The organism is Pseudomonas sp. NPDC078416 (assembly GCF_050268485.1).
Taxonomy (GTDB): Bacteria; Pseudomonadota; Gammaproteobacteria; order Pseudomonadales; family Pseudomonadaceae; genus Aquipseudomonas.
The window spans coordinates 1-56,139 of the sequence record NZ_JBNNGV010000008.1 but is presented as its reverse complement, the minus strand read 5'-3'; the positions used below and the strand labels follow the sequence as shown (position 1 = coordinate 56,139).

At 60.3% G+C, this 56,139-nt stretch carries 51 protein-coding genes (1 of these 51 only partly in view); 25 read left to right on the top strand and 26 right to left on the bottom strand.

The features are described 5' to 3' along the window. The 5 genes from ACQKEN_RS10465 to ACQKEN_RS10445 all read right to left on the bottom strand — a co-directional run. A protein-coding gene (locus ACQKEN_RS10465; RefSeq protein WP_427685396.1) for a GNAT family N-acetyltransferase crosses the window boundary here: on the bottom strand, positions 1-439 show its 5' portion. Its footprint begins 113 nt before the window's first position; only the first 439 of its 552 coding nucleotides appear in the window; it begins with the start codon at positions 437-439; its stop codon lies off the left edge, out of view. A gap of 279 nt (positions 440-718) precedes the next feature. Then, entirely contained in the window at positions 719-1,732 is a 1,014-nt protein-coding gene (locus ACQKEN_RS10460; RefSeq protein ID WP_427685395.1) for an ABC transporter substrate-binding protein, read from the bottom strand. Positions 1,733-1,805: 73 nt separating this feature from the next. Beyond that, positions 1,806-2,315 (bottom strand): sigma-70 family RNA polymerase sigma factor, encoded by a 510-nt coding sequence (locus ACQKEN_RS10455; RefSeq protein WP_427685394.1) that lies wholly within the window; start codon positions 2,313-2,315, stop codon positions 1,806-1,808. A gap of 117 nt (positions 2,316-2,432) precedes the next feature. Then, positions 2,433-3,212, bottom strand: coding sequence for a phosphate/phosphite/phosphonate ABC transporter substrate-binding protein (locus ACQKEN_RS10450; RefSeq protein ID WP_427685393.1), 780 nt, complete (start codon positions 3,210-3,212; stop codon positions 2,433-2,435). A gap of 30 nt (positions 3,213-3,242) precedes the next feature. Then, the gene (locus ACQKEN_RS10445) at positions 3,243-4,184 is read right to left on the bottom strand and encodes a fatty acid desaturase (RefSeq protein WP_427685392.1); all 942 of its coding nucleotides are present in this window, start codon (positions 4,182-4,184) and stop codon (positions 3,243-3,245) included. 123 nt (positions 4,185-4,307) lie between these two features. Between ACQKEN_RS10445 and ACQKEN_RS10440 the strand changes: the two genes are divergently transcribed. Together ACQKEN_RS10440 and ACQKEN_RS10435 are read left to right on the top strand one after the other, a co-directional pair. Then, the gene (locus ACQKEN_RS10440; RefSeq protein WP_427685391.1) at positions 4,308-4,721 is read left to right on the top strand and encodes a GNAT family N-acetyltransferase; all 414 of its coding nucleotides are present in this window, start codon (positions 4,308-4,310) and stop codon (positions 4,719-4,721) included. Between the two features lie 121 nt (positions 4,722-4,842). After that, on the top strand, positions 4,843-5,673 hold the full coding sequence (locus ACQKEN_RS10435; protein WP_427685390.1) for a class I SAM-dependent methyltransferase: 831 nt from the start codon (positions 4,843-4,845) through the stop codon (positions 5,671-5,673). 209 nt (positions 5,674-5,882) lie between these two features. On the opposite strand, the gene def is transcribed toward ACQKEN_RS10435, so the two are convergent. The 3 genes from def to ACQKEN_RS10420 all read right to left on the bottom strand — a co-directional run bounded on the left by def (position 5,883) and on the right by ACQKEN_RS10420 (position 7,942). After that, the gene (def, locus tag ACQKEN_RS10430) at positions 5,883-6,422 is read right to left on the bottom strand and encodes a peptide deformylase (protein WP_065992704.1); all 540 of its coding nucleotides are present in this window, start codon (positions 6,420-6,422) and stop codon (positions 5,883-5,885) included. Between the two features lie 61 nt (positions 6,423-6,483). After that, positions 6,484-7,482, bottom strand: coding sequence for a YihY/virulence factor BrkB family protein (locus ACQKEN_RS10425; protein ID WP_427685389.1), 999 nt, complete (start codon positions 7,480-7,482; stop codon positions 6,484-6,486). Between the two features lie 268 nt (positions 7,483-7,750). Next, positions 7,751-7,942, bottom strand: a complete 192-nt coding sequence (locus ACQKEN_RS10420) for a CsbD family protein (RefSeq protein WP_427685388.1) — start codon at positions 7,940-7,942, stop codon at positions 7,751-7,753. A 766-nt stretch (positions 7,943-8,708) separates the two neighbouring features. Here ACQKEN_RS10420 and ACQKEN_RS10415 point away from each other — a divergent pair. Continuing rightward, positions 8,709-9,089 carry a hypothetical protein gene (locus ACQKEN_RS10415; RefSeq protein WP_065992698.1) on the top strand — a complete coding sequence of 127 codons (381 nt, stop codon included), beginning with the start codon at positions 8,709-8,711 and terminating at the stop codon, positions 9,087-9,089. Positions 9,090-9,151: 62 nt separating this feature from the next. Here ACQKEN_RS10415 and ACQKEN_RS10410 read toward each other — a convergent pair whose 3' ends face one another. Continuing rightward, positions 9,152-9,988 (bottom strand): CvfB family protein, encoded by an 837-nt coding sequence (locus tag ACQKEN_RS10410; RefSeq protein WP_192171524.1) that lies wholly within the window; start codon positions 9,986-9,988, stop codon positions 9,152-9,154. Positions 9,989-10,359: 371 nt separating this feature from the next. Here ACQKEN_RS10410 and ACQKEN_RS10405 point away from each other — a divergent pair, with 371 nt between their 5' ends. The 4 genes from ACQKEN_RS10405 (at position 10,360) to ACQKEN_RS10390 (ending at position 13,052) form a co-directional block, all read left to right on the top strand. Next, positions 10,360-10,539 (top strand): hypothetical protein, encoded by a 180-nt coding sequence (locus tag ACQKEN_RS10405; protein ID WP_037012170.1) that lies wholly within the window; start codon positions 10,360-10,362, stop codon positions 10,537-10,539. 186 nt (positions 10,540-10,725) lie between these two features. After that, positions 10,726-11,211 (top strand): hypothetical protein, encoded by a 486-nt coding sequence (locus ACQKEN_RS10400; RefSeq protein ID WP_427685387.1) that lies wholly within the window; start codon positions 10,726-10,728, stop codon positions 11,209-11,211. A gap of 161 nt (positions 11,212-11,372) precedes the next feature. Then, a complete protein-coding gene (locus ACQKEN_RS10395; protein WP_427685386.1) occupies positions 11,373-12,116 on the top strand; it encodes a TorF family putative porin in 744 nt (247 codons plus the stop codon). A 63-nt stretch (positions 12,117-12,179) separates the two neighbouring features. After that, positions 12,180-13,052, top strand: coding sequence for a DUF6279 family lipoprotein (locus ACQKEN_RS10390; RefSeq protein WP_427685385.1), 873 nt, complete (start codon positions 12,180-12,182; stop codon positions 13,050-13,052). A 17-nt stretch (positions 13,053-13,069) separates the two neighbouring features. Here ACQKEN_RS10390 and ACQKEN_RS10385 read toward each other — a convergent pair whose 3' ends face one another. Together ACQKEN_RS10385 and ACQKEN_RS10380 are read right to left on the bottom strand one after the other, a co-directional pair. Continuing rightward, the gene (locus tag ACQKEN_RS10385; protein WP_427685384.1) at positions 13,070-13,393 is read right to left on the bottom strand and encodes a hypothetical protein; all 324 of its coding nucleotides are present in this window, start codon (positions 13,391-13,393) and stop codon (positions 13,070-13,072) included. A 125-nt stretch (positions 13,394-13,518) separates the two neighbouring features. Further along, positions 13,519-14,871 (bottom strand): DEAD/DEAH box helicase, encoded by a 1,353-nt coding sequence (locus ACQKEN_RS10380; RefSeq protein WP_074891698.1) that lies wholly within the window; start codon positions 14,869-14,871, stop codon positions 13,519-13,521. 180 nt (positions 14,872-15,051) lie between these two features. On the opposite strand from ACQKEN_RS10380, the gene ACQKEN_RS10375 reads away from it, so the two are divergent. Both ACQKEN_RS10375 and ACQKEN_RS10370 read left to right on the top strand, forming a co-directional pair. Then, positions 15,052-16,332 carry a mechanosensitive ion channel family protein gene (locus ACQKEN_RS10375; protein WP_427685383.1) on the top strand — a complete coding sequence of 427 codons (1,281 nt, stop codon included), beginning with the start codon at positions 15,052-15,054 and terminating at the stop codon, positions 16,330-16,332. Positions 16,333-16,425: 93 nt separating this feature from the next. Further along, positions 16,426-17,673: a PrpF domain-containing protein gene (locus ACQKEN_RS10370; protein WP_427685382.1), complete on the top strand. Its 1,248-nt coding sequence runs from the start codon at positions 16,426-16,428 to the stop codon at positions 17,671-17,673. 32 nt (positions 17,674-17,705) lie between these two features. Here the strand turns inward: ACQKEN_RS10370 and ACQKEN_RS10365 are convergent, their stop codons facing one another. Next, positions 17,706-18,662 carry a cupin domain-containing protein gene (locus tag ACQKEN_RS10365; protein ID WP_427685381.1) on the bottom strand — a complete coding sequence of 319 codons (957 nt, stop codon included), beginning with the start codon at positions 18,660-18,662 and terminating at the stop codon, positions 17,706-17,708. A 114-nt stretch (positions 18,663-18,776) separates the two neighbouring features. Between ACQKEN_RS10365 and ACQKEN_RS10360 the strand changes: the two genes are divergently transcribed. Together ACQKEN_RS10360 and ACQKEN_RS10355 are read left to right on the top strand one after the other, a co-directional pair. Continuing rightward, a complete protein-coding gene (locus tag ACQKEN_RS10360) occupies positions 18,777-19,697 on the top strand; it encodes an alpha/beta fold hydrolase (RefSeq protein WP_427685380.1) in 921 nt (306 codons plus the stop codon). Positions 19,698-19,719: 22 nt separating this feature from the next. Then, positions 19,720-20,640 (top strand): alpha/beta fold hydrolase, encoded by a 921-nt coding sequence (locus ACQKEN_RS10355; protein ID WP_427685379.1) that lies wholly within the window; start codon positions 19,720-19,722, stop codon positions 20,638-20,640. Positions 20,641-20,758: 118 nt separating this feature from the next. On the opposite strand, the gene ACQKEN_RS10350 is transcribed toward ACQKEN_RS10355, so the two are convergent. The 3 genes from ACQKEN_RS10350 to ACQKEN_RS10340 form a co-directional block, all read right to left on the bottom strand. Then, a complete protein-coding gene (locus ACQKEN_RS10350; RefSeq protein WP_237254428.1) occupies positions 20,759-20,995 on the bottom strand; it encodes a hypothetical protein in 237 nt (78 codons plus the stop codon). A 152-nt stretch (positions 20,996-21,147) separates the two neighbouring features. Then, positions 21,148-22,014: a carboxylate/amino acid/amine transporter gene (locus tag ACQKEN_RS10345; RefSeq protein ID WP_427685378.1), complete on the bottom strand. Its 867-nt coding sequence runs from the start codon at positions 22,012-22,014 to the stop codon at positions 21,148-21,150. Positions 22,015-22,403: 389 nt separating this feature from the next. Further along, positions 22,404-22,718, bottom strand: coding sequence for a 3-phosphoglycerate kinase (locus tag ACQKEN_RS10340; protein WP_065992674.1), 315 nt, complete (start codon positions 22,716-22,718; stop codon positions 22,404-22,406). A 50-nt stretch (positions 22,719-22,768) separates the two neighbouring features. Here ACQKEN_RS10340 and ACQKEN_RS10335 point away from each other — a divergent pair, with 50 nt between their 5' ends. From ACQKEN_RS10335 to ACQKEN_RS10325, 3 genes are all read left to right on the top strand, one after another. After that, positions 22,769-23,695 carry a LysR family transcriptional regulator gene (locus tag ACQKEN_RS10335; RefSeq protein ID WP_427685377.1) on the top strand — a complete coding sequence of 309 codons (927 nt, stop codon included), beginning with the start codon at positions 22,769-22,771 and terminating at the stop codon, positions 23,693-23,695. A gap of 548 nt (positions 23,696-24,243) precedes the next feature. Beyond that, complete coding sequence (locus ACQKEN_RS10330; protein ID WP_427685376.1) at positions 24,244-24,801, top strand: peptidylprolyl isomerase; 558 nt, start codon at positions 24,244-24,246, stop codon at positions 24,799-24,801. Positions 24,802-24,988: 187 nt separating this feature from the next. Continuing rightward, the gene (locus tag ACQKEN_RS10325; protein ID WP_427685375.1) at positions 24,989-26,821 is read left to right on the top strand and encodes an ABC transporter ATP-binding protein; all 1,833 of its coding nucleotides are present in this window, start codon (positions 24,989-24,991) and stop codon (positions 26,819-26,821) included. Between the two features lie 161 nt (positions 26,822-26,982). On the opposite strand, the gene ACQKEN_RS10320 is transcribed toward ACQKEN_RS10325, so the two are convergent. After that, a complete protein-coding gene (locus ACQKEN_RS10320; RefSeq protein ID WP_427685374.1) occupies positions 26,983-28,110 on the bottom strand; it encodes a GNAT family N-acetyltransferase in 1,128 nt (375 codons plus the stop codon). 279 nt (positions 28,111-28,389) lie between these two features. Here ACQKEN_RS10320 and ACQKEN_RS10315 point away from each other — a divergent pair, with 279 nt between their 5' ends. Next, positions 28,390-29,709 (top strand): putative porin, encoded by a 1,320-nt coding sequence (locus ACQKEN_RS10315; protein WP_427685373.1) that lies wholly within the window; start codon positions 28,390-28,392, stop codon positions 29,707-29,709. Between the two features lie 324 nt (positions 29,710-30,033). On the opposite strand, the gene ACQKEN_RS10310 is transcribed toward ACQKEN_RS10315, so the two are convergent. From ACQKEN_RS10310 to fadD2, 4 genes are all read right to left on the bottom strand, one after another. After that, positions 30,034-31,155 carry a beta-ketoacyl-ACP synthase III gene (locus tag ACQKEN_RS10310; RefSeq protein ID WP_427685372.1) on the bottom strand — a complete coding sequence of 374 codons (1,122 nt, stop codon included), beginning with the start codon at positions 31,153-31,155 and terminating at the stop codon, positions 30,034-30,036. A gap of 392 nt (positions 31,156-31,547) precedes the next feature. Then, positions 31,548-35,459, bottom strand: a complete 3,912-nt coding sequence (hrpA, locus tag ACQKEN_RS10305) for an ATP-dependent RNA helicase HrpA (RefSeq protein WP_427685371.1) — start codon at positions 35,457-35,459, stop codon at positions 31,548-31,550. Between the two features lie 297 nt (positions 35,460-35,756). Then, on the bottom strand, positions 35,757-37,454 hold the full coding sequence (gene fadD1, locus ACQKEN_RS10300) for a long-chain-fatty-acid--CoA ligase FadD1 (protein WP_427685370.1): 1,698 nt from the start codon (positions 37,452-37,454) through the stop codon (positions 35,757-35,759). Positions 37,455-37,810: 356 nt separating this feature from the next. Next, positions 37,811-39,499, bottom strand: a complete 1,689-nt coding sequence (fadD2, locus tag ACQKEN_RS10295) for a long-chain-fatty-acid--CoA ligase FadD2 (protein WP_427685369.1) — start codon at positions 39,497-39,499, stop codon at positions 37,811-37,813. Between the two features lie 226 nt (positions 39,500-39,725). On the opposite strand from fadD2, the gene ACQKEN_RS10290 reads away from it, so the two are divergent. Both ACQKEN_RS10290 and ACQKEN_RS10285 read left to right on the top strand, forming a co-directional pair. After that, positions 39,726-40,670, top strand: coding sequence for a lysophospholipase (locus ACQKEN_RS10290; protein ID WP_427685368.1), 945 nt, complete (start codon positions 39,726-39,728; stop codon positions 40,668-40,670). A 40-nt stretch (positions 40,671-40,710) separates the two neighbouring features. After that, positions 40,711-41,181, top strand: a complete 471-nt coding sequence (locus tag ACQKEN_RS10285; RefSeq protein WP_427685367.1) for a MaoC family dehydratase — start codon at positions 40,711-40,713, stop codon at positions 41,179-41,181. A 108-nt stretch (positions 41,182-41,289) separates the two neighbouring features. Here the strand turns inward: ACQKEN_RS10285 and ccoM are convergent, their stop codons facing one another. From ccoM to ACQKEN_RS10270, 3 genes are all read right to left on the bottom strand, one after another. Beyond that, on the bottom strand, positions 41,290-41,406 hold the full coding sequence (gene ccoM / locus ACQKEN_RS10280) for a cytochrome c oxidase subunit CcoM (protein WP_427685366.1): 117 nt from the start codon (positions 41,404-41,406) through the stop codon (positions 41,290-41,292). Positions 41,407-41,540: 134 nt separating this feature from the next. Beyond that, a complete protein-coding gene (locus ACQKEN_RS10275; RefSeq protein WP_166650630.1) occupies positions 41,541-41,702 on the bottom strand; it encodes a hypothetical protein in 162 nt (53 codons plus the stop codon). 66 nt (positions 41,703-41,768) lie between these two features. Further along, positions 41,769-42,116 carry an aspartate-semialdehyde dehydrogenase gene (locus ACQKEN_RS10270; protein WP_122536644.1) on the bottom strand — a complete coding sequence of 116 codons (348 nt, stop codon included), beginning with the start codon at positions 42,114-42,116 and terminating at the stop codon, positions 41,769-41,771. A 206-nt stretch (positions 42,117-42,322) separates the two neighbouring features. Here ACQKEN_RS10270 and rapA point away from each other — a divergent pair, with 206 nt between their 5' ends. Next, positions 42,323-45,169 (top strand): RNA polymerase-associated protein RapA, encoded by a 2,847-nt coding sequence (rapA, locus tag ACQKEN_RS10265; protein WP_427685365.1) that lies wholly within the window; start codon positions 42,323-42,325, stop codon positions 45,167-45,169. A 196-nt stretch (positions 45,170-45,365) separates the two neighbouring features. Here rapA and ACQKEN_RS10260 read toward each other — a convergent pair whose 3' ends face one another. Together ACQKEN_RS10260 and ACQKEN_RS10255 are read right to left on the bottom strand one after the other, a co-directional pair. After that, entirely contained in the window at positions 45,366-46,721 is a 1,356-nt protein-coding gene (locus ACQKEN_RS10260; RefSeq protein ID WP_427685364.1) for a spinster family MFS transporter, read from the bottom strand. Positions 46,722-46,991: 270 nt separating this feature from the next. Further along, on the bottom strand, positions 46,992-47,291 hold the full coding sequence (locus ACQKEN_RS10255; protein WP_133777077.1) for a DUF2288 domain-containing protein: 300 nt from the start codon (positions 47,289-47,291) through the stop codon (positions 46,992-46,994). 327 nt (positions 47,292-47,618) lie between these two features. Here ACQKEN_RS10255 and ACQKEN_RS10250 point away from each other — a divergent pair, with 327 nt between their 5' ends. From ACQKEN_RS10250 to ACQKEN_RS10230, 5 genes are all read left to right on the top strand, one after another. Beyond that, complete coding sequence (locus ACQKEN_RS10250; protein WP_427685363.1) at positions 47,619-48,746, top strand: branched-chain amino acid ABC transporter substrate-binding protein; 1,128 nt, start codon at positions 47,619-47,621, stop codon at positions 48,744-48,746. A gap of 214 nt (positions 48,747-48,960) precedes the next feature. Then, positions 48,961-49,887 carry a high-affinity branched-chain amino acid ABC transporter permease LivH gene (gene livH, locus ACQKEN_RS10245; RefSeq protein WP_265388694.1) on the top strand — a complete coding sequence of 309 codons (927 nt, stop codon included), beginning with the start codon at positions 48,961-48,963 and terminating at the stop codon, positions 49,885-49,887. Then, positions 49,884-51,146 carry a high-affinity branched-chain amino acid ABC transporter permease LivM gene (locus ACQKEN_RS10240; RefSeq protein WP_427685362.1) on the top strand — a complete coding sequence of 421 codons (1,263 nt, stop codon included), beginning with the start codon at positions 49,884-49,886 and terminating at the stop codon, positions 51,144-51,146. The genes livH and ACQKEN_RS10240 overlap by 4 nt, the downstream gene beginning before the upstream one ends. Then, entirely contained in the window at positions 51,146-51,913 is a 768-nt protein-coding gene (livG, locus tag ACQKEN_RS10235; protein ID WP_427685361.1) for a high-affinity branched-chain amino acid ABC transporter ATP-binding protein LivG, read from the top strand. Before ACQKEN_RS10240 ends, livG begins: the two co-directional genes overlap by 1 nt. Beyond that, on the top strand, positions 51,914-52,615 hold the full coding sequence (locus tag ACQKEN_RS10230) for an ABC transporter ATP-binding protein (protein ID WP_065992624.1): 702 nt from the start codon (positions 51,914-51,916) through the stop codon (positions 52,613-52,615). It begins immediately after the preceding gene. A 591-nt stretch (positions 52,616-53,206) separates the two neighbouring features. On the opposite strand, the gene ACQKEN_RS10225 is transcribed toward ACQKEN_RS10230, so the two are convergent. Then, positions 53,207-54,115: a LysR family transcriptional regulator gene (locus ACQKEN_RS10225; protein ID WP_427685360.1), complete on the bottom strand. Its 909-nt coding sequence runs from the start codon at positions 54,113-54,115 to the stop codon at positions 53,207-53,209. Positions 54,116-54,220: 105 nt separating this feature from the next. Between ACQKEN_RS10225 and ACQKEN_RS10220 the strand changes: the two genes are divergently transcribed. Both ACQKEN_RS10220 and ACQKEN_RS10215 read left to right on the top strand, forming a co-directional pair. Next, positions 54,221-54,820 (top strand): short chain dehydrogenase, encoded by a 600-nt coding sequence (locus ACQKEN_RS10220; RefSeq protein WP_427685359.1) that lies wholly within the window; start codon positions 54,221-54,223, stop codon positions 54,818-54,820. Positions 54,821-54,882: 62 nt separating this feature from the next. Beyond that, positions 54,883-55,563, top strand: coding sequence for a hypothetical protein (locus ACQKEN_RS10215; protein ID WP_133777083.1), 681 nt, complete (start codon positions 54,883-54,885; stop codon positions 55,561-55,563). The last annotated feature ends 576 nt before the right edge of the window (positions 55,564-56,139 follow it).

Sequence of the window (56,139 nt, the reverse complement as noted above, 5' to 3'; positions counted from 1 at the left end):
TGATCACATTGACCGATGCAAAATTAGTCGGCTGGACGATGGCGATCAGCGACGACACCTGCAGTTGTTCAAAGCCATAAGCCAGAGCGCTGCGCGCCGCCTCGGTGCCCAGGCCTTTCCCCCAGAATCCGGTCGCGAGTCGGTAGCCAATCTCGATCTCGTCCTTCTCATCGACGAGCTCGGCATTGAGACCGCAGAAGCCGGCCAGGGTTGAGGTGGATTTCTCCACCACCGCCCAGGGACCAAAGCCGCGTTCACGGTATGAAAACTGACACCAGTCAATGAACTCACCGGTCGCCTTTTCCGACATTACGCCGGCCACCGAATGGCGCATCACCTCGGCATCGCCAAGGATTTGCGCCAGCACCGGGGTGTCGTCGGGGGTGAGTTCGCGCAGGATCAGGCGGTCGGTGTGCAGGAGGGTGAATAACGTGTTCATGATCGTGGGCTCGCGAGCGGATCGTTACACGCCTTGAGCTTGGCGCACGGCAGGCATCGTCGCCAGTCAGGGTTGTCGGTCGCGGTAATGGTGGCGTGGAGGGGGGGTAATGTACACGCGATCACTGCAGGAGTGAGCTTGCTCGCGATGACGTCAGTACAGCCAGTGGAGATTCAGCGAATGTTCCGTCCTCTTCGCAAGCAAGCTCACTCCTACAGGAAAGGATTGCCTGCGGGACAAGCGGCAGTGCGCTTGCCCCGCAGTTTGACGAGAAAGCGCTTACAGCCCCGCTTTCACTTTGCTGGCAACCTCAGCCGGCACCCAGGCGGTCCAGACGTCCGGGTGATCCTTCAGGAAGCTTTTCGCCACAACGCTAGGTTCCAGACGCTTCTCGCTCATCTCGCCCAAGGTCTTGTTCAACTGGTCGATCGGCAGGTCCACCTTCTCGAAGAAGCTCACCAGATCCGGGTACTGCTGACGGAACGGTTCCGACACGCCGATGGCCAGGTGCGCCGCGAGGGAGCTGGAGCCAATCGGATTGGGGTTGCTGGCGTCGGCGAGGGTTTTCCAGGCGGCTTCGTTGAATGGCGGCTCTTCCAGCTTGATCAGCTTGAAGCGACCCAGCAGCGGCGTCGGTGACCAGTAATAGAACAACACCGGCTTGCCGCGACGGATCGACGACGCGACTTCAGCATCCAGCGCCGCGCCCGAACCGGTGCGGAAGTTCACGTAGGTATCGTTGAGCTTGTAGGCCTTGAGCTTCTGGGTGTTGACGATTTCCGAGGTCCAGCCGGTGGGGCTGTTGAGGAAGCGGCCCTTGTCCGGGGATTCCGGGTCCTTGAACACGTCTTTGTACTTGGGAAGGTCCGACACCGATTTCAGGTCCGGCGCCAGCGGTTTGATGCCGCGCTCCGGGTCGCCCTTGATGACGAACTCCGGTACCCACCAGCCTTCGGTTGCTCCTTTGACGATATTGCCCAGGCCGTGGACCTTGCCTTCGGCCTCGGCCTTGACCCACGCAGGGCTGCGGCCCGCCCACTCTTCGCCGATCACCTGAATGTCGTTCTTCGCCAGCGCCGCTTCGAGACTCACCGTACTGCCCGGCAGTTTGTCGGTGGGATAGCCGTAGCCTGTTTCCACGATGGTGCGCAGGATTTCGGTGATCAGGCTGCCGCTCTCCCAGGTGATGTCACCGAAATGAATCGGCGCGGTTTTTTCTGCGCCATGCGCCGAGCCCGTCAGGGCAGCCAGTGCCAGCAGCGAGCCGCCCAGCAGTTTTTTGATTGGTGTCATGGATGTCTCTCGTCGCTCGGGGATGGGAGGAGCTCAAACGGTTTGGCACAGTCGGCCGGGCACAGCACACGCTCTATTCCAGACAAGCGCGACGGCAACAGGTTTCAGCCTGATCCATATAGTCGCTCACTGAGCGCCGGGAAATGCCCAGGTGCGCGGCGATTTCAGGATAGGTCAGCCCGCCGCGACGGGAGAGCACAAAGGTTGATTTGATCTTTGCAGGCAGGCGGTCAAGGCGGCGATCCAGACGGTCGAGCATCTGCAGTGTAGCGGCGTGGCTTTCTGCGGACGCAAACGGAACAGCGTCTTCCAGCGCCAATCCCTCCAGATAATCGCGCTCCTGATCGCGCCGCCGCCAGCGCTCATACACCCGTCGCTGGGCGATGGTAGTCAGCAGCGCGCGCGGGTCACGAATCGGCACAACGTTGGGCGAGGCCAGCAGTTGCAGGAAGGTTTCGGACGCAACGTCTTCGGCGCTCTGCTCGGAGTCGAGCAGCCGACGCAAGCGCAGGCACAGCCACGCGTGGTGCTGCACAAAGAGTTCGCTGAGGTAGTGGCGATGCATAACGTCGACGCCAGCCATAAGACATCCCCTGCCCTGAAATTTTTATCATCGGGACTTTCCGAGAGGCCATGCTAGCAAGCGCGGTTATGCAGTAAAAATACTTAAAAGTGATTCTTATAGATCACTAAGGAATAACTAAAGCGATGGCAATCCCAGGGATACAGCCTGCTGCTGGTAGTCGAGCAGCACTTGGTAATCGGCCTCGCTCGCCGGCAGCACCTCGCTGATTGCCAACACGTGGGCGATATCGGGAAGCTCGTTCAGCGCCTGATTCATCGCCGCGCGAATGGCATCGACATCGGTGCCGAGACGGCTGATGTACGGCAGACACGGCCCGTCCGCCGTGCGAGCAATGACCTTCACTCCCGCGACTTCCTCGCTGCCGTCGCGGGTCAGGTAGTCGAAGGTCACGCTGTCGATGGCGGCCAGATCGCCGTCACCCGCCTTGATCGCGGCGAGACTGTTGCGATGGCCACCGGTGAGCATGACATCTGCAAAAAACACCCCATTCTGTTGAAGCGGCGCCAGGGCGTGGCGGAACAGGTTCATGCCGGAATTGGAATCCCGAGAATTGAGCAGCCCATGACTGCCTCTGAATTCGACGAGGGACTGACGCGGATCCTCCTCGCGGGCGACCAACAGGCTGCAGTGGTTGCCATCGGCGCTATGAGGCAGCTGATAAACCGGACGACCGACCACTTGCACCTTGCCCTGCAATTCCGTCATCAGCGGATAACCGCAGGTTTGCGTCAGCACCAAGTGCGGCGACAGCCACAGCGCTTTCAGGTCCAGAGCCTGCGCATCGAGACGCTGCACATCAAGGATTTCCAGCACGCGGTTCAGCCACTGTTCTTGCGCCTGCTGAACGCGCGGCGGCGCGACGTACATCAACAGTTCGGCGAAACCTTGGGGCATGTTCGGTATTCCTCATCAGACCTGAGGTCTTCAGACATAGGGATGTTGCGGGCTGTCGATAGGATTGAAGCTGTGGCGACGAAAGAGTTCCGCGTAACCGGCCACCAGAAATCCGCCGCTACGTGCCAGCCACTCCTCGCGCCGCGCCCGATACACGACGGGCATGTGATACCACGACAGGCCGGGCAAGTCGTGGTGGACGAGGTGCAGATTCAGATTCAGGAACAGCCAGGCCCACGGCCACGAGGCCTCATTGATGACGGTGCGCTCCTGGGGTTGCTCGCCCGGACGATGCTCGTAATAGGAGCGAACCATCGACACCGCCAGCGCCGGTACGCTGCAGAAGATCACGTAATGCACGGCCGAGATCGCGCTGTGATGCTCGATGAAATAAAACATCAGCACCAGCAACCCACCATGGGTCGACCACATCGCCCAGGCCTGCCGCTCGCCCCGCAGCAATCGCCGGGTTTCGCCAACGATCAGACTGCTCAGCGCCAGCGGCACGCCAAACACCAGACGCCCCGGCGGCGTCTTGTCGAGCCAGCGCAAAACACGCATTAGCTTGCCGGTCTGTTCCCAGTGCAGCTGACTCAGATAGCGGCTTTCCGGGTCGCGACCGGGGACGGTCAGGTCTTCATCGCAGTGGTGCTGCATATGGGTATCGCGATACAGGGTGTACGGGTACCACACCGCAAGTGGCGCGTAGCCGAGCACCTTGTTCAGTCGCAACGAACGCGTCGGGTGGCCGTGCAGCACCTCGTGTTGCACGGACATCCACAGCACCAGCAGCAGAATCATCAACAGCGTCGTCGGCCACACGCCCAGGTGCGGGCTGGCAAGCAGCAACGTCGGCCAGCCTGCGTACACACCGATCAGCAGCAGCCAGGTCGGCCATTCCGTGCGGCCTGTAAAGCTTGCGCGCAGGCGCTTGATCTCTTCACGCTGCGCATCGTCCAGGTAGTTGGGCATTGCCGGTTCCTGCATTCGGGCTGATAACCGGTTGTGCAACGACGCAGGAAAAACTTGTAGATCGATTGGTTATGACGGTAGAACGATGCGCCGAACCCACCCTCAACCCGACGCCTGCCGCCCATGCCCGACATCCAGTTCTTACTACTTCCCGATGTGCAGCGCCCGTTGCTGGAGAAGTTCTACCGCGCCCATCGCTCGCCCATGCGCGCCAGGGGCGAGGCGCAGGTGTGGGTGGCGCGCCGGCCGGACATTATTGGCGCCCTGTGCCTGACGCCGGTCGCTGGCGGGCATTGGTTGACCGGGCTGTTTGTTGCGCCGGATGAGCGCGGGCGAGGCGTAGCGCCAGGGTTGATCGCCGCAGCGCTGACGTCGGTTGAAGGAAACGTTTGGTTGTTCTGTGAACCTGAGCTGAGCGGCTTTTATCAGCGACTCGGCTTCGTAGAAACACTGCAGCTGCCCCAGGAACTGGCCGCACGGCTGGCGCGTTATCAACAGACCAAGCGGTTGATCGCGCTTGTTCGAGGCGAGAATTGATCGGCGGGCAACCCTGGCAGGCTTAGAACCTTTGCTGCGGTAGACCAAACCAAACGTGCCATCGGGGTTTCGGCCTTGCGTGCTAGCCTCGCCGAACATTTCTTGATCGAGCAGGATGCACATGAAGCCGGCGATTATGGTTTTCTCTCTCGCGGCACTTTCGGCGACGGGCTTGGCAGTGGCGGCGAGTGCTGCGCCTGAATCCACTGTCAGTCACGAGCAGTTCGCGACTGTGCTGGGCGGCAACTGGCGAGTGCCGCAAAATGCGGCCCGTGATCAATACCGTCACCCCGAGCAGACGCTGAAATTCTTCGGCCTGCGCCCTGATCAGACAGTCATCGAAATCACGCCGGGCAATGGCTGGTACAGCGAATTGTTGGCGCCGCTGCTCAAAGACAAAGGCCATTACGTGGCTGCCATCGTCGACCCCGCCACCAGCGATTACGCGAAGAAATCCGCCGACAGCCTGAAGCACAAATACGCCGCCGACCCAGCGCATTACGGCAAGGTCGAGGTCGTGGCCTACGCGCCCCAGGCGCCGGTCTTCGGCAAGCCAGGCTCGGCCGACACCGTGCTGACCTTTCGCAACGTGCACAACTGGGTCGACGCCGGCAACGAAGCGGCGACGTTCAAGGCGTTTTACGAGGTATTGAAACCGGGCGGGACGCTCGGCGTGGTCGACCACCGGGCCAAGCCCGGCACCACCGCGAAGGACAATGCGCAGAACGGCTACCTGCCGACGGATTACGTGGTGAAACTGGCGCAGAAGTCGGGCTTCAGGGTGGCGGCTGATAGCGAAATCAACGCCAACCCCAAAGACACCAAGGACTACCCCGACGGGGTCTGGACCCTGCCGCCGGCGTTGGTCAAAGGTGAGCAGGACAAGGCGAAGTTTCTGGCGATCGGCGAGTCAGACCGCATGACCCTGCGGTTCATCAAGCCGGTGAAATGACTGGCATCGAGATGATCTTGCGGGGGCACTGCATTCTTCTGTAGGAGCCGGCTTGCTGGCGAAGGCGGCGTCTAGGGCAACATAAATGGCGCCGAGAGATTGGGCTCGCCAGCAAGCCGGCTGCTACAGAGACCGTATTCAGCCGGCTACCGCTTCCTCGCTCCCGCAAGGGTCGGCGCGATATCCAGCGGGCTCCTCAAATTGCAGCGTCATTCGTCCGCATTCGGGTCCATCCCCGGGAACAGCACTTCGATAAAGCCAAAGCGGCTGAAATCGGTAATGCGTGACGGGTACAGACGGCCGATCAGGTGATCGCATTCATGCTGCACGACCCGCGCATGAAAACCGCGGGCTTCACGCTGGATAAGCTTGCCGTCGGGGTCAAAACCTTCGTAACGGATGTGCTCGTAGCGATCGACCACACCGCGCAGCCCCGGCACGGAAAGGCAGCCTTCCCAGCCCTCTTCCAGGGTTTGCTCAAGCGGCGTAATCAGCGGATTGAGCAGGATGGTCTGGGGAACGGCCTCTGCATCCGGATAACGATCACTGCTCTCGAAACCGAAAATCACCAGCTGCAGATCAATACCTATCTGCGGCGCAGCCAGGCCGACGCCGCCGACGCTTTCCATGGTTTCGAACATGTCCTCGATGAGTGTCTTCAGCTCACGGGAACCGAACATCGATTCAGGGACAGGTGGCGCGATACGCAGCAAACGCTCGTCGCCCATTTTCAGAATTTCGCGAATCATTGCGGGCCCTCTGCAACGGACAGAGGCGCCCACAAGGGGGCGCCGTCTGCCTTGTGCATGGTCAGAATTTGTCGGTCTTGAGTACCGGCGGCGTTGGGGTGTAGTCGTGGTCATGGGTGTGATCGCGGCCGAGACCTGAAACGTGCTGCTTGAGGTGAACCGTATTGAAATCGGCCGTGCCATCGCGCTCGCCCTCTTCCTTCTCGCCCTTTTCTTTACCTTCGGCGGACATGTGCTCGATCACCGCGTTCATCTCAGCGCCCAGCAGCAATACCGCTGCCGAGATATAGAAATACAGCAGCAACACAATGATCGCCCCGATGCTGCCGTACATGGCGTTGTAGTCGGCGAAGGTTTTCACGTAGTAGGCAAAGCCCAGCGAAGCAACAATCCACACCACGACCGCCAGCACTGAACCCGGGGTGATGAAGCGGAAGCTCTGTTTAACATCGGGCATGACGTAGTACATGATCGCCACTGCCACCATCAGCAGGAGAATGATCAGCGGCCAGCGAAGGATCGTCCACAGCGTGACGATGAAATCTTCCATGCCAATCTGCGCGGCGAGCCAGTTCATGACCACCGGGCCTGTAACCATCAGCGCGGCGACCGTGAGCAACATGCCGGCGATGCCGATGGTGTAGAACACCGACAGCGGGATGCGCTTCCAGGCTGGCCGCGCTTCGGCCACGTCATACGCGGCGTTCATGGCGCTCATCATCAATCGCACGCCCGCCGACGCAGTCCACAGCGCAATGACGATACCGATCGACAGCAAACCACCCTTGGACTGTTGCAGCTGGTCGATGACCGGATTCACCTGATCGAGGGCCTGGGGCGGCAGGACCAGCTCGGACTGCAGTCGCAGCCAGCTGAAAAAGTCCGGCAGGTGCAGGAAGCCGATCAGGGCAATGAGGAAGAGCAGAAACGGGAACAGCGAAAACAGCATCTGGTAGGCCAGCGCGGAGGCGTACGTCGACATCTCGTCATCGACAAACTCTTTGACCGTTCTGACCAACACTGTCTTGATGCTGAGCTGGCGCAAGTCCGGGAATATCATGGCGTCTCCTTTCGCGACACAGATGTAGCCGAAGCACGATTATTGATTCAAGCGTATCTACAGGCGGTATGCATACGAGCGGGCAATCGCGTTGAAATTCCGTCAGTTGCCCGAACGGGCTGGCTTTTTACAGGGTGCCCGGAGCGATGGCTACAGTTGATGTGTTTCAGGCGGTCGAAGGCGCAAACATTAACGGCCATCAAAGGATGGCCGTTACGGTGATGCAAATCGGGTCGCCATGAGCCAGAAAGCTCTAGGCGCAAGGGGGTTAGACCTTGTCGACGCCTTTTTTCACAGCGTCTTTTGCTTCGCCAACGGTTTGTTGTGCTTCGCCTTTGATTTCCTGCGCTTTGCCTTCAGCACGCAGTTTGTCGTTGTCGGTCACTTTGCCGACGCCCTGCTTGACGTTGCCCACTGCTTCGTTAGCCATGCCTTTGATTTTATCGCCAGTGCTGCTCATAGGGTTCACTCCAGGGTGAGAATAGGATGTCATTAACTCGACACTAGAACTGACCGGAGCGGTGAATCAGAGGTTCAATAATTTCGCGAATGGATTGAATCGGCGTCTTGATCTCAGGTTTTCCATGCTTCCGAGGGTGCAACTCAGCTATGCGCTCGGCTTGGCTTCTGCGGCGCCTTTTGAATTCTGCCTAACGGCAGAAGATTTCGCCTTCGGCGAGTTACTTGGAAAAGCACCCCAAGTAACCAAAGGTGCTTGCTCTCGGTTGGGCCCGACTCCGTCGGGCTCCTTCACTCCGGTCTCGCCCCGTGGGCCCGCGCCGAACGGACATCCATGTCCTGACGGCGCTCTCGCCGCATCCATGCGGCTCGGCCCACTGCGCGAGACCTGCGTTCAGCCTGCACCCAAGTCGCGATTTGTGGTGTCTGGACTTCTTGCGTACGGAGATCAAAAGCAGATCAAAAGCGCGTTAAGCAGATCAAGGGCTTCCCGGCTGAAGCCGGTCCTAAGGGCGCGCCGCCTGTGCCACCGAAGGCACGCGCTGCTTTTAGTGGGACCGGCTTTAGCCAGGAAGAGGCCCGTTCAGACGCTGACATTTGATCGCTCCCACGCTCTGCGTGGTAATGCATCCCGGGACGCTCCGCGTCCCGGTCCGAGCCCGAGAATTTTGCCTTTATGTTTCTCCGAGAACCCCGGAGAATACGCGACCGAACCGGCGGCGCTCAGGGCGTCGGGCAGGTTGACGAGACCGTGATCCAGGAATGTTATGAAACTCGATAAGCAGCAGGCCATTGCGCGCCGTAATGAACAGCTCGGCGGCGCCGTGCTCGGCACCAATAACACGCACTTCGCCGTGCTCGACCCCAAGCGCAATATCTGGTGGTTTGATTTGCCCATGAGCCGTCTGGCGGTGGGTCAGTACGAGTGGCTGCATCTGCTTCTGCACACGCCGAGCACGGATGAGCTAATTCACCTGAAGGTGACGACCAAGTTCCTGCGCGATCAGAAAGACGCGGTGGTGGTTCGCAATGAAGGCAAGCGCAAGTCCACCGTGAGCTTGGAGCTCTCGGCTGACAAGGATTCGTACTTGAAGGACATGCGCCCGAACGGCGCAAATCTGAGCTTCGCCAGCTTCGTCCAGAAGTGATCTGGCAAAGCTAATCAGAAGGCTGCAGCGCAGGTCATCCAGCGCTGCAGCCGAGTATCACGTCAGACCAGTTCGATACGGTCGGCGTGAATGACGATCTGGCCCTGTTTGTAGAGCGCGCCGATCGCTTTCTTGAAGTTACCCTTACTGACGCCGAACAGGTTGCTGATGACCTGCGGATCGCTCTTGTCGCTGACAGGCAATACGCCGTTGTTGTCACGCAACTTGCCGAGGATCTGCGCGTTGAGGCTGCTGGCAAGCTGTTCGCCCACCGGCTGCAGGCTCAGGCTGATGTTGCCGTCGCTGCGCACTTCCTTGATGAAGCCTTTTTCCTGTTTGCCCGAGCGCAGGAACTTGAACACCTCGTTCTTGTGAATCAGGCCCCAGTGCTTGTTGTTGATGATCGCCTTGAAACCCATCGCGGTTTCTTCCGCCACCAGCAAGTCCACTTCCTGCCCGACGGTATAGTTGGCCGGCACCTTGTCCAGGTAGCGATCCAGACGCGTGGTCGCGGTGATGCGGCGGGTGTGCTTGTCGAGGTAGACATGCACCACGCAGTAATCACCGGCCTTCAGCGGCTGCTTCTCTTCCGAGTACGGCAGCAGCAAATCCTTGGGCAGCCCCCAATCCAGAAAGATGCCAATGCTGTTGACTTCAACCACTTTGAGGCTGGCAAATTCACCCACCTGAACCTTGGGTTTCTCGGTGGTGGCGATTAACTTGTCATCGCTGTCCAGATAAATAAAGACGTTGAGCCAGTCTTCGTCTTCGCTGGGAATATCTTTGGGGATATATCGGTTGGGCAGCAAAATTTCGCCGTCTTGTGCCCCGTCCAGATATAAACCGAAGTTAGTGTGTTTAACCACTTGCAAACTGTTGTAGCGCCCGACTAAAGCCATGTGCAGATACCCTCGTTACGTGGGCGGCATTCTACCCGAATTCCGGCGGGCATTCCGGATCGACATCTGGCGTCGGCTTCACCGCTTTGAAAATCAACACGTTGGTGAACGACACGGCGCAGCGGGTGCCGGGCTCGAGCCATTCGTCAGGTCGTCGAGCCTGGCGGCCGGCTTGAACGACGGCCGGATTCGACCGGGCGCCAGATTGAACATCGCAATCAAAACAGTCATTTAGCCGGTATTTTCGGAAAATGATTCTGCTATTTCTCGCGCACGCTTGCCCTCCCCTCGTCCGATAATACCCAAGCAATTTCCGGCCAATTCCGATAGGATGGCCGGCCGTATTAAATTTATATAGGTCAATAGCAGCCATGCGTGTAAAAGCATCCAACTCGAAAGCCAAGCCAGCTCCTGCCGTTGAGACCAGCGATTCGATCAACGCACAAATTGCAGCTTTCCTGAAGTCCGGTGGCGAGATCCAGCAGATCGCCAAAGGTGTCAGCGGCCAGACCTTCGGCCCATCCAAACAGATCTCCCTCGGCAAAAAGTAAATTTTCTCCCGCCTCCGCGGTCGACATCCAGGCGCTTTGATCACAAGGCGCCAGGTCTATCGCTCCCTCGCTATACAAAGCTCTGCTTTACTCTCGTGACATGACTGCGCATTGATACCGTTGCGTATGGGTCATGGGATAGAACGGACGATGCCCTGATCTGCTGACGTCTCTGCGGAAACCGATATGAACAAACGGATGATCATCGGCGCCCTGCTTAGCCTCGGGCTGACCGGCTGTGCGACCCACGGTTGTGACACTTCGGTGGCAGGCAGCCCATGCCGCGCCGACTATCTGCTGTACCAGAACGATATGCTCCAGGCCAAGCTGCTGATCAACGAGCGCCGCGCTGAAAACGACGAGCTCGCCAGCGCCCTGCTGGAACGGGCGGCGCGCGAAGACACAACCGGCGAGGCCGAGTTTTACCAGGCGATACTGCTCTTGCGTCAGAACGCCAGCCCGAAACAGGTTGATGCCAAGCTCGATGACTCCGCCGGCCGCAACTACCCGCTGGCCATCGCGCTGCAGGCGCAACGGGCCGGCGTGGAAGATCAGGAAAAGGCCGGCATCTACCGCGCCAGGTACGAAAAACTCGATGTCGCCACCAGCGGTTATCCTTCTTTTCCCCAGGCGTTGATCGTCGTCAATCAGCTGATTTCCGCAGCGAACTGATCGCAACGTTCAGCGCATCTGCATCGAATCGACCAATGGTCGCGAGACAGCGCCAATCGGCGGTATCCTTGCGACGCTCTAGATCGCGGTTCTTGCCGGGCCATCCGGCTTGCGGACAGATACCTTCGACCCACTCCTCCGAAACCTGAAAGGAGTGAAGCATGCCTCATGCTCGCTGTTTCAACCGTTGGACCGGTGCGGTGTTTACCTGCGCCGCCCTCATGCATCCCGCCGCCAGCGCTCAGGTCATCGAGCGGGAGCTGGGCAACTTCAGCCTCAAGCTCGGCACCACCCCCAGCCGCACCATGGCCCAGGGCCTGGTGACGCCGAGCGGTGCCGATTCCAAATTCCATGGCGGACTCGACCTGACCCACGACAGCGGCTTCTACTTCGGGCAATGGTCCCCCAGCACCGGGCTGGCGCCCGATACCTCGCTGGAAGTCGACTCCTACATGGGCTTCAAGAAGCCGTTCGACAAAACCCTCGGTTATGAGCTTGGCGTCATTCGCTACAGCTACCCGAACACCGACCAGCTCGATAGCCATGAGCTCTACGCCGGTTTCCGCATTTTCGACAGCCGCATCGGCACTGCCTTCAGCACTGACGCCGGTCGCCAGGACAGCACCCTGTTCCTCGACCTGGGCAGCATGATTCCGCTGGGCCTGGACCTGCGCATGCAGTACGGCAATCACCAGCTCGATTCGCCTTCAATCATCGACGGCGGCGGCATGGTCAATGCCTACAGCGACTGGTCGTTCAATGTGTCGCGGCCCGTGCTGGGCATGGACATGAACCTGATGTACAGCGGTTCGAGCCTCACCGGCGCCGATTGCAGCGCTTACAGCGGGCACAATCCTCAGTGCGAAGGCACCGTGACGCTCAAGGTTGTGCGCTCGTTTTTCTGATGGGTTGAACCGCCGTGACCTGACTTGCTCTATAACGGGGAGACGAACCGGCAAGGAGCTGTCATGGGCATTGTGTTGAAGACCTTTATTTCGCTGTGGCTGAGCCTGACGCTGTTGGCGGGGTGCAGCCAGATTGGTCTGACGTATCGGCATCTGGACTTCATCATTCCCTGGTCGCTCAACGACTACCTGGACATGAACGCGTCGCAGAAGGACTGGCTCGATGAGCGCTTGAAAGAGCACTTGAGCTGGCACTGCACCACTCAGATTCCCGGTTACCTCGACTGGCTGGACCGTCTGCAAGGGATGGTCGAAAACAACCAGGTCAACCAGGAGCAGCTGACAGCACGCACTGCCGAAGCGCGGCAAGCCATCGCCACCCTCTCCAAAGAAATCACACCCTCGGCGGTCGAGCTGCTGCGTCAGCTGGACGATCAACAAGTGGGCGAAATGCAGGCGGCGTTCGCTAAGGACCTGCGCAAGCATGAGGACGAGTACGTCGACCAGCCGCTGGACAAGCAGATCAGTGAACGCGCGCAACGCATGGAAAAACGTCTGACGCCGTGGATGGGCAAACTGAACGCCGCGCAGCAGGCTCGGGTGTTGCAATGGTCGACCTCGCTGGGCGAGCAGAACCGGTTGTGGATCGACAACCGCGCGCACTGGCAGTCACTCCTGTTGGCCGCAGTCAAACAGCGCAATGCACCCGATTTCGATCAGAAGATCGCCAGCCTGCTACAGGACCGCCAGACCTTCTGGACGCCTGAATACCGCGCAGCCTACGACCATACCGAGCAGGCGGCGATTTCTCTGATTGCGGATCTGATGGCGCAGAGTACGGCTGATCAACGGCAGAAGTTGCTGGCGAAGATCGCAGACGTGCGGAAGGACTTCACGGATTTGAGTTGCTACAAGAGCATGAAAAAAGCGTCCTGATCAGGACGCTTTCAGCATCAGGCAATCTGCGCCTTGGCGGCTACCTCGTCAAAGGTCTCCGGATCCAGCGCATCGGCCTGTTCATCCAGCACCTGACGCGGATGGTCATTGCCCGGAATGCTGCTGTCGATCATCGCCAGCAAGCTCGCGCCCCGTGGGGTGAGGCTAACGCCTTCGCCATTCCCGCCTGCCCCGCTGGTGTGGGCGGCAATGAATCCACGTTCGAGCAACAACGCTCTCGATTCTGTGCCAGATGCTTCTGACGCATCGGCGTTTGCGACGCTGTTTTGTACGTCGTGCAACAGACGCTCAATCAGGTCCCAGTCGTATCGTCCAGACATGTTTCAATCTCCAGTGGGCCAACAGGGCAATACCCGTGACATCCGGTCAGCGGGCTTGATGCTCAGTGGTTGTGACCCGGTGGAGGGCCAGCCGTTCAGCGGGCTGGCCGGGAGGCAAAAGCGGATTATTCAGCGACGGGCGGACGCGTGACGCGCTTTTTCAGCGGCGCCATCCCGTCCTGGCTGACCAAAGGCTCGGCCTTCGGACGATTTACCGACTTGCGTTTGGTCGGCCCCTTGGCGACGGCCTTCTTTTTGTCGCCCTTCTTGTCACCTTTGCCATCGGTTTTTTTCTTCTTCACGCCGACAGCCTTGCCCGACGCCTTGACCTTTTTCGGCCCGGTGTAGGTGCCTTTGACTTCCTTGATGGTGCGGCGCTCGAACTTCTGCTTCAGGTAGCGCTCGATGCTGGACATCAGATTCCAGTCACCGTGGGTGATCAGCGAGATCGCCAGACCTTCGCCACCGGCACGGCCGGTGCGGCCAATGCGGTGAACGTAGTCGTCGCCGGTGCGCGGCATGTCGAAGTTGATGACCATGTCCAGGCCGTCGACGTCCAGGCCACGGGCCGCGACATCGGTCGCCACCAGGATCTTCACGCCGCCCTGCTTCAGACGATCAATCGCCAGCTTGCGGTCCTTCTGGTCTTTGTCCCCGTGCAGCACGAATGCTTTGTACTCGAGCGCCACGAGACGGCCGTAAATGCGGTCGGCCATGGCGCGCGTGTTGGTGAAGATGATTGCTTTCTGGTAGGTCTCGTTGGCCAGCAGCCAGTTGAGGACCTGTTCCTTGTGCACGTTATGGTCGGCGGTGATGATCTGCTGACGGGTGCCCGGAGCCAGTTCGCTGACACTGTTGACCTGCAGGTGCTGCGGGTCTTTCAGGACTTTGCCGATCATTTCGCGCAGGCCCGAACCACCGGTGGTGGCCGAGAACAGCATGGTCTGCTGACGATTGGCGCACTCGCCGGCCAGACGCTCGACGTCTTCGGCAAAACCCATGTCGAGCATGCGGTCGGCTTCATCGAGCACCAGCAGTTCAACCTGCTTGAGATCGAGGTTGCCCGCGTTGAGTTGCTCCAGCAGGCGGCCCGGCGTACCGATGAGGATGTCCGGCACCTTGCGCAGCATGGCGGCCTGGACCTTGAAGTCTTCGCCGCCGGTGATCAGGCCAGCCTTGATGAAGGTGAACTGGGAGAACCGCTCCACTTCCTTGAGCGTCTGCTGGGCCAGTTCGCGGGTCGGCAGCAGGATCACGGCGCGGATGTCGACGCGGACCTTGGCCGGGCCCATCAGGCGATTGAGCATCGGTAACACGAACGCGGCAGTCTTGCCGCTGCCGGTCTGCGCCGTCACCCGGAGATCGTGTCCTTCCAGCGCCAGCGGAATGGCCGCTGTTTGCACAGGCGTAGGCTCGACGAAATTGAGTTCGGCCACGGCTTTTAGCAGGCGTTCGTGCAGGGCGAATTGGGAGAACACGGGTGTTACCTCGGCGTAATACAAAAAAACAGTCACATAGGGTACCGGTTTACGCCTGATTCGCCGAGCCTCTTTAGCTCAAAGGGCCTATTTTGTTACCGGATTTGGCCTACCCTGCCCTCGCTTCCCTATCAATGCTCTAATCGCGCCCCCCATTTCTGATCAGGAGATCCAGCGCCCATGGACACCCATTCGCTTTGGCTACGCGCCCAGGAAATCTGGACGCTGCTGGAAAACCAGCCAATGCTGCGCACGATCACCGGTCTGGTGCTGCTGCTGATTGCCGCCTTCGTGCTTGGGCGGCTGGCGCGATGGGTGATCCTCTACGCCACGAAGGCGCTGAGCCGCCAGCCGTCGCTGTTCTGGCTCAATGACTTTCTGCACAACAAAGTTTTCCACCGACTGGCCCAGGTCACGCCCTCAGTGGTGATCCAGTTTGGTCTTAATCTGGTCCCGAACCTCAGCACAGCCGCCAATCACGTGCTCGGCAACATCGCGCTGGCGTTCACCATCCTCTTCCTCATGCTCACCGTCGGCGCGCTGCTCAACGCGTTGCTGGACATCTACGCGCGCACCGAACACGCCCGCACCCGCTCGATCAAGGGCTACGTGCAGCTGACAAAAATGATCCTGTACGTGTTCGCCGGGATCATCATCGTTGCCACGCTGATTGATCGGTCGCCGTTATTGCTGCTTTCCGGCCTCGGCGCGATGTCGGCGGTGATTCTGCTGGTCTACAAAGACACCCTGCTGTCCTTCGTCGCCAGCGTGCAACTGACCAGCAACGACATGCTGCGGGTGGGGGACTGGATCGAAATGCCGCAGGTCGGTGCCGACGGCGATGTGGTGGACATCACCCTGCACACCGTCAAGGTGCAGAACTTCGACAAGACCATCGTCTCGATCCCGACCTGGCGCCTGATGTCCGAGTCGTTCAAGAACTGGCGCGGCATGCAGCAATCCGGTGGGCGCAGGATCAAGCGCAGCCTGTTCATCGACGCCAGCGGCGTGCGGTTCGTCTCAGATGAAGAGGAACAGAAGCTGACCCAGGTTCGCTTGCTGACGGATTACATGGGCCGCAAGAAATCCGAGCTCAAGGCATGGAACGAAGCGCAGGGCAACGTCGCCGAAATGTCAGCCAATCGCCGGCGCATCACCAACATCGGCACGTTCCGCGCCTACGCGCTGGCGTACCTGAAGAGCCACGTCGATATTCACCCGGACATGACCTGCATGGTCCGCCAGATGGAGGCCACGGCCCAGGGCGTTCCGCTGGAAATCTACTGCTTCACCCGCACCACCAGTTGGGGTGACTATGAGCGGATTCAGGGGGATATCTTCGACTACCTGCTGGCCGTGCTGCCGGAGTTCGGGCTGGGGGTTTATCAGCAGCCCAGTGGGGCGGATTTACGGATGGGGCTGGAGAAGATGAAGCCAGACCGCCCCGCACGGGTGGAGTGAGCACCTGAAATCATCAACACGGCAGAAAGCGAACGTGCTCATCGCGCACTCGAGAGCGTCATTGATTCACTTCCCGAATGTACGGAGCTTCCAATGACTACCGAAGACGCATATTCCCCGGCTGGCTTTGCGCCAACCATCCGATCCCATTCAGCCGTCCTTGAGATACCCGTGCATTACATGCGCGGCGGGACGTCGACCGGCATCGTGGTCTGGGAGGCGCTTCTGCCCCAGGACGAGTCCCTGCGCGCTGAACTCCTGCGACATTTGATGGGCGTCCCGCAGGCCGGTACCGAACGCGGCAACCGCCAGATAACGGGGCTCGGACGCGGACCCGCGACCAGTAACAAGGTGTTCCTGATGGGGGTCGAGCAGACAGCCAATGGCATACGCCTGATCAGTACGCTCGCCCAATTGGCCAGCGACCATGCTGATATCGATTGGAGCGTCAACTGCGGAAACATGTCCAGCGCCCTGCCGTTGTGGGCGATCGATGCTGGTTTGTGCCAACAGCCGCGGGGTCAGACCTGCGATATCGAGATAAAGAACACCAACACGGGCGTGCTTACCATTGCGCGAATGAAATGCGATGAACACGGCCATTTCGCCACCGCTGAAATTCCTGGGGTGACGGGCGCCTTTCCTAGTGTGGATCTGTTCTTGCAGTCGCCTGTCGGCAACAAGACCGGGGCGCTGCTACCCACAGGCGCGGTGATGGATGTCATCGCAGGGCATGAAGTGTCGTGCGTCGATGTGGCGGTGCCAATGGTCATTGCTCAGGCAAGCAGCTTCGGGAAAACGGGCCACGAGCCCATCGCCGAGCTTGAGGCCGACCTGCTCTTCATGGAAGCGCTGCGAGAGGTCTGGGTTGAATCCGGCTTGAAGATGCGTCTGCGCCGCAGGGACGGTGAATTGATGAGTCGGGCCGACATCGAACGCAGCGAAACCATTCCGAAAGTGTGCATCGTTGGCGCTCCTCGCAATGGCGGCAATATCGCGGTTCGTTACTTCACCCCCCAGACCGGGCATGCGTCGATGGCCGTCTCGGGCGGTTGCTGTCTGGCGGCAGCCTGCTTGATACCCGGCACTACCGCGCACCGGGTGGCGACGGGAATTGCTGCTTTGGGCACTGAGTTCGCCGGTGTGGAGGTCAGTATCGAAAACCCCGCCGGGCGTTTGGACGCTACGGTGGTCGCTGCGCTGGAAGGCGGCGAGATCAAAATAACCAGCGCGGCCTACCGTCGCAGTGCGCAGATCCTCATGCGAGGGTATGTCCCGCTTTACCGGGCCTCAGCGGAACTCGTCAGTACGCTCTCCGCAGCCATGGGCATCGTGGATTGAGCGGGCAACTCGACGGGTTCGAGACCCGGCCATTAGTCGGTTTTGGCGCTCCTGACGCGCACCGCCCCAGGCGACATGCCCACCGACCGTTTGAACGCGCGGCTGAACGCGGCCAATGACCCGTAACCCAGCTCGCTTGCGACGGTTTCAACCGATTGACGTTCGCGACTCAACCGTAAAACCGCCAGACGCATTCTCAAGTCCGTCAGGTATCGCAGCGGAGTGACGCCGGTTGCGAGGAAAAACCGCTGGGCAAACACCGAGCGGGATTGCCCGGCTTCGTTTGCAAGCATTGCCACTGTCCAGCTTCTGCCGGGGTGTTTGTGCATCATGACAAGCGCCCTGCTGAGCCGGGGATCCTGCAGCGCGCTCAACCAGCCCGAGGCGCCGCCGCATCCGCCGGCCACCCAGCCTCGTACGATAAGGGCGGCAACCACTTCGGCTAGGCGGGCGAGGATTCCCATGTGCCCCGCTTGCAGGGTCAGCGACTCGCGCGCCATCGCATCGAGCATGGGGCGGATCTCGGGCGACGATTCAAGCAGCGTACTCACCTGCAACACCTCTGGCATGGCCGTCACCAAAGGCTGCATGCCACCGAGCTCCAGCGTCATGCAACAACTGAACATTACCGGCGCCTGGCTTTCTCTGCCCTGATCGAAGAGGGACTTTTCACTGCAGTCATTTCCAGCCAAAGCGTCCAGAGCAAAGGGCTTCACATCGGTTGCGCGGGTATATTCAGAAGCCAATACCGCATGGGGGCCTCCATGAGGGATGAGCACGGCATCCCCGGTATCGAGCCGATGAAGATGGCCGCCGGGGGTTCGCAACCAGAGTGGCCCACGCCCTACGAAATGAAACTGAGCCCGCCCCACTTCGTTGTTGAAGCCAATGCCCTGTGAGACTGAAACTTCCATTCGGCGGAATTGCACGCCGAACAAGCGCATGCCTGAAAGCAATTCACTCACTAGGGCACTGGAAGAAGGATGCATGAAGAAGGGCTCACACCAGGACGAATGATCAAACAGGAAGTTTTTTTGATCATAGAACGTCCCGCCAACCCTGCCTAGACTTTGCTTCTCACCTCGAAGTCAGGAAGCAGTCCCATGAATTACCCTCGTTTTACCCGAATGCTGCGCGGCACCTGCGCGGTCCTCTTGTTGGGTGGCCTCTCCTCACTGAGCATGGCCGCAGATCGCAGCTACACCGTGACTGCGCCGGATGGCATCAAGCTGGCGGTGCAGGAATCAGGCAATCCGCAAGGCCCTGCCATCGTCTTCATTCATGGCCTCTTGGGCAGCCGGCTTAACTGGGAAAAGCAGATCAGCAGTCCCGAGTTGCAACGCTATCGCATGATCACCTACGACCTGCGCGGTCATGGCCTCTCCGACAAGCCGGAAAATACTGATGCCTATACCGACGGGCGCCGGTACGCCGATGATCTGGCCGCCGTGCTCAAGGCGACAGGCACCAAAAAGCCCCTATTGGTCGGCTGGTCATTGGGCGGCGTGGTCATGTCGAACTACCTCGCAGCCTATGGGGACGCTGATATCGGCGGGATCATGTACGTCGACGGCGTCATCGAACTCAACGCTGCGCTGATCACTACCCACCCCGACGTGTACGCAGGCTTGGCGTCCGAGGACCTGAAAACCCATCTGGACGCCGTGCGCAGCTTTCTGGCGCTCTGTTTCCACACCCAGCCGGATGCACCTACCTTCGAGCGGCTGTTATCCAATGCTTCCATGGCTTCATGGCCGATGACCCGCGCCACGCCCTCAATGACCGTTGCCGTGGCCGAAGGACTGCCCAAGGCGCGTGTGCCGGTCCTGATGGTGTATGGCGATAAGGATGCGCTGGTTCAGGTTCAGCCCAGCATCGCCCGCGCCAGGCAGTTGAATGCTCGCATTCAGACAAAGCTGTACCAGAACTCGGGTCATGCGCCGTTTCTGGAAGAGGCCGCGCGCTTCAATCGGGATCTGGTTCAGTTCATGGACACGTCTGTGAACGCAGCCCGCGATCGCTAGAGGTTGATAAAGAGGCTGCCTGATGTCAGAGCTGACACGTACAACATCCACACCCTTTTTTTCTGGCTTCCAGCCACTCGATACGGAAGCGGGTGGCGTTCGATTCGCCGGGGTCATCGGTGGTCATGGCCCGCCAGTGCTGCTGCTCCACGGATATCCGCAGACCCACATTGCCTGGAGGCGGGTTGCTCCAGCGTTGGCGCTGAGCCACACCGTGATCATCCCGGATCTCCCGGGGTACGGTTCGAGCCAAATCAGACAAACAACGCCACGATGGACCAAGCGACGTGTCGGGGATGCACTGGTCGCCCTAATGGAAAAGCTTGGGCACGGGCAATTTTCAGTCGTGGGTCATGACCGAGGGGCGCGGGCGGGATATCGCATGGCCCTTGATTACCCTGAGCGAATTAACGCGTTCGCCTCACTCACCGTGGTGCCGACTCTGGATGCGCTGACATCAATGGATTTTCGCGGCGCTACAAAGGCGTTTCACTGGTTTCTGCTTGGTCAGCAGGCGGATCTGCCCGAGCGCTTGCTGGCTGCTGATCCGGATGCGTTCATCGATTTTGCGCTGGAGAAGATGACTGAGGGTCGAGAGGTGATCGAAGCGGCGGCCATGGAAGCTTACCGGGCAGCATTCCGCAGACCTTCGGTGCGTCAAGCCATGATTGAAGATTACCGGTCTGCGCTGGATGAAGATCTTGCGCTGGACGAAGCAGACGTCGCGGCAGGGCGAAAGCTGCGGTGCCCGGTGCTGGTGCTATGGCCAAATGCCGATCACGCTGATAACCGCCCGACACCCATCGACATCTGGCGGCGCTGGGCAACTGACGTTACCGGCAGCTCAACGCGGGGTGGGCATTTGCAGCCAGAAGATGCTTCAGAACAAGTACTGGCAGCACTCGTCCCCTTCTTGCGAGCACAGACATTCAATGACATATGAAAGCAAGTTGATATGAGCTTAGGGTGAACAAGGAGTAAACCCGACGCACTTTTATTCAAACAACAAAAAGCCCGGCAATTGCCGGGCTTATGTTTTGGGTATTTAAACACCCAACGACTTACTGATAACGCTGGTAGCTCGAACCAAACTCTTTGCGGTTTTCAGCAACGGTGACGGTGCCGGAAGTCTGGGTAGCGAAAGGCTTGACCGCCTCTTTGCTGGCGACTTTGCTGTCCAGAACGGTAGCGCTGGAAGCGTCGACGATGGCGCGTTGGTTGATGTGCTCAGGGCTGGCGAAGGCAGAACCGGCAGCCAGGATGGACAATGCGAAACCGAAGGCGATGGACTTTTTCATGATGTAGATCTCCGCGTAGTTGCTGGTAAGTGGGTTAAGTTGTTTCGTTGGGGCCAATCTATTCGGTTGGTCCCAACATGAAAAACCACGCATGAAGATATCTAACATCACCCTCGCTGATGTCGGTGACGCGGGCGTCTAACCCGGCTGTTTCAGAGAACGGCTCGGCGCTGAACAAGACCGCGGCGACTGATCCACACCGATGAAACAATCACCAGCCCGCCTAAAAACAGCTTGCCGAGGTCCTCGTTCTGCCCCCAGATCAACAGATTGATCAGCAGCCCCACCGGCACATGCAGGTTATTCATCACCGCCAGTGTGGCGCCGTTGACCAGGCACGCGCCTTTGTTCCACCAGTACATGCCCAGCGCGGTGGAACACAGACCGAGGAATAGCAACACCACCCACTGTTGAGGTGCATCCGGCAGATGCTGCGGGTTGCCGAATAGCAGAAACGCCGGCAGCGCCACGGCCAGGGCGCCGAGGTAGAAGTAGCCGAAGCGGCGGTAATGCGGCAGATCGCTGGGATGACGGGCGACCAAGTGCTTGTAGAGCACCTGCCCTGCGGCGTAGGTGAAGTTCGCCACCTGCAGCAGCAGGAAGCCGCCGAGGAAATCCGGATCGACCCGGTCGTAACGGATGATGACCGCGCCGAGCACCGCGACCAACGCCGCCAACAGGCCCCATGGATTGAAGCGCCGATTGAGGGCGTCTTCGATCAGCGTGACGTGAAGCGGCGTGAGGATGGTAAACAGCAGCACTTCGGGGACCGTCAGGACGCGGAAGCTCAGGTACAGGCAGACGTAGGTGACCCCGAATTGCAGCGCACCGATCAACAGCATGCCGCGCATGAAGGGCGGCTCGACCCGACGCCAGCGTGTCAGCGGGATGAAGACCAGACCGGCCAAGACAACCCTCAGCAGCACGGCAAAGTAGCTGTCGACGTGCCCGGCCAGATAAACGCCAATCAGGCTGAAGGAAAACGCCTGAATCAGCGTCACGAAAAGTAGATAGCCCATGGTTGCCCCTTTTTTGAAGGCGGCGACCTTAGCCGGTTGGCCATGGCGTGTCTATTGAGCAGGCCGGCTCGCCACCGTTTGCGGCGATTCCGGACCCGGAAAGAAAAAACCCGATCGACCCGGCGCAGTCCTGCGGGTCGATCGGGCAATGCACTCAGGAGCGAACGAGTGCCAATGGAGTGTCGATGAACGCGAGCATCATCAGGCGGCGGGATTAACGGGCGATTAAGGGACCGGGGCCGATACCGAACCAGCGCTCAGAGGGCAATCACCTCAGCCTGCCTGGGGCAGCCGTCTCGATCAAAGAAGACGACTATCGACCCGAACCCATCTAATAATTTGTTTTATCGACGAAGCCGAAGTACGCTTCATCGACGCTGAGGCGCCGGTTATAGAGGCTCGCAGCTCAGGGAGATGCGCAACTTGACGATGTCGCGGGTGAACTTGGCGGTGACTTCGGTGCTGCTCTTCGGCGCGACCTGAACCCGGCGCGTACGCGGGGCTTCCGGCCCGTTGCGAAAGACCACGCTGCATTTGGCGGGAACATCGCCAAAGTTATTCAGGGTGATGTTGCCGATGTCGTAGGCGACGTCATGACTGTTGTAGTCGACCTGCACACCCTTGATGTCTTTCTCGACGTCGATCGGGTAGGCGAACGCACTCAGCGGCAGCATCGCCAGCAGCACACAACAGATTCTTTTCATGGGGCAGTCTCCATTCAGGGACCGCCAGCTTAGGACAACAGGAGCGAGAGATGAAAGCGCCCCGCGTGACCCTTGATCAATGGCGCACGCTGCAAGCCGTTGTCGACCATGGCGGCTTTGCTCAGGCCGCCGAAGCGCTGCACCGTTCGCAGTCGTCGGTCAGCTACACCGTCGCCAGGATGCAGGACCAGCTCGGCGTTCCGCTGTTGCGAATCGACGGCCGCAAAGCGGTGCTGACCGAGGCCGGCGAGGTGTTGTTGCGGCGCTCGCGGCAACTGGTGAAGAACGCCAGCCAGCTGGAAGACCTGGCCCACCACATGGAACAGGGCTGGGAAGCCGAGGTGCGTCTGGTGGTCGACGCTGCCTACCCGAACGCGCGACTGGTGCGGGCCCTGACAGCCTTTATGCCGCAGAGCCGCGGATGTCGGGTGCGGCTGCGTGAGGAAGTGCTGTCGGGCGTGGAGGAAGTGTTGCTGGAAGGTGTAGCCGATCTCGCCATCAGTGGCTTCAGTATTCCGGGTTATCTCGGCAATGAGATGAGCAAGGTCGAGTTCGTCGCCGTCGCTCACCCCGGGCATGCCCTGCATCAGTTGCAGCGCGAGCTGAATTTCCAGGACCTCGAAAGCCAGTTGCAGGTGGTGATCCGTGACTCCGGGCGCAACCAGCCGCGCGATGTCGGCTGGCTCGGTGCCGAACAGCGCTGGACGGTTGGCAGCTTGGCGACGGCCGCTGCTTTCGTCAGCAGCGGTTTGGGGTTTGCCTGGCTGCCGCGCCACGTCATCGAGCGGGAGATTCAGGAGGGGCTGCTGAAGATCCTGCCGCTGGACAAGGGCGGGAGCCGGCATCCGACGTTTTATCTTTATTCCAGCAAGGACAAACCGCTCGGGCCTGCGACGCAGATTCTGATTGAGCTGATCCAGAGTTTCGATACCGCGCCGCTGGATGTGCCCTTCCCGGTGCCGCAGCAGATGCTTTGAGGAACGCGTCAATCAGTAAGACTGGCTTTAGCCGGGAAGGCGTCGGGCGTCACACCGCAAATTCGAGGGTGATCATGCTGGCCTCTTCCCGGCTGAAGCCGGTCCCACAAGAACAATGCGTGCAGTCAGTGGGACCGGCTTTAGCCGGGAAGGCGCCGGGCGTCACACCGCAAATTCGAGGGTGTTCACATTGGCCTCTTCCCGGCTGAAGCCGGTCCCACAAGAACAATGCGTGCAGTCAGTGGCACTGGCTTTAGCCGGGAAGGCGTCGGGCGTTACACCGCAAATTCGAGGGTGTTCACATTGGCCTCTTCCCGGCTGAAGCCGGTCCCACAACAACAATGCGTGCAGTCAGTGGGACCGGCTTTAGCCGGGAAGGCGTCGGGCGTTACACCGCAAATTCGAGGGTGTTCACATTGGCCTCTTCCCGGCTGAAGCCGGTCCCACTGAAATCAGCGCGTGGCATGCCCTACTGTCCAAATCCCCGCAAACGTGCTTCCCTTACGGCCTGTTTTTTCGCAGTCGACATCAATTTCAGGACTCTGCCCATGCTGAAGAAAATCGCCCTCTCCGCCGCTGCCGTGTTGTTCGCCGGTCATTTGATGGCCGCTCCGGCGCCTCACGTTGTGCTGACCACCAGCTTCGGCGATGTGGAAATCGAGCTGAACCAGGACAAGGCGCCCGTCAGCACCCAGAACTTCCTCAAGTACGTCGACAGCAGCTTTTACAACAACACCATTTTCCACCGCGTGATCCCGGGCTTCATGGTGCAGGGCGGCGGTTTCACGGCGCAGATGCAACAGAAGCCCACCAACGACCCGATCAAGAACGAAGCTGATAACGGCCTGCACAACGTGCGCGGCACCGTCGCCATGGCAAGGACCTCGGACGTGAACTCGGCCACCAGCCAGTTCTTCATCAACGTCGTTGACAACGCAATGCTCGACCACGGCGCCCGTGACTACGGTTATGCCGTGTTCGGTAAAGTCGTGAAAGGCATGGACGTCGTTGACCAGATCGTCAACGTCCAGACCGGCAACAAGGGCGGGATGCAGAACGTACCGCTGGACCCGATCTACATCAAGACGGCCAAGCGCGTGAACTAAGCTTGCTGCAAGCGCAAAAGCCGGGCGCCCGCCCGGCTTTTGCATTTTCAGGCGTCGGCCCTTGAATCAGCGTGAGCAATCACGTTTTCATGTGGTCTGAACCGAAGACCGTCATTGAGCTGCTCTCAAGCCGCTGCATATCACCCCATTCAAAGGAGAGCCCGCTCAAGCGTGGGCGTCATTGCCAATGCTCTATCGCCGTTTTGAACAGCTGATCGATATCTTCCGCGAAGCCCCCACCGCCGCCCCGCCCAACACCGTCACATCGTTCTATGTGTATTACCTGCGTCAAGTGTGGCCCAGTTTCGCCGCGCTGCTGGTGGTCGGACTGATCGGCGCGCTGATCGAAGTCTCGCTGTTCAGCTACCTGAGCCGCATCATCGATCTGGCCCAGGGCACGCCCAACCCGAATTTCTTCCGTGAACATGCGTTCGAGCTGACGTGGATGGTCGTCGTCGCGCTGGTGCTGCGACCCATTTTTGTCGCCCTGCATGACCTGCTGGTGCATCAGACCATCAGCCCCGGCATGACCAGCATGATCAACTGGCAGAACCACAGTTACGTGCTCAAGCAGAGCCTGAATTTCTTCCAGAACGACTTCGCCGGGCGCATCGCCCAACGCATCGTCCAGACCGGCAACGCGCTGCGTGATTCGGCGGTGCAGTCGGTAGACGCGTTGTGGCACGTACTGATCTATTCGATCAGCGCGCTGGTGCTGTTTGCCGAGGCTGACTGGCGCCTGATGATTCCACTGCTGAGCTGGATTTTCGCGTTCATTCTGGCGCTGTGGTACTTCGTGCCACGGGTGAAAGCCCGCTCGGTCATCTCCTCTGACGCGCGCTCCAAGCTGATGGGCCGCATCGTCGATGGCTACACCAACATTGCCACGCTCAAGCTGTTTGCCCACACCAATTCGGAGCAGCAGTACGCCCGCGAAGCCATCAGCGAACAGACCGAGAAGACCCAGCTGGCAGGCCGCGTCATCACCGAAATGGACACCGTGATCACCACCCTCAACGGCATTCTGATTGTTACCACCACGGGCCTGGCGTTATGGCTGTGGACCCAGTCGTTGATTTCGGTGGGCGCGATTGCGCTGGCGACCGGTCTGGCGATTCGCATCGTCAACATGTCTGGCTGGATCATGTGGGTGGTCAACGGGATTTTCGAAAACATCGGCATGGTGCAGGACGGTCTGCAGAGCATTGCGCAGCCGGTGGGTATCACCGATCGGGACGCGGCGCCAAAGCTGGCCGTCAGCCGTGGCGAGGTGAAATTCCAGGACCTCAACTTCCAGTACGGCAAGGGCAAGGGCGTGATTCACGGCCTGAACCTGGACATCAAGGCGGGCGAGAAAATTGGTTTGATCGGGCCGTCGGGCGCGGGTAAATCCACCTTGGTGAATCTGCTGCTGCGTTTGTACGACGTACAAGGCGGGCGAATCCTGATTGATGATCAGGACATTTCCCACGTCGCTCAGGAGAGCCTGCGTTCGCATATCGGCATGATCACCCAGGACACATCGCTCTTGCACCGCTCGATCCGCGACAACCTGCTGTATGGCAAACCGGATGCGACCGACGCTGAGTTGTGGGAAGCCATGCGCAAGGCCCGCGCCGACGAGTTCATCCCGTTGTTGACGGATTCCGAGGGCCGCACCGGGCTGGATGCCCATGTTGGCGAACGCGGCGTCAAGCTGTCCGGTGGTCAGCGTCAGCGCATCGCCATCACCCGCGTGCTGCTCAAGGACGCGCCGATCCTGATCATGGACGAAGCGACGTCAGCGCTGGATTCGGAAGTGGAAGCGGCAATTCAAGAGAGCCTGGAAACCCTGATGCAGGGCAAGACGGTGATCGCGATTGCCCACCGGCTGTCGACCATCGCACGGATGGATCGCCTGATCGTGCTGGAAAACGGCGTGATCGCTGAAAGCGGGACCCATGGCGAGCTGCTGGCCCACAAAGGTTTGTATGCGCGGTTATGGGCGCATCAGACGGGTGGGTTTGTCGGGGTCGATTGATCAAGACACCGCGCGAACCATAGGAGCCGGCTTGCTGGCGAACGCGATTGCCCGAGCCCATGGAGGGTGAATGGCAAATCGGGTTCGCCAGCAAGCCGGCTCCTACAGAGGAATGCGACGGGTCAGGCACATCGATGGTGGCTGCCGCATCGCGTTCATCTTCAATCCGCTTGCCGATACGGCAACGCCCCTCGCGCTTCTTCGGCGTACGCCAGAATCCCCGCCCGTTCCTGGGTCAGAAAATCCGCTACCGCTTCTCTCAATCCCGGGTGCGCCAGGTAGTGCCACGAGTGGGTGATGACCGGCTCGAAGCCACGAATCAACTTGTGCTCCCCCTGGGCGCCGGCGTCGAAGCGCTTGAAGCCGTGGGCGATCGCGTAATCCATGCCTTGATAGAAACACGTCTCGAAGTGCAGCCGATCAAACTCGGCCAGGCAGCCCCAATAGCGACCGTAAAAACTGTCGCCGCCGATCAGGCTGAACGCCATCGCTACCGGACGTGAACCCTGACGCGCGAGCACCACACGTATCGCCTCGGGCATGCGCTCGGCGACAAGACTGAAGAATTCCCGCGTGAGGTAAGGCGTTTGCCCACGCACTTCGTAGGTATTGGAATAGCAGGCGTAGACGAAATCCCAATGCGCCTCGCTCAGCTCGTGCCCTTCGAGCCAGTCGAAATCAAAACCCTGCCCCGCCACTTGCTCGCGCTCTTTGCGCATTTGCTTGCGCTTGCGTGAGCTCAAGGCATCGAGGAAATCCTGAAAGTCCCGATAGCCTCGGTTCTGCCAGTGGTACTGGCAGCCGATGCGCTGCAGCCAGCCGGGTTGTTCGGCAAGCAACGCGTCGGCGACCGGGTCGGTGAAGTTGACGTGAACGCTGGACAGCTCCTCGCCCTGGGCATAGCCCGGCAGACAGGCGAGCAGTTCGCGGCCATCCTCGGGAGTCCTCGCCAACAGCCGCGGCCCGCTTACCGGACTGAACGGCACCGCCACCAGCAGCTTGGGGTAATAGGCCAGACCGGCGCGACGGCAGGCGTCCGCCCAGGCGTGATCGAAGACGTACTCGCCGTAAGAGTGCCACTTGCGGTACGCCGGCAGCGCAGCGATGAGTTGCTCGCCTTCGTAATGCAGCAAGTGCTCGGCGCGCCAGCCGGAACGGGGCCCGAGGCTGCCGCTGTCTTCCAGCGAACTGAGAAAGCCATGGCGCAGAAAGGGTGAGTCGCCAGGTATCAGGGCGTCCCACTGCTCAGGCGCAAGGTCCGACAGTCTATCCAAACGGTGTAACGACATCTCACCACTCCAGGTCGAGCCGACGTGCGCGCAGTATCACCTATTCACTTGTTCTGCACATGAAATTACACACGGCACCGCTCTAGCCCGCAGGTCCAACGAAATTTTCACATGTCATCGACATGCCATCACATCGCCACCGTTTCGTCATAAACGGCCGCAATACTGGCGCCTGTTTTTAGAGCCCCAGGTTCTAAGAATTCGGACTTTTTCCCGCCCGCCTTTGGTCGGTTGATCCCCGGATGATTCGGTCATCCCTTCTCGATTACGGAGATTGATATGCGTCTTGCTTCCACGAAAACTGCGGCAGCCCTGTGTGGTGGTGTGCTGCTGGCCATGAGCGTTCCGGCCAGCGCCGCAGTCGACGCGAAACTGCTCGACATGCTCAAGGCCAACGGCTCGATTTCACCTGCCCAGTACGCCGAACTGCAGACCGAGCTGAGTAAAGATCAGCTGGCTCAACAACAGGCCCAGAAAGCGACCTCCGACCAGATCGCCGCCGCCACCGCTGCCAAGTCATCCGAACTGTCTGCCTTCGAGCAGAAAGTGGCATGGGCAGCCAAGACTCAATTCAAAGGCGACGTTCGCGTTCGGCAAGAAACGGTCAAGATCGACGACCAGAACAACAGCCAGGACAAAAACCGTCAGCGTATCCGTGTGCGTCTCGGCGCCTACAGCGAGATCAACCCGCAAGTCAGCACCGGCATCCGTATCGCCACCGGTGGTGACAACAAGGCCAACTCCACCAACGTTGACCAGAACGACTACTTCACCAAGAAAGACCTGTGGCTGGATCAGGGCTTCATCGATTACCACCCGACCGCAATCCAGAACCTGCACGTCATCGGCGGCAAGATGGCTCAGCCATGGGTCAGCGAAGGCGACGTGATCTGGGACAACGACATCAACCCCGAAGGTCTGGCCGCGACTTACAGCCTGCCGATCAACAAGGGCTTCGAGCTGTTCGGCAGCGCCGGCACCTACACCCTCAAGGACAACATCAGCGGTGAAGGGACGCAGTTCAAGAACGACCTGCGCCTGAACGCCGCTCAGTTGGGTACGCGGATCGCCATCACCGACAACGTGAAGATGACGGTCGGCGGTTCGGTCTACAACTACGAGAACTCCAACGACTGTAATCCGGCCGCTGCCAGCACCAGCACGACGTTCTGTGGCTTGAGCATCAACGGCAACAACACCACTGACTTCCGCCTGTATGAAGGCTTCGGTCAACTGGATTTGACAGGCTTCGTGGTACCGGTCGGCCTGTACGGTCAGTACGTGGTCAACAGCGCCACCAACAGCGACGAAGACACCGCCTGGTTGGCCGGTGTGAAAACCAAGGTGTTCGGTTTCGGTCTGGACTACAACTACCGCGATACCCAGCGTAACGCTGTGGTGGGTGCTTTCACCGACTCCGACTTCGCCAACGGCACTACCGGTTCGCGCGGTCACAAGCTGGCCATTTCCTACGACATCGACAAGAACTTCGCGGTCGGCGCGACGTACTTCCTGACCAAAGCGGACTTCGCGACTTCTGCGCTGCCGCGTGATCAGGATGCGAACACGCTGCAACTGGACGTGCTGGCGAAGTTTTAAGAGAGACAGCTGCAAGTTACAAGCTGAAAGCTTCAAGCGGCGTGCTCCTGCCGTTTGAAGCTGCTACAGAACTCAAGCCCGCCGTTGCCCTGTCGGATCCCCATCATCCGTTCCGACAGAGCAACGCCGGGCTTTTTTGTTGCGATGCCATACGCCGAACTCTGTAGGAGCGTGGCTTGTCCCGCGATCGGCTACGCAGCAGTCGTTAAACCTCGCCACGCCATTCTTGCTGACACACCGCACTCATTGTGTTGCTGCCGCTGCGCGCCAGATCGCGGGACAAGCCACGCGCCTACGTCATCAACCGCGGTCATTCCGCGAGCGTTATTTCTTGCGCAGAATCACGCTACCAATCGAATACCCGGCGCCGAACGAGCTGAGCACACCCAGCGCGCCGCTTGGCAGGTCGTCCTGGTACTCGTGAAACGCGATCACCGAACCTGCGGAGCTGGTGTTGGCGTAGCGGTCGAGGATCACCGGTGCTTCTTCGACCGAGGCGTCACGGCCCAGCAGTTTTTTCACGATCAGGTGGTTCATGCTCAGGTTGGCCTGATGCAGCCAGAACCGTTGCACGTCGCCGATGTTCAGCTGGTTCTCGTCCAGGTGCGCAGCCACCAGTTCGGCGACCATCGGGCAGACGTCGCGGAACACCTTGCGGCCTTCCTGCACGAACAGCTTGTCCGACTTGCCTTCGCCCTCTTCCGCCGTGCGGTTGAGGAAACCGAAGTTGTTGCGGATGTTGTTGGAGAACGTGGTCAGCAGCTTGGTGCCGACGATGTCGAACTGATGCTTTGAGGTCGCCAGGTCAGCGCGCTCGACCACCACCGCCGTGGCGGCATCACCGAAGATGAAGTGGCTGTCGCGGTCGCGGAAGTTAAGGTGAGCGGTGCAGATCTCCGGGCTGATGACCAACAGCGCGCGGGCCTGGCCCAGCTTGACGCTGTTGCATGCTGCCTGAATGCCGAACGTGGCCGATGAGCACGCCACGTTCATGTCAAAGCCGAAGCCCTGAACGCCCAGCGCCGCCTGGATTTCGATGGAGATCGCCGGGTACGCGCGTTGCAGATTCGAACAGGCGACAATCACGCCGTCGATGTCGGCTGCAGTTTTGCCAGCGCGCTGCAGGGCCTGCTTGGCCGCCGCAACGCCCATCTCGCAGAGGATCGACCATTCGTCATTGGAGCGCTCGGGCAGGCGCGGCTTCATGCGCTGGGGGTCGAGAATGCCGTCCTTGTCCATCACGTACCGGCTTTTGATGCCGCTGGCTTTTTCGATGAACGCCGCGTTGGATTCCGTCAGTGCCTGAATCTCTCCCGCTTCGATAGCGGCGGCATTTTCGGCGTTGAACCGGGCAACGTAAGTGTTGAAAGACTGCACCAGCTCATCGTTGGAAATACTGTTGGCGGGGGTGAAAAGCCCGGTGCCACTGATCACGACTTCGTACACGGTCGTTCCTCTCGAGATAAAAGCAGCTCATTGACGGCAGCAGCTGAACAGCCAGCACAAGCGGGGGCGTTGGCGATCTGGAACGAAGGTCCCAATGCAACGAGGCAGCAACCCGCTTGGCGGACGACGGATGTTTTATGACGCTATGAAGTTTAGCCGCGAAGTTTGCCATAACGGCCGCCATTTCGCGCTATCGGGGTGAACGTACACGCCTGACGCTCACTGTAGGAGCGTGGCTTGTCCCGCGATCGGTCGCGCAGCGGCCGTAAACCTGGCGATCGTGTATCGCCCGCCAAAACCGGATTTCCGGCTGGGCTGATGCTGCGCACCAGATCGCGGGACAAGCCACGCTCCTACGCCTTCGGCAGAAGCAAGCCGCCGCGCGGAGGAAATCAGCCCTCGACCTGGGTCCACTGCTTGTTCAGGCGCTTGTCCGAGATCGGCACTTTGGTGCCCAGTTGCTGGGCAAACAGCGACACGCGGTATTCCTCCAGCCACCAGCGATACACCACCAGCTCCGGATCGCGCTTGCCTTCCTGAGCATGTTTGTCGGCGCGGGTCTGGTACTGCGCCCAGAGATTCCCCAGTTCGATGCTCCAGACCCGGTCCTTCTGCGCCTGGCTGCCGAGTTTCTCTAGGCGCATTTCGATGGCCTTGAGGTAACGCGGCAGTTCCTTGAGCCAAACCGCCGGCGTCTCGCGGACGAAACCGGGGTAGACCAGCTTGCTCAGCTGGCCTTTGATGTCGTTCAGCGCCACGGCCTGGGCCAGGTCGATCTTGCCCTTGAAGCGCTTCTGCAGGCCATGCCACAGCTTGAGAATCTCCAGCGTCAACTTCGCCAGCCGCTCGGCATGCTCGGTCAGCCCGCCGCGCTTGCGCTCGGCGAGGGACAGCAGACCGGCGCCGTCTCGCGGCAACGTCGCTTCACCCTCAAGAATGCAGCTGTCGAGGCTCGCCAGCAGAATGTCTTCGATCAGCCCATCGACCCGACCCAAGTCGCGGTAGAGCAACGCCAGCTCGGTCTGGCCGGGCAGCTTGCTGCGCAGGAACTTGGTCGGCTCGGCCAGTTGCTGCAATAGAAGCCGCTGCAGGGCGCGACGGTGTTGGTACTCGGCTTCGGCCTGGGTGGAGAAACGCCCTTCCTTGACCGCGCCGCCCTCTTCCACCAGCGCCGGATACACCGTCATAGAAAGCCCGGCGATCTTCTGCTGAGTCTTCTCGGCCACCGCGGCAAAGCCCTTGGCTTCGACCGGCTGCTGACCTTTCGCCGATTGCGGCACCGCAAGCGCGGCTTGTCCGGCCTCGGCAAAACGGGCAGTCAACTCATCCAGCTCACGGCCTTCGCCGAGGAATTTGCCGTTGGCATCGACCACTTCAAGGTTCATTTTCAGGTGGCTTTCCACCTGTTGCGCCGCTTCGGCCCAGGCGTCGTCAGTCACCCGCACGCCGGTCATGCGCAACAGCTCGCGGCCCAGTGCCTGGGGTAACGAGCCTTCGGCGAAGACCATCCGCTGCAACGCGGCTTTGACGAAGTCCGGCACCGGCACGAAATTCTTGCGCAGCGCTTTGGGCAGATTGCGCACCAGCGCCACGCATTTGGTTTCCAGCAGCCCTGGCACCAGCCATTCCAGGCGCTCGGCCGGCAACGACAGCAACAGCGGCGCCGGCACCCGCAGAGTCACGCCGTCGCGCGGATGGTTCGGCTCGAAGTGATAGGTCAGCGGCAGGGTCAGTTCGCCGAGGCGCAAGGTGTCCGGGTACTGATTGGCCGTGACCTCGCTGGCTTCGCGGGCGAGCACATCTTCCTCGCGCATGATCAGCAGCTGCGGGTTCTTCTGGCTTTCCATCCGGTACCAGGCGTCGAACGTCGCCGTCTGGTGAATATCCGCTGGCAAGCGTTCGTCGTAATAGCGGTACAGGGTTTCTTCGTCGGCCAGAATGTCGCGGCGCCGCGCCTTGGCTTCCAGTTCGTCGAGCTGTTCCAGCAGCTTGGTGTTGGCGACAAGGCATTTGGCCCGGGACTGGATTTCACCGCGCACCAGCCCTTCGCGAATGAAGAACTCGCGGGACACCACCGGGTCGATCGGCCCGAAATGCACCGGCCGACGGCCAACGACAATGAGGCCGAACAGCGTGATCTGCTCGAAGGCAACAACCTGGCCGCGCTTCTTTTCCCAATGGGGTTCGAAGTGGTTTTTCTTGATCAAGTGCCCGGCGAGGGGTTCGATCCAGTCCGGTTCGATCTTCGCCACCATGCGCGCATACAGCTTGGTGGTCTCGACCAGCTCGGCGGCCATGATCCATTGCGGACGCTTGCGGCCCAGCCCGGAAGACGGATGCACCCAGAACCGCCGCTGACGCGCACCCATGTAGTCGCCATCTTCAGTCTTCTGACCGATCTGGCTAAGAAGGCCCGAGAGCACCGCCTTGTGGAATTTCGGGAAATCGGCCGGCTCTTTGTTGACCGTCAGTTGCAGGTCGCGGCAGATCAAACTCAGTTGACGATGGGAGTCACGCCACTCCCGCAGGCGCAGGTAGTTGAGGAAATTACGACGGCACCAGTTACGCAGCGGACTGGCGGTCAGGGCCTGACGCTGTTCTTCGAAGCCGCGCCATAGATTGACCAGCCCGGCGAAGTCGGAGTCCTGATCTTTCCACTGGGCGTGGGCTTGGTCGGCGGCCTGTTGACGCTCCGGCGGACGCTCGCGGGGGTCCTGAATCGACATCGCGCTGGCGACAATCAGCACTTCCTGCAAGCTGCCCTGCTTCGCCGCTTCGAGCAACATGCGGCCCATGCGCGGGTCCACCGGCAGGCGCGCCAGTTGTCGGCCCATCGGCGTCAGGTTGTTCTCGCGGTCAACCGCCGACAGCTCCTGCAACAGGTTGAAGCCGTCGCTGATCGCCTTGCCGTCCGGCGGCTCGATGAACGGGAAATCGGTGATCTGACCCAGGCGCAGGTGGAGCATCTGCAGAATGACCGCGGCGAGGTTGGTGCGCAGGATTTCCGGATCGGTGAATTCAGGCCGCGAGAGAAAATCTTCTTCGCTGTACAGGCGCACGCAGAGGCCCGGCTCGACCCGACCGCAACGGCCCTTGCGCTGGTTGGCGCTGGCCTGGGAAATCGCTTCGATAGGCAGGCGCTGCACTTTGGCGCGGTAGCTGTAGCGGCTGATGCGCGCGGTGCCAGTGTCGATGACGTAGCGGATACCCGGCACGGTCAGCGAGGTTTCGGCAACGTTGGTCGCGAGTACCACGCGACGGCCCGGGTGCGACTGGAAAATTCGTTGCTGTTCGGCCGGCGACAGGCGCGCGTACAGCGGCAGAATTTCGGTGTGTTTCAGTTGTGCCTTGCGCAGCATTTCAGCGGCGTCACGAATCTCTCGCTCGCCGGGCAGAAACACCAGCACATCGCCCGGGGACTTGCGCTCGCTGCGTTCGAAGGCGGCCAGTTCGTCCAGCGTGGCGAGAATGGCCTGATCGACGGTCAAGTCTTCCTCGACGCTGTTGCCCTCTTCGTCCTGCTGAGCCGTCATCGGCCGATACCAGGTTTCCACCGGGAAGGTCCGGCCCGAGACTTCGATGACCGGCGCCTTGTCGAAATGCTCGGAGAAGCGTTCGAGGTCGATGGTCGCCGAGGTGATGATGACTTTCAGGTCCGGGCGACGGGGCAGCAGGGTTTTCAGATAACCGAGCAGGAAGTCGATGTTCAGGCTGCGTTCGTGGGCTTCGTCGACGATGATCGTGTCGTAGCGCTCAAGATAGCGATCGTGCTGGGTTTCGGCGAGCAGGATGCCGTCGGTCATCAGCTTGATCAGGGTGTTTTCGTCGCTCTGATCTTCGAAGCGCACCTGATAACCCACCAGCCCGCCCAGCGGCGTGCCGATTTCTTCGGCAACTCGACTGCCGACGCTGCGTGCTGCGATTCGACGCGGCTGGGTGTGGCCAATAAGACCGTGCTGCCCGCGACCGATTTCCAGGCAGATTTTCGGCAACTGAGTGGTTTTGCCCGAGCCGGTTTCGCCGGCGATGATCAACACCTGATGCTCAAGAATTGCTTTCTTGATCTCGTCGCGCTTGGCGGCGATGGGCAGGTTTTCGTCGAAGCGCATGGTCGGCACGCTTTGCGCGCGATTGACTACCCGCGCACATGACGCCTGCACGCGCTCGACCCACTGCGCCAGCTTCGTCTCGTCCGGTTTCTTGCGCAGCTCATGCAATTGCCGGCGCAAGCGATGACGATCGCTGATCATCGCGTGGTCGAGGTTCTTGAAGAGTTGGTCGATGGAGGTCGAATCGTCGGTCATCAGGGCGTGGAGTCTTTCTATCTGAATGCAGGGCGCGGATTGTCGCAGATTTGGTGGGGTGGAGGCAGGTCTGCGGAGCAAAGGTGTTTGTGGGCGTGCATTCATTCACTGAACGGCACCAGAAACCAAGGAGCCGGCTTGCTGGCGAACGCGGATCATCAGAAATGAAGAGGTGACTGACCCAACGGGTTCGCCAGCAAGCCGGCTCCTACGGATCCCAGGTTTGGCAGCTGTTCCGTGTACGCCTCAAACAACAAACCCCGCACGCTGGCGGGGTTTGTGGGTGTAACGTCTGACTTACGCAGGCTTCTTCAGCGCCAGTTTTTTCAGCTCTTCGTCACGCAGTTCGCGGCGCAGGATCTTGCCGACGTTGGTGGTCGGCAGGGCGTCGCGGAATTCCACGCTGCGCGGCACTTTATAAGCCGTGACGTTGGCGCGCATGTGCTCCATGACCTGATCCTTGCTCAGGGTCGTGCCCGGTTTGCACACCACGAACAGCTTGATCGCTTCGCCGGATTTCTCGTCCGGTATACCGATGGCCGCGCACTGCAGAACGCCCGGCAGGGTTGCCAAAACGTCTTCCAGCTCGTTCGGGTACACGTTGAAGCCGGAGACAAGAATCATGTCTTTCTTGCGATCAACAATGCGCATGTAACCATCCGGCTGGATGATCGCGATGTCGCCGGTTTTCAACCAACCATCGGCATCGAGCATCTCGTCGGTGGCGTCCTGACGCTGCCAGTAACCCTTCATCACCTGCGGGCCCTTGATGCACAGCTCGCCCACTTCGCCCAACGGCAGCTCTTCGCCGGCGTCGTTGATGGTTTTGCATAAGGTCGAGGGCACGGGAATGCCGATGGTGCCCATCTGGATCTTCTGGAAGGGGTTGACCGACGCCACCGGGCTGGTCTCGGTCATGCCGTAACCTTCGCAGATCGAGCAGCCGGTGACGTCTTTCCAGCGCTCGGCCGCCGCCGTTTGCAGGGCCATGCCGCCCGAGAGGGTGAGCTTGAGCGAGGAGAAATCCAGGTGGCGGAAGTCGGCGTTATTGCACAGGGCGACGAACAGCGTGTTGAGCCCCACGAAACCGGAAAACTTCCACTTCGACAGCTCTTTCACCATCGCCGACAGATCACGCGGGTTGCTGATCAGCACGTTGTGGTTGCCGCTCAGCATCATGGCCATGCAATGAAAGGTGAACGCATAGATGTGGTACAGCGGCAACGGCGTGATCAGAATCTCCGTGCCTTCGTTGAGGTTGGCCGCCATCAGCGCCCGGCACTGCAGCATGTTGGCGATCAGGTTGCGGTGGGTGAGCATCGCGCCCTTGGCCACCCCTGTGGTGCCGCCGGTGTATTGCAGCACCGCGACGTCGTCGCCCTTCGGCGAAACATCCCGGACCGGCTGACCGTGCCCCTTGGCCAGCACGTCGTTGAACTTGACCGCCTTGGGCAAGTGGAACGGCGGGACCATCTTCTTCACGTACTTGATGACGCTGTTGACCAGCAGGCGCTTGAGCGGTGGCAGCAGGTCGGCGACTTCGGTGACAATGATGTGCTTGACGCCGGTCTTGGGCACGACCTTCTCGGCCAGATGCGCCATGTTCGCCAGGCAGACCAGCGCCTTGGCACCGGAGTCATTGAATTGGTGTTCCATTTCCCGCGCGGTGTACAGCGGGTTGGTGTTGACCACGATGAGCCCGGCACGAATGGCGCCGAACACCGCGACCGGGTACTGCAGCACGTTGGGCAATTGCACGGCGATGCGGTCGCCGGGTTGCAGGTCAGTGTGCTGTTGCAGATACGCCGCGAAGGCACCGGACAGCGCGTACATTTCGCCGTAGGTGAGGGTCTTGCCCAGGTTGCTGAACGCAGGTTTGTTGGCGAAACGCTCGCAGGACTGTTTCAATACGGCCTGTACGTTCGGATACTGATCCGGATCGATATCGGCGGCGATACCTGTCGGATATTTATCCTTCCAGAAGTTTTCGAGCATAAAAGCCGACTCCTCAGCGACAGCGTTTCTACACATCACTTAATGCGATGATTTCTTGTGTTTGGAATTTTGTAGTCACCGCTTTTTGTTGACCGTTGGTGCAAAAAGCGGGGCGAGCGTATCAGCTTTGCCAGAGGCCGCCTAGAGCCAAAAGCGGGCTCTCCAGTCACATACCTGACTCTTGAATATGTCACGGTCACGTTTAGAGCAATGAACCTAAATGTCGGAAATGCCTTACGTCGATGTTCATTTACGCGGTCCGATTAAATCCAGCCGTTAAATATCAGGCAAAAAAAACGGCGTGAGCAACACGCCGTTTTTACTGGGTCAGAAGCTGATGAGCAATCGCCGCAGAATCAGGCGATATCCCGCAGCTCCCGCCGCAGGATTTTCCCCACAGGCGTCATCGGCAACGACTCACGCAGCACGATCTGCTTGGGAATCTTGTAACCGGTGAAGTTCTCCTTGCAGTATGCCTTCAACTCCTCGCTGGTCAGCGTGGCATCCCTCGGGACCACGAACAGCTTCACAGCTTCGCCCGAGCGGTCGTCGGGAACGCCGATCACCGCACAGTTCGCGACTTTCGGATGCCGCGAAACCACGTCCTCGATCTCGTTCGGGTAGACGTTGAAGCCAGAAACGATGATCAGGTCCTTCTTGCGGTCCACGATGCGAATGAACCCGTCCGGGTCGATCACCGCGACGTCGCCGGTTTTCAGCCAGCCTTCGCCGTCCAGCACTTCAGCGGTCGCCTCCGGCTTGTTCCAGTAACCCAGCATGATCTGCGGCCCCTTCAGGCACAGCTCGCCGCGCTCACCCACGGGCAGTTCGACCCCGTCGTCGCTGATGACTTTCGCCGTGGTGCCCGGCACCGGCATGCCCACCGTGCCCAGCCGGGACTGATTGCCATAAGGATTGGCGGTGGCGACGGGAGAGGTTTCGGTCAGGCCGTAGCCTTCGACGATGGGGCAGCCGGTCAGCTGTAGCCAGCGCTCGGCGGTGGCCTTGACCAGCGCGGTGCCACCGGAGTTGGTCAGGCGCAACGTTGAGAAATCGAGGTTCTTGAATTCGGGATGGTCCATCAGCGCCACGAACAGCGTATTGAGGCCGAGCATCGCCGAGAACTTCCACTTCGTCAGCTCTTTGATGAAGCCGCCGATGTCCCGCGGGTTGGTGATCAGCAGGTTGTGGTTGCCGCTGACCATCATGCACATGCAGTTACAGGTGAACGCATAGATGTGATAAAGCGGCAGCGGCGCCACCATGATTTCACTGCCCTGCTTGAAGATCGGCAGCCCGTCCGGCCCATGCTGCAGCATGCAGGCATAGACTTGCTGCATGTTGGCGACCAGATTGCCGTGGGTCAGCATCGCCCCTTTCGGCGAACCGGTGGTGCCGCCGGTGTACTGCAACACAGCGACGTCCTTCAGCGCCAACGGCACCGGTTGCAGACGATCGCCCCTGCCGAGCTTGAGCACACGTTTGAAGGGGATCGCCTGGGGCAAGTGGTACGCCGGCACCAGTTTCTTGACCTTCTCGACCACCGTGTTGATCAGCCAGCCTTTGGCCGCCGACTGCATGTCGCCCATCTTCACTTCGATCAGGTACTGAATGTCGGTGTCCGGCAGCACTTCCTGCACGTTCTTGCCGAAGACGTTGAGATAGACCAATGCACGCGCGCCGGAATCCTTGAACTGGTGGCGCATCTCCCGGGCGGTGTACAGCGGGTTGGTGTTGACGACGATCAGACCGGCGCGCATGGCACCGAATACGGCGATGGGGTACTGGATCAGGTTGGGCATCTGCACGGCGATGCGGTCGCCGGGTTTGAGGTCAGTCTGCTGTTGCAGGTAACCGGCGAACGCCGCCGATTGGCGCTCAAGCTCGGCGTAGCTCAGGGTGACACCCATGTTGCTGTAGGCCGGCCGATCGGCGTACTGACGGCAACTGCGCTCGAACACCTCGACCACCGATGTGTACGCCTGCAGGTCCACCTCAGAAAGAACGCCAGCGGGACGCTTGTCGTTCCAGAATTCAGGTTGCATGTTGTTTTTATCCTCTTACCTGAGTGTACTGGCCCCGTGGTATTTAAACGGGCGTTTGCCGGACGTTAGCAGCTATGGCATAGAAGGCAAATAGTCGCCGACACGTCATCACCGGTGTGAATCTTGCGGGTAACCAGCCTGCCATCCGGCTACCGCTATACACTCAAGCAAAGCGCTCGCCACTGCGTTTTTTGAGACAACTTTTTACAGGGGCCAGGAAAACGCGATGGAACACGAAGCTTTTTGGCTGGACGCTCAAGACCACAGTCGTCTCTATGTGCATGCCTGGAGGCCGATGGGCAATGCCCGGGCGGTGATCCTGCTTTCCCACGGCATGGCTGAACACGCGGGGCGCTACGACGGACTGGGCATGGCATTGATGCGGGCAGGTTTCGCCTTGTATGCCGCCGATCAACGGGGCCATGGCCATTCAGCCTCGTACGGCACCCTGGGTCATTACGCCGATCAAGACGGCTGGAACAAAGTGGTCGGCGACCTCGCCACGCTGAAGGCGTCGATTGCGGTGCGCCATCCGGGCGTGCCGGTGTTCCTGGTCGGTCACAGCATGGGCAGCTACATCGCCCAGGGGTATTTGCTGCACCACAGCGCCAGTTTGCAGGGCGCGATCCTCAGCGGCTCGAATTACCACCCGGTCACGTTCTACCGCTCGGCAGCGCTGGTCGCCCGTATTGAACGCTGGCGGCAAGGGCCGACCGGGCGCAGCGCGTTGATCGAACACCTGTCGTTCGGTTCGTTCAACAAACGCTTCAAGCCTGCGCGCACCTGCTATGACTGGCTCAACCGAGACCCGGCCGAGGTTGACGCGTACAGCAACGACCCGCTGTGTGGCTTTCGCTGCACCAATCAGTTGTGGATGGACCTGCTCGGTGGCCTGCAGCAGATCAGCAAGCGTTCGAACCTGGCGCAGATCGATCCCGGGCTGCCGATCCTGATTATCGGGGGTGAATGTGATCCGGTGAGCGATGGCAAGCGTCTCACGCATCTGGCCGACGCTCTGAGCGGCACCAACCACCCGTTTGTTACGCTGAAGGTCTATCCGCAGGCGCGTCACGAGATCTTTCTGGAGATCAACCGTGAAGAAGTCACCCGTGACCTGCTTGCCTGGCTTGAACAAGCGCTGCAGCAGTCAAGGCCGCGCCGCAGCGAATGACGTCAGTGGTTCATCTTTCCCAACTGTCACAGGACACCCCATGACCCAAGTCACCAACACGCCGTACGAAGCCCTTGAAGTCGGCCAGACCGCCAGCTACAGCCAAACCGTCGAGGAGCGTCACATCCAGCTGTTTGCCGAGATGTCCGGCGACCGCAACCCGGTGCACCTGGACGCCGAGTTCGCGGCCAAAAGCATGTTCAAGGATCGCATCGCCCACGGCATGTTCAGCGGCGCATTGATCAGCGCGGCGGTGGCCTGTGAACTGCCTGGCCCGGGCACGATTTACCTGGGCCAGCAGATGACCTTCCAGAAGCCGGTGAAGATCGGCGACACCTTGACCGTGCGCTTGGAAATCCTTGAGAAACTGCCGAAATTCCGCGTGCGCATCGCCACTCGCGTGTTCAACCAGAACGACGAACTGGTGGTGGATGGCGAGGCCGAAATCCTCGCGCCGCGCAAGCTGCAGACCGTGACCCTGGCCGAGTTGCCGCCCATCACCCTAGGTTGAGCCGGCTTTCACCCACACTGACCCGCCGCAAATGAGCAATCAGCACGCAAAAAAAAATGGGCAACCGACGTCGCCCAAAATGCCTTGCGTGCTCTTTTTATTGAAGACTCAGCGTTTGCCGCGCCGGGGTGAGTCTTTCCAGATGAACAGTCCGACGCTCGAATAAATCACCATCGTCAGCCCTACCGTCATGACGCCGGCTATCACTGCGTGGTCGAGAAACATGCGCACTCCTTCTGCCCGAGCCTGTTTGATGGGCGCAGACTAACCAGAGGCGTCGCGTGGGTAATTGACTCAGGTCAATGCCGGCGTGAATCGCAAACAGCGGCCGGCAGACGGGGGATGAACGGAAGGCGGGATCAGCGTTTTTTCGGTTTGCTCTTGGCTTTCTTCTTGCCCTTGCCCAACGGCATGGCCTGCTCGAAAGCGCTACGGACTTCGTTCAGCCGTTTGTCATTGAGGTCGTGAACACGTTTGGCGCGTTCGGCACTCAGGTCTACCAGTTTTTCGTCATCGCTCATCGCGTATCGCTCGTGAATACCTGTTGCCGCCAATAATGCGCAATCGAGGCGGCGCTGACCAGCGCCTCAGACCTTCAGGTCGACCCACAAACCCTGACGCGGCTCGTCGTCGATGATCGGCACCACTGGTACCGTGTCGTCGGCATTGAGGAAATCCCCGGGAATGGCCGGGCCTTCTTCAAGATCGGGATGGCGGTCAACCACGCGCCGGTCGCTGCGGCGGCGTTGATGGCGGCGTTGCTCCTTGCGCAGCAGCACTTCGGCCTGCTCACGGTCACGTTCGCCCATGTCGATGTTGGTTTCGCTCGAACTCTTTTGAATCGGCGTTACCGGCGGGATGTCCGGGTTGGGTTTGACCGGGTCCAGCTGCGAAGTCACGGGGGCCGCGCTCAGTGGGATCAGCGGTGGCAGCATGGTAATGGTCTCCTGTTATCAAGCTGTCGGCTGCCGTTTCGTCGACTTGAGCCGATTCAAGCGCGAGTTTCGACTATGTTTTTCCCAGCAAGTGCCCGCCTCAGGCGCGCCACCCAATAAATCCGGGCGTTTTTACAATGTGGCTTTGGCCTGGGCGCCTTGTTCCGTTAACATAGTCGGCTTTTTCAAGGCGGGAGTCAGGCAGCATGTCGCAGCAGTATCAACCGGGGCAACGCTGGATTAGCGACAGCGAAGCCGAGCTGGGTTTGGGCACCGTTCTGGCTCAGGACGGCCGCTTGTTGACCGTGCTCTATCCGGCCACTGGCGACACGCGCCAGTATGCTTTGCGCAATGCGCCGCTGACGCGGGTGCGCTTCTCGCCGGGTGACACCATCACCCACTTCGAAAACTGGAAGATGACCGTCCGCGAAGTCGACGACGTCGACGGCCTGCTGGTCTACCACGGCCTCAACGCGCAGAACCAGCCCGTGACCCTGCCGGAAACCCAGCTGTCGAACTTCATTCAGTTCCGCCTGGCCACCGACCGCCTGTTCGCCGGGCAGATCGACCCCCTGCCGTGGTTCTCCCTGCGTTATCACACCCTCGAACACACCAGCCGCCAGCTGCAGTCCTCGCTGTGGGGCCTGGGCGGCGTGCGCGCGCAACCGATCGCGCACCAGTTGCACATCGCTCGCGAAGTCGCTGACCGTATCGCGCCGCGGGTCTTGCTGGCGGACGAAGTGGGGCTGGGTAAAACCATCGAGGCCGGCCTGGTCATCCACCGCCAGTTGCTGTCGGGCCGCGCCAACCGCGTGCTGATCCTGGTGCCGGAAAACCTGCAGCATCAGTGGCTGGTGGAAATGCGCCGCCGCTTCAACCTGCAGGTCGCGCTGTTCGATGCCGAACGCTTCATCGAGAGCGATGCCAGCAATCCGTTCGAAGACACGCAGCTGGCGCTGGTGTCGCTGGAATGGCTGGTTGAAGACGAAAAGGCCCAGGACGCGCTGTTCGCGGCGGGCTGGGACCTGCTGGTGGTCGACGAGGCCCACCACCTGGTCTGGCACGAAGAAAAGGCCAGCCGCGAGTACTCGCTGGTCGAGCAACTGGCCGAAGTGATTCCCGGCGTGCTGCTGCTCACGGCAACCCCCGAACAGCTCGGCCAGGACAGCCACTTCGCCCGTCTGCGCCTGCTGGACCCGAACCGCTTTCACGACCTGCACGCCTTCCGCGCCGAGAGCGAAAACTATCGCCCGGTCGCTGAAGCCGTTCAGGAGCTGCTGGATAAAGGCACGCTGTCGCCCAAGGCCAACGAGACCATCCGTGGTTTCCTCGGCGCCGAAGCCGAAGCGCTGCTGAGCGCTGTTGCCGCCGGCGACGCCGAAGCCAGTGCCCGCCTGATCCGTGAACTGCTCGACCGTCACGGCACCGGCCGCGTGCTGTTCCGCAACACCCGCGCCGCCGTGCAAGGGTTCCCGGAGCGTAAACTGCACCCGTATCCCCTGCCCTGCCCGTCCGAATACCTCGAACTGCCAATTGGTGAGCACGCCGACCTGTACCCGGAAGTCAGCTTCCAGGCCCAGAGCGAGCTCAGCGAAGAAGAGCGCTGGTGGCGCTTCGATCCGCGCGTTGAATGGCTGATCGACACGCTGAAAATGCTCAAGCGCGTGAAGGTGCTGGTCATCTGCGCCCACGCCGAAACCGCGATGGACCTGGAAGACGCCCTGCGCGTGCGATCCGGCATCCCGGCGACGGTCTTCCACGAAGGCATGAACATCCTCGAGCGTGACCGCGCGGCGGCGTACTTCGCCGACGAAGAGTTCGGCGCCCAGGTGCTGATCTGTTCGGAAATCGGCAGTGAAGGCCGCAACTTCCAGTTCTCCCATCATCTGGTGCTGTTCGACCTGCCTGCGCACCCGGACCTGCTGGAGCAGCGTATCGGGCGTCTGGACCGGATCGGCCAGAAGCACATCATCGAGCTGCACGTTCCCTATCTGGAAACCAGCCCGCAAGAGCGGCTGTTCCAGTGGTATCACGAAGCGCTTAACGCATTCCTCAACACCTGCCCGACCGGCAACGCGCTGCAACACACGTTCGGCCCGCGCCTGTTGCCGCAGCTGGAAGGCGGCGACGAGGACGACTGGCAGGCGCTGGTGACCGAGGCTCGCAACGAGCGCGTGCGCCTGGAAAGCGAATTGCACACTGGCCGCGACCGTCTGCTGGAGCTGAACTCCGGCGGCGCGGGCGAAGGTGAGGCGCTGGTCGAAGCCATCCTCGAGCAGGACGATCAGTTCACCCTGCCGATCTACATGGAAACCCTGTTCGACGCGTTCGGCATCGACAGCGAGGACCACTCGGAGAACGCGTTGATCCTGCGGCCGAGCGAGAAAATGCTCGACGCCAGCTTCCCGCTGGGCGACGACGAAGGCGTCACCATCACCTACGACCGTAATCAGGCGCTGGCCCGCGAAGACATGCAGTTCATCACCTGGGAACATCCGATGGTGCAGGGCGGCATGGACCTGGTGCTGTCCGGCTCGATGGGCAACACCGCCGTCGCACTGATCAAGAACAAGGCGCTGAAACCCGGAACCGTGTTGCTGGAATTGCTGTACGTCAGTGAAGTAGTCGCGCCGCGCTCGCTGCAACTGGGGCGTTACCTGCCGCCGGCGGCGCTGCGTTGCCTGCTGGACGGCAACGGCAACGACCTGTCGGGCCGCGTGTCCTTCACCACACTGAACGATCAGCTGGAGAGCGTGCCCCGGGCCAGCGCCAACAAGTTCATTCAGGCCCAGCGCGACGTGCTCAACCCGCAGATCAACGCTGCTGAAAGCAAGATCGCGCCCAAGCACACTGAACGAGTGGCGGAAGCCCAGCGACGTCTGGCGGCAGACACTGAAGAAGAACTGGCACGCCTGACTGCCCTGCAAGCGGTCAACCCGACGGTCCGCGACAGCGAACTGGCGGCGCTGCGTGAGCAACGTGAGCAGGGCCTGGCCATGCTGGAAAAAGCCGCGCTGCGTCTGGAAGCGATTCGGGTGCTGGTGGCGGGGTAAAAAGGTTCGCCGCGAATCTGCGGCGAACACAAAACCTGTAGGAGCGTGGCTTGTCCCGCGACCTTGTGCGAAGCACAAGCAAAACCCTACGTGGCGTGCGGTGTGTCAGACACACCGAATGTGCTGTGTATGCGACCGGTTCCCGGTCGATCGCGGGACAAGCCACGCTCCTACAGGTCCGCACTCCACCTGACATCTACGCCACCGACGGTTTCACCCCCTGCCCCACCGGCTCATCCGCCACCATCCCCTCGCGCATCCGCTGCGCATCAGCGCTGAAGCACTTCGACGCGCGCACCAGAAACACCAACACGAAAAACAACGCCACCGGTATCAAATACATCGCATCGTGCAGCCCCACCGCCTTGAACGGCTCGGTCATCTGTTCAACCTGCGCGGCGTACATCGCCGAGTGGGCAAAATGGTCCGACAGCAGGCCCACCACCACCGGACCCAGGCCGCCACCCAACAGATACAGACCGGCAAAAAACAACGCCATGGCCGTCGCGCGCAGCCGGGGCTGCACCACGTCCTGAATCGCGGTGTAAACGCAGGTATAGAAGTTGTAGGAGAACAGCCAGCCGAGGCTGAACACCCCGACGAACACGCCGATCTCGATGCGCCCGGCGTGCAGCGCATAACCGGTACACAACGTCGCGACCACCATGCTCATGGCGGCAAACATCAAGCGGCCGTTGCTCCAGCGTTGATGCAGCTTGTCCGCCACCCAGCCGCCGAGGGTCAGTCCTACGAGCCCGGTCACGCCGACGATCATGCCGGTGGCCATCGCGGCATCCTGCAAGGGCAATAAAAAGTAGCGCTGCAGCATCGGCACCATGAACGAGTTGCAGGCGTAGGTGGCGAAGTTGAACGCAAGTCCGGCGAGCACCAGCCAGCGAAACGTAGGAATCGACAGCACGCGGCGGATCGGCCGATCAATTTTCTCCTGGGAAATGGCCACGCTTTCAGCGGCGCCCCGGGCCGGCTCGCGAATGAAGAACATGAACACTGCCAGCACCAGTCCCGGCACCGCGGCGATAAAAAACGGCGCGCGCCAACTGCCGAACGCCTGCACCATCGCGCCGATGGTGAAGAACGCCAGCAGCAGCCCCAGCGGCAGGCCGAGCATGAAAATGCCCATGGCCCGGGCGCGGCGGTGGGCCGGGAACAGGTCGCCGATCAACGAGTTGGCCGCTGGCGCATAGCTCGCCTCGCCAATCCCTACACCCATCCGCACCAGCAAAAACCCCCAAAAACTGCCGACCAGGCCATTCACCGCCGTCAGCCCACTCCACACCGCCAGGCCCCAACCCATCAATTTGCGCCGCGAGCCGTTGTCAGCCATGCGCCCCAACGGCAAACCGGCTACGGCGTAGACCAGCGTGAACGCGGTGCCGATGATGCCGAGCTGAAAATCGCTCAGCAGCCATTCCTTGCGAATGGGTTCGATGATGATCGCGGGTATCGTGCGGTCGAAGAAGTTGAACAGGTTGGCCAGAAACAGCAGAAACAGAACGCGCCAAGCGTTCCTTGCCTGAGTCGATTGATCCATGGGGCGATCTCTTTCTTGTTATAGGGGCTGTCCCGGTTAACGCCCCGCTTTGCAGGAAATCTAGTCACCCCATCGCGGCCTGTCTGTGAACATTCGCCCCGCTGATACCGGCCCATGTAAGACTCGCCAGATAATCCACCAGGGATCTCCCGCTGCCTGCACATCAAGCACGCGGTCGGTGAGAGTTTCCGCTACCGGCGACACACTGGGAGTTACCGCCCTACTCACTTTGCCATCATTTTGCGCACCATTATCGAGCAGCGAACAGCGTCACGCCCTTTCGTGGATCAACACCCAGGGCGCGACGACGACAGCCCACAACGGCGGATCGCGCTCCAGAAGATCCAGGGCCTTTGATTCAGAGACCTTGCCGACCTCCCCGCTCGCCACCCATGCCGCCACCTGCGCCTCGCTGTTCTCGGCAAATGCCTGCGCCACGGCGATCAAATCCAGCGTTGGCTCGACCCACAACAGGGCACCCTTCGCAAAGAACGGTTGCAATTCTTTCCAGGTAATCGAAGCGGTTTCGCCGAGCAGTTTGGCATAGAGGGTGCTAGGTTCTTGCGTCATGGGTTTTCACCGTATTGGAAATCGGCGCAATGATAGCGCTGCCTTCCGTACTGACAAACCCGGATTCAAGTGGTTGATTGCAGGGGAGTTCGCGCAAGCCGACCGGTTCGTCGATCCACAGGGCAAATCAGCCGGCTTGATTGTGTATCTTTCTGTCGATTAAGCGACATCCACAGGTTTTGTCCCCCGCAGCCAGCTATTCAAGCGCTCGACCGGCGCTCTAAACTGTTCCGGTACAGTTGCTGGGGGTGCGGCCTGGAGATTCAATCCGGTCCTGCAGCTTTGGCCGTCAGGATTATAAAAACGATAACGCAAGAGTGGAGCATCATGACTAAGGGTATTAATCAGATTTCCAAGCTGTTTGCCGCACTGGTTCTGGCGGGGGTTGCCAGTCACTCGTTCGCAGCTGACACCATCAAGATCGGCATCGCCGGCCCGAAAACCGGTGCTGTGGCCCAATACGGCGACATGCAGTTCAGCGGCGCCAAGATGGCCATCGAGCAGATCAACGCCAAAGGCGGCGTGGACGGCAAGAAGCTTGAAGCCGTTGAATACGATGACGCCTGCGACCCGAAACAAGCGGTCGCCATCGCCAACAAAGTGGTCAATGACGGCGTCAAGTTCGTGGTCGGTCACCTCTGCTCCAGCTCCACTCAGCCTGCTTCGGACATCTACGAAGACGAAGGCATCATCATGGTGACCCCGGCGGCCACCAGCCCGGAAATCACTGCCCGTGGTTACAAACTGATTTTCCGCACCATCGGTCTGGACAGCGCCCAGGGCCCGGCCGCTGGCGAGTACATCGCCAAGCAGGTCAAGCCGAAGATCGTTGCGGTCATTCACGACAAGCAGCAATACGGTGAAGGCATCGCCACCGCCGTGAAACAGACCCTGGAAAAAGACGGCGTGAAAGTCGCTATGTTCGAAGGCATCAACGCTGGCGACAAGGACTTCTCCTCGCTGATCGCCAAGATGAAGCAAGCCAACGTCGACTTCGTCTACTACGGCGGCTATCACCCTGAGCTGGGTCTGATCCTGCGTCAGGCACAGGAAAAAGGCCTGAAAGCCGGCTTCATGGGCCCGGAAGGCGTAGGCAACGCTTCCATCTCGCAGATTGCTCAGGACGCGTCCGAAGGTCTGTTGGTAACACTGCCGAAATCCTTCGACCAGGATCCTTCCAACAAGGCGCTGGTTGATGCATTCGCCGCGAAGAAAGAAGACCCGAGTGGTCCGTTCGTGTTCCCGGCCTACGCTGCCGTGGAAGTGATCGCCGACGCGATCAAGACCGCCAAGTCCGAAGACACCGCCAAAGTGGCCGCCGCCATCCACGCCGGTACCTTCAAAACCCCTACCGGTGATCTGTCCTTCGACGCCAAGGGTGACCTGAAAGACTTCAAATTCGTCGTTTACACCTGGCACAAAGATGGCACCAAGACTGAAGCCCCTGTGAAATAACGCAGCCTTCATGCTTACCCGAAGCCCACTGCAACCGCAGTGGGCTTTGTTTTAGCCGGGCAGCGAATTTCACAAGAATTCCGACCCCTGAACATCTTGAAACCGCACCAGTGAACCACTGGGCTCGTGCCGGACGCGGACGTAGATCACGACGCGCGAGCGGGAAAAGACTTCACCAGTGAAACACCAGGCAGGTTTTTAGGAGCACTCAGCAATGCCGATAGATCTCTATCACTTTCTTCAACAGCTGGTTAATGGCTTGACCATTGGCAGCACTTACGCCTTGATTGCCATCGGCTACACCATGGTTTACGGCATCATCGGCATGATCAACTTCGCCCACGGCGAGGTGTACATGATCGGGTCGTATGTGGCGTTTATCGCCCTGGCCGGTCTGACCATGCTTGGCCTGGACAGCCTGCCCCTGCTGATTACCGCAGCCTTCGTCGCGAGTATTGTGGTGACAAGTGCCTACGGCTACGCCATCGAGCGAGTTGCCTATCGCCCGCTGCGCGGCAGCAACCGTTTGATCCCTCTGATTTCCGCCATCGGCATGTCGATTTTCCTGCAGAACACCGTGCTGCTGTCGCAGGACTCGAAAGACAAGTCGATCCCCAACCTCATTCCCGGCAACTTCGTTTTCGGCCCCGGCAGCAGCCATGAAGTGGTGATCTCGTACATGCAGATCCTCATCTTCGTCGTCACGCTGGTGGCCATGCTCGGTCTGACCTGGTTCATCTCCCGCTCTCGCCTGGGTCGCGCCTGCCGCGCCTGCGCCGAAGACATCAAGATGGCCAACCTGCTGGGGATCAACACCAACAACATCATCGCCCTGACCTTTGTCATCGGCGCCGCCCTGGCGGCGGTCGCGGCGGTCCTGCTGAGCATGCAGTACGGCGTGATCAACCCCAACGCCGGTTTCCTCGTCGGCATCAAAGCCTTCACCGCAGCAGTATTGGGCGGCATCGGCAGTATCCCGGGCGCGATGCTCGGCGGTCTGGTGCTGGGCATCGCCGAAGCCTTCGGCGCCGACATCTTTGGCGACCAGTACAAGGATGTGGTGGCGTTCGGTCTTCTCGTATTGGTGTTGTTGTTCCGGCCAACCGGCCTGCTCGGCCGTCCGGAGGTTGAAAAAGTATGACCAGGAATCTCAAATCGGCCCTCTTCAGCGCAGTGCTGGTGCTGGCCGTCGCTTACCCGATCCTCGGGCTCAAACTGGACATCGTCGGGATCAACCTCGCGGTGGTCGGCGCCAGCACCACCACCGTGCTGGTGATTTTCGCCGCGGCATTGCTGATGTTCCTGCGCGTGCTGTTCAACGAACAGATCAGCGCCATGTGGCGTTCGCGCCCGCAGAAACAACTGATGTCGGACAAGACCAGCAACTTTCTGACCCTGCCCTCGACCCAACGCTGGTTCCTCGGCGCGCTGGTGGTTGCTGCGCTGGTGTGGCCATTCTTCGGCTCGCGCGGCGCGGTGGACATCGCGACCCTGATCCTGATCTACGTGATGCTCGGCCTGGGCCTGAACATCGTCGTCGGTCTGGCGGGTCTGCTCGACCTGGGCTACGTCGGCTTCTACGCCGTGGGCGCGTACACCTACGCCCTGCTGCAGCACTACTTCGGCTTCGGTTTCTGGATCTGCCTGCCGCTGGCGGGGCTGGCTTCGGCCACCTTCGGCTTCCTGCTGGGCTTCCCGGTCCTGCGGCTGCGCGGCGACTATCTGGCCATCGTGACGCTGGGTTTCGGTGAAATCATTCGCCTGTTCCTGCGTAACCTGACCGACATCACCGGCGGCCCCAACGGCATCAGCAACATCGAAAAGCCAACACTGTTCGGGCTGTCGTTCGAACGCAAGGCTGCTGAGGGCATGCAGACGTTCCACGAATATTTCGGCCTGCAATACAACTCCATCAACAAGGTGATCTTTCTCTACCTGATCGCCCTGCTGCTGGCGCTGTTGGCGCTGTTCGTGATCAACCGGTTGTTGCGCATGCCCATCGGCCGCGCCTGGGAAGCCCTGCGTGAAGACGAAATCGCCTGCCGCGCGCTGGGCCTGAATCCGACCATCATCAAGCTGTCGGCCTTCACCCTCGGCGCTGCATTCGCCGGTTTCGCCGGCAGTTTCTTCGCCGCGCGTCAGGGTTTGATCACGCCGGAGTCGTTCACCTTTCTGGAGTCGGCGATCATCCTCGCCATCGTGGTATTGGGCGGTATGGGCTCGCAGCTGGGCGTGATCCTCGCCGCGGTCGTGATGATCCTGTTGCCTGAACTGCTTCGCGAATTCAGCGAATACCGGATGCTCGGCTTCGGCGCCTTGATGGTGCTGATGATGATCTGGCGTCCTCAGGGCTTCCTGCCGATGCAGCGTCCCGTCATGAAACTCAAGGGGGAGCGCTGATGAGCCGTCCACTTCTGCAAGCGTCCGGCTTGTGCATGCGCTTTGGCGGTCTGCTGGCTGTCAACGGCGTCGGTCTGACCGTCCACGAGAAACAGGTTGTGTCGATGATCGGCCCGAACGGCGCCGGCAAGACCACCGTGTTCAACTGCCTGACGGGCTTCTACAAACCCTCCTCCGGGACGATTCTGCTGGACGGCGAGCCTATTCAAGGCCTGGCTGGCCATGAAATCGCCCGTAAAGGCGTGGTGCGTACGTTCCAGAACGTGCGCCTGTTCAAGGAAATGACGGCGGTGGAGAACCTGCTGGTGGCCCAGCATCGCCACCTCAACACCAACTTCCTGTCCGGCCTGTTCAAGACTCCCGCGTACCGCAAGAGCGAGCGCGAGGCGATGGAATATGCCGAACACTGGCTCGAAGCGGTGGATCTGAAGGCGTTCGCCAACCGTCCTGCCGGCACGCTGGCCTACGGTCAGCAACGCCGTCTGGAAATCGCCCGCTGCATGATGACGCGCCCGCGCATCCTCATGCTCGACGAACCGGCGGCCGGTCTGAACCCGAAAGAAACCGAAGACTTGAAAGCGCTGATCGGCGTGTTGCGCAACGAGCACAACGCGACGGTGTTGCTGATCGAGCACGACATGAAGCTGGTCATGAGCATTTCCGACCACATCGTGGTGATCAATCAGGGCACGCCGCTGGCGGATGGCACGCCCGAGCAGATCCGTGACAATCCTGAAGTGATCAAAGCCTATCTGGGGGAAGCGTAAATGCTGCAGTTCGATAACGTTTCCACGTTCTACGGCAAGATCCAGGCGTTGCACGGTGTCAGCATCGATGTGCAGCAGGGTGAGATTGTCACGCTGATCGGCGCCAACGGCGCGGGCAAGTCGACGCTGTTGATGACGCTGTGCGGTTCGCCGCGCGCGCACAGCGGCAGCATCCGCTATATGGGTGAGGAGCTGGTCGGTCTGGAGTCGTCGGTGATCATGCGCAAGAGTATTGCGGTGGTGCCGGAGGGCCGTCGTGTATTCGCGCGTCTGACGGTGGAGGAGAATCTGTCGATGGGCGGGTTCTTTACCGACAAGGCCGATTATCAGGTGCAGATGGATAAGGTGCTTGAGTTGTTTCCGCGTTTGAAGGAGCGTTTCAATCAGCGCGGCGGGACGATGTCGGGCGGTGAGCAGCAGATGCTGGCGATCGGGCGTGCGTTGATGAGCAAGCCGAAGCTGTTGTTGCTGGATGAGCCTTCGCTGGGTCTGGCGCCGATTATTATTCAGCAGATTTTCGAGATTGTTGAGCAGTTGCGGCGGGATGGGGTGACGGTGTTTCTGGTGGAGCAGAATGCGAATCAGGCGTTGAAGATCGCTGATCGTGCGTATGTTCTGGAGAATGGCCGGGTGGTGATGCAGGGGTCGGGGGCGGAGTTGCTGGTTGATCCGAAAGTGCGAGATGCTTATCTCGGCGGTTGAATCTCAAGCAAGATCAGGAGCGTCGGCCTAACGGCCTCGGGTTTCGCCTTCGGCGAGTTACTTGGAAAAGTCGAAAGTCGCACCATCCCCAAGTAACCAAGGGTGCCTGCTCCTGGTTGGGCCCGACTTCGTCGGGTTCCTTCACTCCGGTCTCGCTCCGTGGGCCCGCGCCGAACGGGCATCCATGCCCTGACGGCGCTCTCGCCGCATCCCTGCGGCTCGGCCCACTCCGCGAAACCTGCGTTCAGCCTGCACCCAAGTCGCGTTTTGTGGTGTCTGGGCGTCTTGTGTTTGAAGATCAGAAGCAGATCAGGAGCAGATCAGGAGCAGATCAGAAGCTTCCCGGCTGAAGCCGGTCCTACAGGTGTGGGCGGTGTTACTGGCGGAATGCATTCCTCTGTAGGAGCCGGCTTGCTGGCGAACGAGGTGTGTCATCCACGATTGCATCGTCTGAATAGACGCGTTCGCCAGCAAGCCGGCTCCTACGGGCCTGCGGTGCCTGATCGTTCCCCCGCTCCGCGTGGGAATGCATCCCTTGACGCTCTGCGTCAGCTCTGTCCCCGTTCTATCAGGGCGAATTACGTCTAACTGTCAGAGCTTTTCCAGCGCCGCCGTGCTGCGCTCGAACCACTTGCTCAAATAATCCGCCATGACTTGCACCCGCCTCGGCAGTCGTCCTTCGAAGGGGTGAACCAGGTAGAGGGACGAAACCGGCGTCTGGTAATCACGCAGCAACCCGTGCAGCCGCCCGTCTTTCAATTCTTCATACACCATGTACGACGGCAAACGGGCGATGCCGGCGCCGACCAGGGCGGCTTTTTTCAGGAGGCCGTAGTGGTTGCTGGCGAAGGTGCCGCGGACGTTGACGCGGGTCAGTTCATGTTTCTGGTGGTAGCCCCAGGATTCGCGGCCGGTGTGGTGGCTGTTGAGCAGGCAGCGGTGCACGCGCAGTTCTTCCGGTGTGTGCGGGGTGCCATTTTTGGCGAGGTACTCAGGGCTGGCGCAGGTCAGTTCCTGTAACGACAGCAACGGCTTGGCCACAAGGCGCTCGTCGATGCCCACGCTTGAACGTATGCCCAGGTCGAAGCCGTCCCGACGCATATCGCGGAAATGGTTGTTGAGGTCCAGTTCCACCTGCACGTCGGGATAGGTGTGGGCGAACTCGGTAAGCAGGCCTTCGAAGAAGGTTTCCCCCAATGACACCGGCACGGTCAGGCGCACGGTGCCGATCAGGCTTTCGCTCAGGTAGGCCATCGCGTCGCGGACGCGGTCGCGTTGGGCCAGCAACGCGCGGGCCTCGGGCAAGAGAATGGCGCCCGCCGAGGTCAGCGTCAGGCTGCGGGTGGTGCGATGGAGCAGCGTCACGCCGAAGTTTTTTTCCAGTTTGCTGATGCGCTTGGACAGTTGGCTGGTACTGGTGTCCAGCCATTGCGCGGCCAGGGTGAAGCTGTTGGCCTCCACCAGCATCGCGAACGCGGCCAGGTCGTCCATTTCGCTCATGATTGTTTCCTTTCTGACAAACCGGGATTGCCGTTTAGCCCCTGTTTCAGCGGGAAAAGGCGACTCAGACTGAGCACCTGATCCATACCAGGAGAAAACCGCATCATGAAAATTCTATTGATCGGCGCCAATGGCACCATCGGCTCGGCGATCGAGAAAGAGTTGGCGCCACGCCATGAGGTCATTCGCATCGGCAGAACCGGCGCAGACGAGCACGTCGATATTAGTGACAGCGACTCGATCCGCAAACTATTCGAACGGACAGGCCCTTTCGACGCATTGATTTGCGCCGCCGGCAATGTCACCTTCGCGCCGCTCGGCGAGATGAATGCCGACTCATTCGCCCTGGGCCTGCGCGACAAGCTGATGGGGCAGGTCAATCTGTTGCTGATCGGTCGGGAGTTCGCCAACGACGGCGCGTCCTTCACCTTCACCACCGGCATTACCAGCGTCGATCCGATTCGCACCGGGGCGTCTGCCAGCCTGGTCAACGGTGCCATTGACGCCTTCGTGCGCGCCGCCGCCATCGAGATGCCGCGGGGCATGCGCGTCAATTCGGTCAGCCCCAACGTGCTGGTTGAAGCCATGGGCAGCTACGCGCCGTACTTTCGCGGCTTCAAGCCGGTTCCGGCAGCGGATGTCGCATTGGCGTACGCAAAAAGTGTCGAAGGGCTACAAACCGGACAGACGTATCGCGTGGGCTAATCGCCCCTTGTGATGAGCGCGCAGGCTGAGTAACGTGGCGGCACTTGTCTGGAGACCGCCCCATGTCCGCTGCTCGTTCTGCCCTGATGTTCGCTTTGCTGCCCCTGTTTGCCGGCTGCCAGTTGATGCCCATGTCGTCCAGTGACAGCAAGGTGTCGACGGCCGGCATGATCCGCATGCAGGGCACCCTCAGCGGTGACGGCGGCAAACTGTTCTTCGCCCCGTGCAACGAACAGCGCCGCTATGCAGTGACGGACAAGGGCAATACCGGCGTCCTGCAGGAAGCCGCTTCGGTGGTCGACAAGAACGGCAAGGCGTTCGCCGATGTACGCGGCAACTTCGTCGCGAGCAAGGCCCAGGGCAGTGACGGTCAGGGCGACATTTACCAGCTCTACCGCGTCGAGCGCCCGAGCGGTGCCTGCGAGGACCCCAACTTCAAGCGCCTGACGATTCATGCCAGCGGCAACGGTCCGAAGTGGAACCTCAACGCCAGCGGCAAGGGACTGGTGCTGGAGCGCGAAGGTAAGGAGCCGTTCGCCGTGCCGTACATGGAAGAGCAGATGCCCGAAGGCCGCTTCAACCTGATCACCGACGCCAACAATCAACACGTCGAGCTCTACGTCGCGCCGCTGCGCTGTGTGGACCCGTCGAACGGTTCGGTGCAGCACCTGACCGCAGAACTGCGGGTCAATGGCCAGGTTCAGCGCGGTTGCGCGTATTTCGGCGCGATGCGTAACGATTGACCGTTCACCCCCCCTGTAGGAGCGCGCTTGCCCGCGAATGCGGTCTACCTGTGCCGTCCATTTCGACTGACACACCGCTTTCGCCAGCAAGCCGGCTCCCATAGGTTGTGTGCATGACGCTGAAATCCCGGCCAACGAAAATCCACTGCAGGAGCGCGCTTGCCCGCGAATGCGGTCTACCTGTGCCGTCCATTTCGACTGACACACCGCTTTCGCCAGCAAGCCGGCTCCCACAGGTTTTGCATGACCCCGAACTCCCGGCCAACGAAAATCCACTGTAGGAGCGCGCTTGCCCGCGAATGCGGTCTACCTGTGCCGTCCATTTCGACTGACACACCGCTTTCGCCAGCAAGCCAGCTCCCACAGGTTTTGCATGACCCCGAAATCCCGGACAACGAAAATCTACTGTAGGAGCGCGCTTGCCCGCGAATGCGGTCTACCTGTGCCGTCCATTTCGACTGACACACCGCTTTCGCCAGCAAGCCGGCTCCCACAGGTTTTGTGCATGACGCTGAAATCCCGGCCAACGAAAATCCACTGTAGGAGCGCGCTTGCCCGCGCCAGATCGCGGGCAAG

Excerpts from the sequence above, each read along its gene's own strand:
- ACQKEN_RS10420 (WP_427685388.1), bottom strand. The coding sequence starts at position 7,942 with ATGAGCAGCACTGGCGATAAAATCAAAGGCATGGCTAACGAAGCAGTG.
- ACQKEN_RS10260 (WP_427685364.1), bottom strand. The coding sequence starts at position 46,721 with ATGGATCAATCGACTCAGGCAAGGAACGCTTGGCGCGTTCTGTTTCTG.
- ACQKEN_RS10255 (WP_133777077.1), bottom strand. The coding sequence starts at position 47,291 with ATGACGCAAGAACCTAGCACCCTCTATGCCAAACTGCTCGGCGAAACC.
- ACQKEN_RS10390 (WP_427685385.1), top strand. The coding sequence starts at position 12,180 with ATGGGCATTGTGTTGAAGACCTTTATTTCGCTGTGGCTGAGCCTGACG.
- ACQKEN_RS10375 (WP_427685383.1), top strand. The coding sequence starts at position 15,052 with ATGGACACCCATTCGCTTTGGCTACGCGCCCAGGAAATCTGGACGCTG.
- livG (WP_427685361.1), top strand. The coding sequence starts at position 51,146 with ATGAGCCGTCCACTTCTGCAAGCGTCCGGCTTGTGCATGCGCTTTGGC.
- ACQKEN_RS10215 (WP_133777083.1), top strand. The coding sequence starts at position 54,883 with ATGTCCGCTGCTCGTTCTGCCCTGATGTTCGCTTTGCTGCCCCTGTTT.
- ccoM (WP_427685366.1), bottom strand. The coding sequence starts at position 41,406 with ATGTTTCTCGACCACGCAGTGATAGCCGGCGTCATGACGGTAGGGCTG.
- ACQKEN_RS10325 (WP_427685375.1), top strand. The coding sequence starts at position 24,989 with ATGCTCTATCGCCGTTTTGAACAGCTGATCGATATCTTCCGCGAAGCC.
- ACQKEN_RS10415 (WP_065992698.1), top strand. The coding sequence starts at position 8,709 with ATGAAACTCGATAAGCAGCAGGCCATTGCGCGCCGTAATGAACAGCTC.
- ACQKEN_RS10455 (WP_427685394.1), bottom strand. The coding sequence starts at position 2,315 with ATGGCTGGCGTCGACGTTATGCATCGCCACTACCTCAGCGAACTCTTT.
- ACQKEN_RS10395 (WP_427685386.1), top strand. The coding sequence starts at position 11,373 with ATGCCTCATGCTCGCTGTTTCAACCGTTGGACCGGTGCGGTGTTTACC.
- ACQKEN_RS10335 (WP_427685377.1), top strand. The coding sequence starts at position 22,769 with ATGAAAGCGCCCCGCGTGACCCTTGATCAATGGCGCACGCTGCAAGCC.
- ACQKEN_RS10445 (WP_427685392.1), bottom strand. The coding sequence starts at position 4,184 with ATGCCCAACTACCTGGACGATGCGCAGCGTGAAGAGATCAAGCGCCTG.
- ACQKEN_RS10270 (WP_122536644.1), bottom strand. The coding sequence starts at position 42,116 with ATGCTGCCACCGCTGATCCCACTGAGCGCGGCCCCCGTGACTTCGCAG.
- rapA (WP_427685365.1), top strand. The coding sequence starts at position 42,323 with ATGTCGCAGCAGTATCAACCGGGGCAACGCTGGATTAGCGACAGCGAA.
- ACQKEN_RS10355 (WP_427685379.1), top strand. The coding sequence starts at position 19,720 with ATGTCAGAGCTGACACGTACAACATCCACACCCTTTTTTTCTGGCTTC.
- ACQKEN_RS10400 (WP_427685387.1), top strand. The coding sequence starts at position 10,726 with ATGAACAAACGGATGATCATCGGCGCCCTGCTTAGCCTCGGGCTGACC.
- ACQKEN_RS10350 (WP_237254428.1), bottom strand. The coding sequence starts at position 20,995 with ATGAAAAAGTCCATCGCCTTCGGTTTCGCATTGTCCATCCTGGCTGCC.
- ACQKEN_RS10240 (WP_427685362.1), top strand. The coding sequence starts at position 49,884 with ATGACCAGGAATCTCAAATCGGCCCTCTTCAGCGCAGTGCTGGTGCTG.
- ACQKEN_RS10220 (WP_427685359.1), top strand. The coding sequence starts at position 54,221 with ATGAAAATTCTATTGATCGGCGCCAATGGCACCATCGGCTCGGCGATC.
- ACQKEN_RS10285 (WP_427685367.1), top strand. The coding sequence starts at position 40,711 with ATGACCCAAGTCACCAACACGCCGTACGAAGCCCTTGAAGTCGGCCAG.
- ACQKEN_RS10385 (WP_427685384.1), bottom strand. The coding sequence starts at position 13,393 with ATGTCTGGACGATACGACTGGGACCTGATTGAGCGTCTGTTGCACGAC.
- ACQKEN_RS10340 (WP_065992674.1), bottom strand. The coding sequence starts at position 22,718 with ATGAAAAGAATCTGTTGTGTGCTGCTGGCGATGCTGCCGCTGAGTGCG.
- ACQKEN_RS10450 (WP_427685393.1), bottom strand. The coding sequence starts at position 3,212 with ATGCCCCAAGGTTTCGCCGAACTGTTGATGTACGTCGCGCCGCCGCGC.
- ACQKEN_RS10440 (WP_427685391.1), top strand. The coding sequence starts at position 4,308 with ATGCCCGACATCCAGTTCTTACTACTTCCCGATGTGCAGCGCCCGTTG.
- hrpA (WP_427685371.1), bottom strand. The coding sequence starts at position 35,459 with ATGACCGACGATTCGACCTCCATCGACCAACTCTTCAAGAACCTCGAC.
- ACQKEN_RS10230 (WP_065992624.1), top strand. The coding sequence starts at position 51,914 with ATGCTGCAGTTCGATAACGTTTCCACGTTCTACGGCAAGATCCAGGCG.
- ACQKEN_RS10345 (WP_427685378.1), bottom strand. The coding sequence starts at position 22,014 with ATGGGCTATCTACTTTTCGTGACGCTGATTCAGGCGTTTTCCTTCAGC.
- ACQKEN_RS10290 (WP_427685368.1), top strand. The coding sequence starts at position 39,726 with ATGGAACACGAAGCTTTTTGGCTGGACGCTCAAGACCACAGTCGTCTC.
- ACQKEN_RS10425 (WP_427685389.1), bottom strand. The coding sequence starts at position 7,482 with ATGATATTCCCGGACTTGCGCCAGCTCAGCATCAAGACAGTGTTGGTC.
- def (WP_065992704.1), bottom strand. The coding sequence starts at position 6,422 with ATGATTCGCGAAATTCTGAAAATGGGCGACGAGCGTTTGCTGCGTATC.
- ACQKEN_RS10330 (WP_427685376.1), top strand. The coding sequence starts at position 24,244 with ATGCTGAAGAAAATCGCCCTCTCCGCCGCTGCCGTGTTGTTCGCCGGT.
- ACQKEN_RS10275 (WP_166650630.1), bottom strand. The coding sequence starts at position 41,702 with ATGAGCGATGACGAAAAACTGGTAGACCTGAGTGCCGAACGCGCCAAA.
- ACQKEN_RS10410 (WP_192171524.1), bottom strand. The coding sequence starts at position 9,988 with ATGGCTTTAGTCGGGCGCTACAACAGTTTGCAAGTGGTTAAACACACT.
- livH (WP_265388694.1), top strand. The coding sequence starts at position 48,961 with ATGCCGATAGATCTCTATCACTTTCTTCAACAGCTGGTTAATGGCTTG.
- ACQKEN_RS10370 (WP_427685382.1), top strand. The coding sequence starts at position 16,426 with ATGACTACCGAAGACGCATATTCCCCGGCTGGCTTTGCGCCAACCATC.
- ACQKEN_RS10405 (WP_037012170.1), top strand. The coding sequence starts at position 10,360 with ATGCGTGTAAAAGCATCCAACTCGAAAGCCAAGCCAGCTCCTGCCGTT.
- ACQKEN_RS10460 (WP_427685395.1), bottom strand. The coding sequence starts at position 1,732 with ATGACACCAATCAAAAAACTGCTGGGCGGCTCGCTGCTGGCACTGGCT.
- ACQKEN_RS10315 (WP_427685373.1), top strand. The coding sequence starts at position 28,390 with ATGCGTCTTGCTTCCACGAAAACTGCGGCAGCCCTGTGTGGTGGTGTG.
- ACQKEN_RS10250 (WP_427685363.1), top strand. The coding sequence starts at position 47,619 with ATGACTAAGGGTATTAATCAGATTTCCAAGCTGTTTGCCGCACTGGTT.
- ACQKEN_RS10435 (WP_427685390.1), top strand. The coding sequence starts at position 4,843 with ATGAAGCCGGCGATTATGGTTTTCTCTCTCGCGGCACTTTCGGCGACG.
- ACQKEN_RS10365 (WP_427685381.1), bottom strand. The coding sequence starts at position 18,662 with ATGCATCCTTCTTCCAGTGCCCTAGTGAGTGAATTGCTTTCAGGCATG.
- ACQKEN_RS10320 (WP_427685374.1), bottom strand. The coding sequence starts at position 28,110 with ATGTCGTTACACCGTTTGGATAGACTGTCGGACCTTGCGCCTGAGCAG.
- ACQKEN_RS10360 (WP_427685380.1), top strand. The coding sequence starts at position 18,777 with ATGAATTACCCTCGTTTTACCCGAATGCTGCGCGGCACCTGCGCGGTC.
- ACQKEN_RS10225 (WP_427685360.1), bottom strand. The coding sequence starts at position 54,115 with ATGAGCGAAATGGACGACCTGGCCGCGTTCGCGATGCTGGTGGAGGCC.
- fadD1 (WP_427685370.1), bottom strand. The coding sequence starts at position 37,454 with ATGCTCGAAAACTTCTGGAAGGATAAATATCCGACAGGTATCGCCGCC.
- fadD2 (WP_427685369.1), bottom strand. The coding sequence starts at position 39,499 with ATGCAACCTGAATTCTGGAACGACAAGCGTCCCGCTGGCGTTCTTTCT.